The following is a 57,671-nucleotide window of genomic DNA, read 5'->3' as shown; positions in this document are numbered from 1 at the left end:
TGGTTCTGCCGAATCACAGATTGCCCTCTTTACGCATAGAATCAACCACCTCACGGCCCACTTAAAGGAAAACAAGAAAGACTTTTCCACCCAGCAAGGCCTCATGAAACTGGTAGGTAAGCGCAAGAAGCTCCTGAATTACCTCCAAAATACGAACATCGAGAGATACCGCGCAGTGCTGGCAGATCTTGATCTGAGAAAGTAATTACAAGACATTCCCCAAAGGGAACCCAACCAAAGGTTCCCTTTTTGCATTTAAAATAAGTTAAGTCCGTCTCCGGACCACATTGACGCATCCTGAAATAGCCGTGCGAACCTGACAACAAGGCCGGTCGCAAGGCTGTTTCAGGTGTTGTCGCTGTCAGACGTAAAAAAAACAACACATGAAACCTACTGCAATCACCAAAACATGCAAGCTGCCCGATGGACGCGAAATAACAATTGAAACCGGTAAACTTGCACGCCAGGCCGACGGTTCGGTCGTGCTCAAAATGGGCAACACCATGTTGCTCGCCACCGTGGTATCCGCCCAGGAAGCCAAAGAAGGCACCGATTTTCTTCCCCTTTCGGTTGATTACCAAGAGAAGTTCGCCTCTACCGGTAAAATCCCCGGCGGCTTCCTGAAACGCGAAAGCAAACTTTCCGACTACGAAGTACTCATCAGCCGCCTGGTTGACCGTTGCATCCGCCCGCTGTTCCCCAGCGACTACCATGCCGACACCCAGGTGATGCTGTATCTCCTTTCCGGCGATGAAAATGCTTTGCCTGATGCTCTTGCTGCCTTTGCCGCTTCGGCTGCTCTGTCGGTTTCCGATATCCCTTTCCAGGGCCCCATCTCCGAAGTACGGGTAGCCCGCGTGGAAGGCAAATTCGTTGTTAACCCCACCATGGAACAAAAGAAGATCGCCGACATCGACCTGATGGTGGGTGCATCGATCGAGAACATCCTGATGGTAGAAGGCGAAATGAAAGAAGTAAGCGAAGACGATATGCTCGAAGCGCTGAAGGTGGCACACGAAGCCATCAAGGATCAGTGCCGTCTGCAGATCGAACTGACCGAAGCCGTAGGCAAGACCGTGAAGCGTACCTATAGCCACGAAGACAGCGACGAGAACCTGCGCCAGGAATTGTGGAAACTCATGTACGACAAGGCTTACGCCGCAGCCCGCAAACTTATCGCCAACAAGAGTGAGCGCTCCGAAGCCTTCTCCAGCATCCTGGACGAATACCTGGACGCCCTTCCCGAAGACACGACCGTCAACAAATTGCTGGTAAAGCAATATTATAAAGAGATCCAAAAGAAAGCCGCCCGCGACCTCGTTCTTAACGAAGGAGTTCGTTTGGATGGCCGTAAGACCAAGGAAATCAGAGAGATATGGAGCGAAGTGGACTACTTGCCCTCACCGCACGGCTCGGCTGTTTTCACCCGTGGTGAGACCCAGTCGCTGACCACCGTAACGCTCGGTACCAAACTGGACGAGCAGATGATCGACGGCGCCATGATCGAAGGCTCCAGCAAGTTCATTCTGCACTACAACTTCCCCGGCTTCTCTACCGGCGAAGTGAAACCCAACCGCGGCCCCGGACGTCGCGAAGTGGGCCACGGCAACCTGGCGTTCCGTGCCCTGAAGCAAGTGCTTCCCCCCGAAGAAAAGAACCCCTATACCATCCGTATCGTTTCCGATATCCTCGAGTCCAACGGCTCGTCTTCGATGGCCACCGTATGCGCAGGCTCACTGGCCCTTATGGACGCCGGTGTTCCCGTGAGGAGCTCCGTATCCGGCATTGCCATGGGTATGATCTCCGACGCCGCTACGGGCAAATACGCCATCCTTTCCGACATCCTCGGTGACGAAGATCACCTGGGCGACATGGACTTTAAAGTGACCGGAACGGAGAAAGGCATCACCGCCTGCCAGATGGACTTGAAAGTGGACGGCCTGACCTACGAGACCATGCGTGAAGCATTGCTCCAGGCAAAAGAAGGCAGACTTCACATCCTCAACGAGATGAAGAAGACCATCAGCCAACCCAGACCGGATCTGAAGCCTCAAACACCACGTGCCGAAACCGTGATCATCGAGAAAGACATGATCGGCGCGGTAATCGGCCCAGGCGGAAAAGTGGTACAAGACATCCAGAACACCACCGGCGCAACCGTGGTGATCGAAGAAGTTGGCAACAAAGGCGTGGTGAACGTGTTTGCCAGCAATAAAGACGTGATGGAAGCGGCCCTGCGACGCATCAAAGGCATCGTGGCCATCCCCGAAGTAGGCGAAGTATACGATGGTAAAGTGAAGTCCATCATGCCTTTCGGCGCATTCGTTGAGTTTATGCCCGGCAAAGACGGCCTGCTCCACATCTCCGAAATCAAGTGGGAACGCCTCGAAAACATGGAAGGCGTCCTGGAAGTAGGGGAAGAAGTGAAAGTAAAGCTGATCGAAGTAGACAAAAAAACCGGCAAATACCGTCTCTCTAGAAAAGTCCTGTTGCCCAGACCTCCGCGTCCGGAAACCACTCCGGCCTAAATCCGTTAAGAACTGGATTGACAGGAACTATATTTTGACAGTATATTGTTAAACAAACGAATTGTATATTTAGAGAATGAGACAGCTAAAGATCAGTAAACAAATTACCAACCGCGAAAGCCAGTCACTGGATAAATACCTCCAGGAAATTGGCAAGGTTGACCTGCTTACGCCGGACGAGGAAGTAGAGTTAGCAAAGCGTATCAAAGAAGGTGATCAAATAGCATTAGAGAAACTTACGAAGGCCAACCTCCGCTTTGTGGTGTCGGTGGCAAAGCAATATCAAAACCAGGGACTTTCCTTGGGCGATTTGATCAACGAAGGAAACTTAGGTTTGATCAAAGCCGCACAACGTTTCGACGAGACCCGCGGTTTTAAATTCATCTCTTATGCCGTATGGTGGATCCGTCAATCCATCCTTCAAGCGTTGGCTGAACAATCGCGTATTGTTCGCCTGCCGCTGAACCGTGTAGGCTCGCTGAACAAGATCTCCAAAACGTTTTCGGAATTGGAACAAAAGTATGAACGCGAGCCTTCCCCGGAAGAGCTTGCCGAAGTGCTGGATGTGACAACGGCCGAGGTAGTGGATACGATGAAGATCTCCGGACGCCACGTGTCCATGGACGCACCGTTCGTGCAAGGAGAAGAAAACAGCCTGCTCGATGTGTTGGAAAACGACAGCGAAGAAACACCGGACTCCGGTCTGATGAACGACTCGCTGCGCCGCGAAGTGCAACGGGCCCTGTCGACCCTCACCCAACGCGAAGCCGATGTGATCACTTTATACTTTGGACTGAATGGCGAGCACTCCATGACCTTGGAAGAGATCGGGGAGAAGTTCAACTTGACCCGCGAACGCGTTCGTCAGATCAAAGAAAAGGCTATCAGACGGTTACGCCACACCAGCAGAAGTAAAGCTTTAAAGCCTTACCTCGGTTAAGAAAGTACGTTTTTAGAATATTGAAGGGTCTCGCATTCCGAGACCTTTTATTTTACCCGGAAATTATAAGACGCTAAACAAACATGGCAAAAGAAGAAGTAAAAGTCCTCATCATCGGTTCAGGTCCCGCCGGATACACCGCCGCCATCTACGCGGCCCGCGCCGGTCTGAAACCCGTATTGTACACCGGTGCCCAACCGGGAGGACAGTTGACGATCACCAACGACGTAGAGAATTTCCCCGGCTATCCGGATGGCATCAATGGCCCCCAGATGATGGTGGACCTTCAGAAACAAGCCGAACGCTTTGGCACCAAGGTGCACTATGGTGTGGTGACTTCGGTGGATTTCTCCGGCTATCCGCACAAGGTGGTCGTAGATGAAAAAGACGAGATCATTGCCCACAGCGTGATCATCTCCACTGGCGCAACCGCGAAGTATTTGGGAATTCCTTCGGAAGCAAAATTCAATAACAACGGAGTGTCTGCCTGCGCCGTGTGCGACGGTTATTTTTACAGGGGCAAGGAAGTGGCCGTAGTCGGTGCAGGTGATTCTGCTGCCGAGGAAGCGACCTATCTGGCCAACCTCGTCACCAAGGTGCACCTCATTGTGCGCCGCGACGAAATGCGCGCCTCCAAGATCATGCAACAACGCGTGAAGAACACCCCCAACATCGAGATCCACTGGAACTCCGAAACCGATGAGATCCTGGGCAATGAAACAGGGGTTACCGGCGTGCGCCTGGTAGACAATAAAACTGGCGCGAAGAAAGAGCTGGACATCCAGGGATTCTTCCTGGCCATCGGCCACAAACCCAATACAGACATCTTCAAGGGTTGGATCGACATGGACGAAACCGGCTACATCCACGTGCAGCCCGGCTCCACCCGGACCAACATCGAGGGCGTGTTTGCCGTGGGCGACGCCGCCGACAAAGTATACCGCCAAGCCATCACGGCCGCCGGCACCGGTTGTATGGGTGCCCTGGATGCCGAGAAGTTCCTGGTGGCCAAGGAAATGGAAGCCGTGCACTAAGCCGGCTCCCGCAAAACAGTATCCACCAAATACCGCATCCGAATTTTGAAACTCGATATTCTCGTTCTTTCCGCCCATCCCGACGACGCCGAAATCAGTTGCGGGGGCACCATTGCCAAGCACGTGTCGCTGGGATATAAAGTGGGCATTGTTGACTTCACAAAAGGGGAGCTCGGAACGAGGGGTACACCCCAGACCCGCAAGGAAGAAGCTGCCGAGGCGGCCCGCATTCAAGGCATTGCTGTGCGTGAGAATTTAGGGCTGAAAGACGGCTTTTTTCAGAACGACCCCGACCACCAGATGGCGGTGGTCCGGACCATCCGCAAGTTCCAGCCCCGCATCATCCTGGCGAACGCCGTCTACGACCGGCATATCGACCACGGCAAGGGCGCTTCCCTGGCCTATGACGCCTCTTTCCTGTCGGGACTGATCAAAATCACCACCCAGGACGATCATGGCCATGCGCAGGCTCCCTGGCGGCCGGAAGCGTTCTACCACTCCATCCAGAGCCTGTTCATTGAACCTGACTTTATCGTGGACATCTCGGGCTTCTGGGAAACAAAAATGGCCGCCCTCCGTGCCTTTAAGACGCAGTTCTACGATCCGAACAGCAACGAGCCGGAAACCTACATTTCAAATCCTACATTTTTGAAGATGATCGAGGCCCGGGCCATCGAATTTGGCCATGCCATTGGGACCACCCATGGGGAAGGGTATACCGTGCGTCGCTATCCCGGCGTAAATTCGCTGTTCGACCTCCGTTAAGGGGCCAGGCGATGCGCTTTCCAGGCGCCGTCGACCTTGGTGTATTCGATGCGGTCGTGGAGGCGGCTGGGGCGTCCTTGCCAGAATTCGATGAGCAGCGGCTCGATTTGAAAGCCACCCCATTGGTGGGGTTTGGGTAGCACTTGTTTTCCTTCGAACTTTTGTTCCATTTGCCGCACGCGTTCCTCCAGGATCTCGCGGTTCTCCAATACCGAACTTTGGGGCGACGACCATGCCCCGATCTGCGATCCGCGCGGCCGGGTCTGGAAGTAGGCTTCAGCCGTTTTATCGCTCACACGCGTTGCTGTTCCTTCAATGCGCACCTGGCGTTCCAGCTCGGGCCAGAAGAATGTTGCCGCACAAGCAGGGTTATTTTCAAGTTCTTTTCCCTTATCGCTCTGAAAATTGGTGTAGAAAAGAAAGGCTCCGTTCTCGATGCCTTTCAGCAGCACAATGCGTGCTGACGGACGATTGTCTGCATTGACGGTGGCCAGGCACATCGCATTCGGCTCGGCCACTTGCGAATGCATCGCTTCCTGAAACCAACGCTCGAATTGTTGGATTGGGTTGGTCGACATGGTGAGGATGTCCAGGGAGGCTTTGGAATATTCTTTTCGTATATCGGCGAGTGGTTGCATAGGACGAATTTGATGCTACAAGTTTAGGAAGAAATAAAATTTGCACAGGTGCGTACGAAGTATTTTATTCAGGTATTGAAAGACGGACAAATGGGGCCAGAATTCAACAACCTTAACGTGTGGTATGGAGTTTTTTAAATATCGAAACAAGCTGAAGCCGGAAAAAGGAAGGTTGCTGATTTCGGAACCTTTTCTGCCCGACCCGAATTTTGAGCGGACCGTGGTCTTGTTATGTGAACACAACGAAGAAGGTTCGTTTGGGTTTGTCATCAACAAGCCTTCCATCCTCAAGATCGCCGAAGTGATGGAAGAAGCCAGCCACCTCGATGACATCGTTTTCGTAGGAGGTCCCGTGCAACAGGATACACTTCATTTCCTGCACCGAAACACATCGATCACGAATGCTGTTAAGATACAGGATGACATCTATTGGGGTGGCGATTTCCAAAGTTTGATGACACAGTTGAATACTTCCGTCATAAAATCGGCCGACATTCGTTTCTATCTCGGCTACAGCGGATGGGGGCAGGGACAACTCGAATCGGAACTGCAAGAAGACTCCTGGATCGTTTGCGACTTCGTGGATGATGCATTGCTGTTCGACACCGATCCAACCGTTATCTGGAAAAAAGCGTTAGACAATATGGGCGGACGTTTCTCGGTATATTCCAACTATCCGGTAGATCCGCGATTGAATTGAGCAATTTTAGTAAATTTACGTAAAGCGTAGTAGCACACTGAACCGACTATGGAAATGGAAAGAGAAAAAACCGAAGAGCAAGAGCAGGGGCATCCCACGGAAGTGGTGACAAACCATGGTCACACCTTACAGTCTGAAATTGATCTTTCCGACCGCGACGAGCATCATGAAGAACACCACGAAGATGAAGTCCACGAACACGTAGACTATAGTCACCATACCAAGGCGCAATTTGCCGACCTCATTAAAGACCTGGCCAAGGACGCCAACTTTAAAAAGGTAGACAATATCCTGCGCGAGATCAAGCCACTCTATGACGACATCCGCGACAAGGAGAGAGCCGAAGCCCTGCTGAAATTTACCGCAGGTGGTGGGACAGAAGAAGACTTTGACTACAAAGGCGACGACAACGACAATGTGTTCGACGCCAACTTCAAACTGATCCGCGACCGCCGCGCCCAATACTTCAAACAACAGGAAGAGCAAAAGATCGACAACCTCCAAAAGAAACAGGAGATCCTCGAAAAACTCCGCGTGCTTTCCGACTCACAGGATACTTCCGACCAGTTCGACAGCTTCAAGACGTTGCAACGGGAATGGAAGGCCATCGGCGCCGTGCCCGGACCACAAGCCAAAACGCTTTGGGCCAACTATCACGCGTTGCTGGACCGTTTCTATGACAACCAAAGCATTTACTTTGAACTGAAGGAACTCGACCGCCGCAAAAATCTCGAAGCCAAAATCGAATTGTGCGTGCGCGCCGAAAAGCTGGCCGACGTCGAGATCATCAAGGACGCCATCCGCGAGCTCAACGAACTGCACCACGAGTTTAAACACCTGGGACCTGTGCCCAAGGAAGACAAGGAAGCCGTGTGGCAACGCTTCAAAGCCGCGTCGGATGCCGTATACGCCAAACGGGATGCCTACCTGCAGAACCTCCAGCAAGAGCTTCAGGTGAACCTGGGCGGCAAAGCTTCCCTCAGTGATGAAGTTCAACAATTCATCGACTTTAATTCCGATCGCATCAAGGAGTGGAATCAAAAGACGAAAGAGATCCTGGAGCTGCAAAAGCGCTGGGAGGTCATTGGTGGATTGCCTCGTGCCAAGGCCAAGGAAGTGAACAAGAAATTCTGGTCGGCCTTCAAGACCTTTTTCAATAACAAGAATGCGTTCTTCAAAAAACTGGACGAAGAGCGCGAGCAAAACCTGCAGTTGAAGAACGACCTGGTGAAGAAAGCCCTGGAGCTGAAAGAAAGCAACGACTGGGAACGCACCTCGAACGAGTTGAAGAACCTTCAGCAAAAATGGAAAGACGTGGGCCCCGTGCCCGAGAAATTCCGCGAGAAGGTGTTCAAGGAATTCAAAGATGCCTGCGACCACTTCTTCGAACAACGCCGAACCCAACACGGCAAAGTGGAAAGTGAACAGGCCGAAAATCTGCGTCTCAAAGAAGATGTGTGCTCCGACCTGGAGGCCCATGCTTCAGCTCACACCGGCACCGAAGACATCTTGCTGGAACTGCAGGCCAAATTCAATTCCATCGGTTTTGTGCCCAAGAAAGACATCAACGCCATTCGCACGCGCTATCATGAAGCGGTGGAGCGGTTCATCAATTCCATCCCCGGCATCACCGAAGATGAGAAAGGAAAGATCACCCTCGAAAATCAACTGAACGAGCTGCGCAGCGATCCCATGGCCGAACGCAAGATCTTCCAAAAGGAGCAGGTCATCCGCAAGAAGATCAGCAAAGTGGAAAACGATATCGCCCTCTGGAAAAACAACCTTGAATTCTTCGGACGTTCTAAAAACGCCGACAAATTCAAAGATGAATTCAACGATAAGATCCGCGAGGCCTCTGACCATCTGAAGCAGCTGAAAGAGCAATTGAAGCTGCTCAAAACGGTCTAATCGCATTTGCTCCCCGACTCCGATCGGGGTTCAAAAAAAGGCCTGTTTTTTACAGGCCTTTTTTTTGTTGGGGGTCAGCGTGTTGGCGGCTGGACGGCCAGCATTGTTGAGAGTTGATACTTGTCCAGGAATGTGGCGATCGAGTCGTTGTACCTAAAGTCATTCTTTGACAAGAAGGTATAGTAATCGGTGATGATTTTCCGGGACAGAGAATCTTTGCCGTCCTTCATGATATTTTCATAGAGGGATTTGATTTCCGGGTTCAGTTTCTCTTGTTTAAAATCAAAAATTCGCGAATTATCCATGCCCGTGATCAGCGTTGAAAGGTACATCTCATACAGACCCATGGCATCGTTTCTCAGTGAATGATCCGGGTGATCGGCCATGAATTTTCCCCAAGCCTCTACGCGATCATAAACTTCCGGAAAGGAGATGATCAGGCCTGCATCCTCAGAAAATCCTTCCGTTAGTTCTTTCTTCCGGATCACCAGGTAGTTGAGCAGCGGCGGCGATGCTTTGTCTTTGAAAATACCGTAAAACAGATCGGGGTCGGCGTCGGCATAATAGATCCCTTCCGTCATATACACCTTGAGAGAAAACAGCTCGAGGTAACTTAAAAAGTTTCTGATATCAGGGTCTTCACCGTGTTCGTATAGTTTATCCAGCAATCCTGTATAGGTGTTTGAATTCAAGGTATCTGTTAAATGACCCGCAGTTTGGGAATACAGGTTTGCGAATTGCCTGTAAAGTGTGTCATACACCAGCGATCCGGTAGCGGCAGGGTATTTCTTTAAACAAAGAATGGCGTAGGGGATTGAGGCCGGATCGTTTGGGCTTAGTTGGTTGAGGTACGTATTGAATCTTCCGGGATCGGACCCCAGCGCCTGGACCTGACGCTGTGCCTCGGCATCGATTACTTTCTTTAGAGAATCTACAGCAACAATACCATAGCCACCCGATGATGAAGATGCTTCCTGATCGCTTGCCGCCTTTGCCCGGGTGCACCACAGCCTGTCAAGGTGATCGTTAACAGAAGGAAAAATCGATTCATGAAAAAATATCCGGGTTAATGCTCTGACTCCGTAATGATCCTCAGATCTTCAAAGGATTCGCCTTCAACATCAATGGAGTCTAGCCGATTGTAGGTTGCGGGATCGTAGATCATGATCTTCGTTTCATAAGGCTCGAACATATCGGTCCTGAACTGGTACAGTTTGTCGCCGCTGATGATGGGAGCGGAGAGATCGGGAAAGAAGTAACCCTGAGGTTTGCTCCATAGTGAATCCCCATGGGTGCTGTTTATAGCGGTCATTAAAAACGAATTGCCACCCTTCACCAATTGAAAAATCACCTGCTCCTTGTACAGGTATAAATTTTTTAACTGGTTGGCCGGCCAGGCGATTTCACGCTGCCAACGTTTTGCGCCTGTATGAACATCTATCGCCGCGATGCCCCGGTCGCCCCACAAAGCATAGATGACGTCGCCATCGGTTATATACTCAAAATAGCCGTGGTCATTTAGCTCCCATTGCAAGGTTCCGGTGTTGATGTTGATCCCTTTGAGCTGAGCGCCTCCGTTGATCAGCGATAGTGTGGTGCCGGTGATCCTCAATCCTCTTGGAGGATTATAGCCAATGGCGACAGCCCATTTTTCGACTCCCGTTTTTATATCAATGGCTTTTACAGAATAATAGGCGAGTGGGGTTGAAGCCACTACATAGGCAATACCGTCTTTGATGAGGGGTGGATAGGGCACCAGGTCACCTACCAATACGGACGGATTTTTTAGTCGCGTCCCACTGGTGGGATCAATCTCAAGCAGTTCGTAGGTGTCGGTGCAGGAGTAAAGGACGGCATTTTCTACGGTGGGTCGAGACGCTGTCATGAAAGAATCAAAACCTTTCCAGAGAAGGGCGCCGGTCTTAATATCGTAGGCATAAATTCCCAATCCGTAGCTATGGAAGAGTATCCCACGGTGATAAGAAATCTGGCCAATCAGTCCATTGTTCGGACCCACCTTCTTTTCCCATCGGAGAGAACCATCGGGGTTGAACACGCTAAGCATCCTGGCCGTGTTGTCGCGGGTGGATACAGCGATCCCGGCTACAGGGTCAACTACAACGGGTGGATTGTCGATTGGCTGATCATCCGTTTCATGACAACGGGTTAAAAGCAAAACGCTGGCGCCAGCGACAAGGGCGAGGAGTATTTTTTTCATATAACGATATGCAGAGGACGTCACAAAATAGAAAAAAAGCTGCACACACGACAAGATCGGTGACGGCTCTGGTCAAACTCTGGCAATTGAAAGCACGGAAAGCTCCTCCGAAACCGTCTCATGGTTCAAAAAGGCCAGAAAGCCCTTAAAAAACTCGAAAAATGTTGAAGTAATTTGGAGCAAGTGTTTGCGAAAGCGCAGACTTAATCTATTTTTGCACCTCTATTTTGCCTCCTTAGCTCAGCAGGTAGAGCAACTGACTTGTAATCAGTAGGTCGTTGGTTCGATTCCGACAGGGGGCTCTTTAAAAGCCAGTTTTCTCACAGAAAACTGGCTTTCTCTTTTTGCAACTATCGGAATTTGGCATATTTAGGGGCGTACGTTGAACCTAAGTTCTTTGATAACTCAACTGGCCTTGTTGAGAGGTGCTAATAATCGAAGCCGATAGCGAAAAAATTCAATTGAGAGGATATGGTAAAGACCTAATGGGTGCACCATTTGCTGACTATGGTTTGACAATCTACGATAATGGCGGTTGACAAAAATACACTTTACATAGGTATGACCGGAAAGTTGATATTGAATATTATAGAATGAATTGGAACAGCAAGAAAATTGGAGTATGAAACATAGATTCTTGATTATTGCACTGCTGACAACTTTGGTTTCATGCGGGAGCATGCTGACTGAAAATGAAAATAAAGCAATTGACGAGGTCTTAGAATTCTTTGGTGGGTACTGTAAATATTCGGTTGGAGTTTCTGCGTCAACGGAAGAGGGCGAGAAGAAATATTTTGAATTGGAATTGAGTCAAAGTAATTCGTTGACAAAGTTTAAAGACAATAAGGAAATAGTTACATCCAAACTGTCCTATATATTCTTTTGCAAACTGAGCGAGAAAGAAAAAGAGAACTATACCCATATCCGTGGAACGTTGCTTTACGACAACGGAGAAAAATTCTCTAAAGACTATTCAATAGAGGAATTGGAAACAGTAAAGAACAAATTACTGATCGTTGACAAAGTAGTGTCACTTATTAAGAACAAGAACTTCATTGAATTAAAAGACCTCCTGAATGACCAAGAGTCGTTCAGATATGATAAAAATGAACTGGTTACAAATATCGAGAAGGTGGAGCCGGAATTCGGAAACATTAAAGAGTATAGACTTTTTGGTTTTAAATTCTCCTATGCGGGTGACAATGAAATATTGAAGATTTATGGTGTAGTGTTGCGAGACAAGAACAATCATGAGTTAAGTATATACCTTGACCCAAATTCCAAAAAAGAGGAGATTCTAAAATTAGACTACGAACTGTAACGGATGGTTGCAAACAGCAACAAAAACCCAAAGCCTACTCCAGTTCTTGAGCTGAATGCTCACAGGCTTCGCATTCTTCAACTTTTGTCTTTAGGACGACCCGATACATAAGCCTCGACCCACCGTGATGCCTGGGACGGATACAAAATGCAGGAGTGAAGATTCTGTCGACGTGGCTACCCCTTTTTGTCGTTTACTGACCCCTGATTTCGCGAGAAAGTGGCCATTTTCACACTAATTATCGGTTTTCTTCATTTATTTAGAATTTTTCTAATTAATCTTGATATCAAGCAAATCCAGATGTATTTTTGTGCATCAAAATTCGACCAGTTGGAGCTCCTTACACAAGTTCTTCCTCTTTCCCTTACCCATTCCGGGAATTCTTTCACCCTTGTGATTGGCGATCAGGTCATTCAGCAATCAACCTGCGAATTTCTGTTGACGTATTCGTCCATGGTCGGAACCGACATCGAAGCTTACCTCAAGGACCTTTCCAATGATTGTGACGAGGTGAATGTGCCGCTTTCCGGCAAGGGTGGTGCTGTTGTCCTTGGCCTTCGTGACTTTGCCCGGCTGAGAACTTTATACGGTCAGATGATGTATGAATTGAAGCTGCAGGACCTGCTTATCCGGAACTCCATCTTTCCGCAGTCCACGCTCGCGTTGTCTGAATTGAACTAGACTCCCTCTAAATTACGAACATTGATCCTGGTTTGATTGGAAGGTTGTGTGCCTGCCAACTATCTTTGATAAGGAAAGTCGTACTTTCTATCGTATCAAACCCTCGGAAAAATGAACACAACCTCTATACTTCGTCAGAAAACATCCCTTCAGGAAAGCGTCCTGGAGATGCTCAATCAACAGATGGCCGTCGAAGCACATTCCTCTGCCCTGTATCTTTCGATGTCGGCCTGGTGCTACTCGCAAACCCTCCGCGGTTGTGGCGAGTTCTTCAGAAAGCAGGCCGATGAAGAGCGCGAGCACATGATGAAGATCTTTCATTACATCACACACGCCGGCGCGCTGGCCATTTCGCCGGAAGTGGGCAAACTCGAACGGAACTTTGCCGACCTGCGGTCGATCCTGGTGATGGCGCTGGACCAGGAGATCCAGATCACCGAGAACTTCAACAAAATAACCGAGCATTGCCAGAAAGCGCGCGACTATCAGACGGCGCGGTTCGTGCAGTGGTATCTCGACGAACAATATGAAGAGGAGAGACAAGCACGCCGCTGCCTCGAGATCTTCGATCAGATGAATGCGAAGGATGCCATCTTCGACATCGACCGCGAGATCCATGATCTCAAGAAAAAGGAATGATCTCCATAATCAGAATATCAAGCAAAGGCTGTCATGTGACAGCCTTTTTTATTTGGGTTCGGTCGATGGTCCTTGAACTCCAACCCTCATCTTCCGGGTCGAAGTAAGCTTAAATCGTTACCTTGCGTTCTTTAAAACAAGAAACGATGAAACATTTCTCCCGCTCACCGGAATGCGTGTTTTATGTTTGCTGTGGAAGCAAATGTAAAAAGCTGGGCGGAAAGCATTTGTATAAGCAGATGAAGGGCGAAGTGAAGCACCGTCACCTTAAACGGCACGCCCAGGTGATCAAAACCGGGTGTACCGACCGTTGCAAAATGGGACCTATCGTGGCGGTGATGCCTAGAAATGAGTGGCTTCTGCAGGTCACGGAGGAAATGGCTGTTGGTTTGATCCATGAATATTCAAAAAAATAAGTCAGAACAAGGAGAGGGCCTGCTCGGGTGTGCGATCGCGCCTATTCTATTGGTCGTCCTCGCCTACATCGGTTACCAGCGCAGCCTGGATGCACGTTACAAAAGGCAGATTGCGGCTAGCTTTTCTGAAACACCGGGTGAAATCGTTGCTTACTGGGAAGAGTCTTCTTCTGAAAGTGGCAGCCGTTCGCCGTCTATCCAGTACAGTTATAGGGTAGAGGGCAATCGATATTCACGCACCGTGAGAACATCCATACATTTCCCTGATTGTGAGGACGTAACCTCGATAGCGTGCGCGCAAAAACGGTTTTGGGTGATCTATTCGACAGAGGACCCTCGCAAAAGCCTGATCAATCTCGAGATACAAATCCAAGACATCGAGCACCCGAAATTTCCGGAGACCCTTGATGATTTCATCTAGGGACATAGAGTGTCACTTGGCCGCTTACACTTAGGAGGGCAATGAGCTCCGTTTCGTTTTTGCAGGTCATCGCGCTCAGTTTCCGGGCTACGTCTGCCGTATTAGTTGGACAGATGTAATATTGGGGCTGAAATTGGAGCCTACGGATGGGGTCTTGAAAGTATATTTGAATCTTGTTTAGACCCCGTTTCTCAAAAAAGTGCGTTCGCCCTCTCGAAAAGTAGCCTGCATCTTTGTGCTAATGTCACTGGCCCTGTTGGCGCAGGCGCAAGACAACATCCTTTCTGGCTACGTTCACGATGCCACCACGGGGTCGCCGCTTCCCGGATGTACGCTCTTCATTCAAACCCTCAACAAAGGCGCTGCCGCCGATACGGCCGGATTTTTCCAGGTTGCCGTTCCGCCTGGGCGTTATCGGGTGGTGTTTTCTTTTGTCGGTTACAAACACGATACCATCACGGTGAGCATACCTGCATCACAAGTCCACCGCATAACACTAATCCCTGAAAGCACGACCCTCACGGAGGTGGTGGTGGCCGACAAAGCTGCCGACGCAGCCGTGACCCAGACCGAAACCGGGCTGATATCGCTGCAGCGCAAGGACATTGAAAAATTGCCCTATCTGCTGGGCGAGGTTGATCCTATCCGGATCCTGCAGTTGATGCCCGGTGTGCAGACCTCGGGTGAGGGGAGCACAGGTTTTTATGTGCGCGGCGGTGCGGTGGATCAGAACCTGATGCTGTTGGACCATTCTACGGTGTACAACCCCAGCCACTTGTTTGGATTCTTTTCGATCTTTAACGGCACCGCTGTTCAGGGACTGGATATGTACAAAGGGGGAATCCCTTCGTATTACGGCGGCCGCTTGTCGTCCATCACCCGGGTGACGACGCGAAGCGGCAACGACCAGGAGTTGAAGGGCGAGGGCAGTATCGGCCTGGTGGCGGCAACGGCCTTGGTGGAAGGGCCCCTGAAAAAGAACAAGGGGTCGTTTCTCGTCGCTGCCCGCCGAACGTATGTCGATCTTTTTGCCCGTGGTCTGCACGAACTCGGGGTGCTGAAGCGAAACATCGATTATTATTTTTACGACCTCAACGTAAACTTCGACTACCGTCTTTCGCGACGCGACCGCTTAAGCGTGCGGGCCTATTATGGCGCCGATGACTTTAACTACAACACAAGCTCTAGTTTCTCAAATGCGATTGCCTGGAAAAACAAAACAGCATCGGTCGCATGGCAGCACACCGGCGATCGCCTTTTCACGGAGTTGTCTGTGCAAGCCTCGGGCTATGATATGGGCTTTGGTGCCAACATCAGTTCATATGCCTTCGATATTGTTTCCGACATCAACGACGTCGGTTTCACCTATCAATTCGGGCTCCAAAAAAACAAACACGACCTGGCGTGGGGGCTCACCTACACACGGCATTCCCTGCGGCCCAACAACGTGAGCGCTTCGAGCGATGATGTTTCGCTTAATGTGGGTCCGCCGTTGAAACTCAAAGCTGACGAAGCGGCATTGTATTTCAATGATAAGGTCACGCTGAGCGAGCGTGCCGAACTTAGTGTGGGGGTCCGGTTGTCGGGCTACAGTCAGCTTGGCCCGTTCACGCGCTATATCGAAGACGACAACTTCCAGATCCTGGATACGATCACGTACGGCAAGCACAAACGCATCCAGAACTATGCGAACATCGAGCCGCGTGCAGCGCTGCGGTATAGCCTGACGGCTTCGTCGTCGATCAAGGTTTCCTATGACAAAACTGCGCAGTATATGCACATGGCGCCACTGTCGTCGGTGTCGTTGCCATTGGACATCTGGGTGCCCAGTTCGGCGGTGATCAAGCCCCAGACGGCGCATCAATTTTCGGCAGGCTATTTCCGCAACTTCAGCGACAACCGGATCGAAACGTCAGTGGTGCTTTATTACAAGGCCATGCAGCGGCAGATCGAATACCGCGAAGGCGTGGTGATCGGCTACAGCAAAGGCTACAACTTCGACGACAACTTTGTGTTTGGGCGCGGCACCTCGTATGGCAGTGAGTTTTCCATCAAAAAACCGAAAGGCCGCCTGAACGGCCAGGTGTCATACACCCTGTCGCATACCACACGTCAATTCGACGACCTGAACAATGGCAAACCCTTTGCGGCCAAGTATGACCGGCTCCACGATCTTTCCGTGCTGGGCAACTTTGAATACTCACCCCGGTGGACATTCTCCTGTGTGTTTGTTTATGGGACCGGCAATGCCCTGAACTTGCCCGTGGCGCGGTATGTGATCCAGGGCAATGTGATCAACGAGTATGGCGCACGGAATTCGTTTCGCATGCCTGCCTATCACCGGCTTGACCTGGCCGTGACCTATGCGGCACACAAGAGCGCGCGCTGGGAATCGTATTGGATCTTTTCCATCTACAATGTGTACAGCCGCAAGAATCCCTATTACATCTATTTCGAAACCGAAGGCAATTTGGAAAACCTCGAACTGCACACCAGCATCAAGCAGGTTTCGCTGTTCCCCATCATTCCGGCCTTCACTTATCGTGTAAAGTTCTGAGCCATGCATAGACTAGTTCTTTTGATACTGCCGGTCGTACTGCTCCTGGCCTGTGTGCCGGAACCCGAGCTGGACCAAACCACCTACGAACCCAAGTTGGTGATCGATGGCTCCATCGAAAGCGGTGGCTTTCCGCGCGTGGTGCTCAGCAACAGCGCTTCCTATTTCATGAACATCGACTCGGCCAACATCCGCGACCTGATCGTGTCCACGGCCAAGGTGACGGTGAGCGACGGCGTGAACGAGGAGATCCTGACGCTGAAACGCGACGACAATTTCTTTCCACCCTATATCTACCAGGGCACATCGCTAAAGGGAGAGACCGGAAAGACCTATTCTCTTACCGTGGAGGTGAAGGGCAAGCGCTACACGGCGTCGACCACCATTCCGCCGCCCGCTCAATTCGACAAACTCTGGTTCGAACTGGCGCCGGGCAAAGATTCGCTCGGCTATGTGTATGGCCAGATCACCGACGATGCGGCAGTGGCCAATTATTATCGTGTGTTCACGCAGCGTCTCAATGAAGACGATCGGTTTATCCCGGTTTACCTGTCGGCGGTGGGCGATCAATATTTCAATGGCCAGCAATTCACGTTTACGCTGTTGCGTGGCCCGGAGAATTTCACCAACGTCATCGACGACCTTTATTTCAAACGCGGCGACAGTGTGCGGGTGAAGCTTTGTTCCATGGACAGGGCTCATTTCGATTTCTGGCGTACGGTTGAACGGGAGCTCTATGTGGTGGGGAACCCGTTTTCGTCTTCGGGTAACAAGATCATTTCCAACATCGACGGTGATAATGCGCTGGGGGTGTGGGGTGGGTATGGGGTGTCATACTACGCGATCAATATCAAGTAAGAATGTCTGCAGCGGTGTGTTCGTTTTAATGCAGGCATCCGAGGGTGCTCTCGATCGGCTGCTGCTTTGGTGTTGTGCGTTTTTACCAAAGTTCGTTTTAGCTTGTGCGCAAGTTATCCACGTTCAGTGCTTTCGAAATTCGGGATGTCTTGAACTACTGGCGCAGGTATTTAAAAAGCTTGTGCCTGCGACATGACGAGCACTGCCCGGCCTTCCGACAGGCACGTCATTCCGCAGGCACGCACTTCCTCGAGCTTCGCAGGTGGCCCAGGGAATCCAGTGGACAGCAAATTGAATCCGTGTGGTGATGCCTTTCAGATCGGGCGCGCGCTTTTCGGTGTTTGCCAATGTTCGTTTTAGCTTGTGCGCAAGTTTATCCACTTTCAACGCTTCGAAATCCGGGATGTCTTGAACTACGGGCGCAAGTATTTAAAAAGCTTGTGCCTGCGACATGACGTGGTCTTGCGCGACCATCGTTCGAGGTGACGTTAGCCAACGTGGTCGATGTATTCTGCGCGGTAGACGCAAAAAAAAGAGGCTGCCACAAGGCAACCTCTTTCTGCTTTTTGATATTTACAGTTATCAATTAGTCATTGCTAACATCTTCGATAAACGCATCGAGCGAATCTTTGATCTCGTCGAAGCCGACATCGGTGTAGGTGGCCAGGTCAGACTTGGTTCCGTCGGCGAAAATCAGGCGTACTTCGAGTGCTTTTTTGGTCTTTGTGGTTTCTACGTAGTCATAGTTCTGCGTTCCTTCGTTCCAGATCCATTCGCCCTCCGTATATTCTTCGTCGGTGATGTAGAACTCGCTCTCGGCGATTTTCTGTTTCGAATCGTCGTAGAAGACAATCAGCTTGTAGTTGGCGTTCAACAGGGCCAGTTCTTCTTCGATGGTGGGGGCAGCATCCATGCCGTCGGCCAGGGCTTTCGCGTTCACTTCGCCCGAGAATTTGATGTTCATGATCTGGAAGTAAGCCGTAGCGGTAGTCAACACATCGCCTACATTTTGGCTTCCTTCTACAGCCGTAGAAGAGAAATTACCCGTTCCGCGGATGCCGTAGCCGAAGAGCATCTTGTCGCCGTCTTTCAGGGAGTAGTCAAATTTGGCTTCGGTAGCGCTGTTGGATACTTCGTAGGCAAGGGTATAGCTATCGATGCTCAACGAGATGGATACCGCCGAAGGGTCGCCCTTGCTGTTGTAGCTGGCCGAGAAGGCATAGCCCATGTGTTTTGCGCCGTCGATGGTCAGATCGGCCTTCAGTGCTGTCGGATAATCGCCGGTGTAATTGTCACCGCCCAGGTCGCTTGTGATGGTCACGGTCTCGAGGCCGTATACGGAATATTCGGCGTTGTTCACGGTTCCGGCTTCTGTTGAAGGGAACTTGAAAACGATTTTATCGCCTGTTTTTTCATAGGTCCAGGTGTCGTTGGCTTTGCTGTAGGTATACACACCCACAACGTCAGCATATTCAGCCTGGAACGATTCGAAGCCGTCGGTGGCTACGCGCAAACCAGACAATGTTTTGGCTGGGGTGGTTTTGCCCTGGCCAAACGAAGCCAGCATTTGAAGCAGGCGAACACCGCCGTTGTCGCCAACGCGACCGCCGATGTTGGAGGGAAGCGTGCTGCCGTCGAGGTATTTGCTGAAGGCAATCGACGTTTGGATGCCGCTGGCATTTTTCAAAGTGGTCATCGAGTTTACGAGTGACACGCCGTTGTCTTCCAGGTTTGATTTGTTCTGTTCTACTGTGAGTTCGCTGTATTGTGTGGGGAACTCAGGTTCGTTCGTTTTTTCATTATCATCATTCTTGCTACAGCCCACGAACACCGAAGCTGCCACGATCAAAGTACCAAACTTTAGAAATGTTTTGTTCATAACGATTTTTTGAATGTGTTTTTTTGTACAAGTATAAGTTTGATTTGGTTCACAGCCGAGTGGGTTAGGGTAAGCCAACCGTTGAGGGATGTAAACAATCTGCCCGGCCGTACGAAAGCGCCGGAAACCTTACGCGAATCACCCTGGAGAAGGACGCTACGTGTGCAACGGAATGTGCGAAATTGCGCTAATAATGATGGTTGGGGTCTCAATTTTTTGAAAATCGTGAAAAATCCAACGTGCGTACAACGATCGTAAAGAAATCAGAACACCCGCGAGGCTCCACGGCATTGCGGATATACCTTTTTGGCTATCTCAATTTTTGTTATAGTCGCAATGTTGATTATAGGTTTTCACAATTTGGATCAAATTTTCCTTTGTCCATGCCCGGGACTCAATCGGCTTTATCACTATTGGGCAATCGACCAGGTACTCCATCATGTCTTTGCGAAAAGAGATGCCGCGAACGAGGAACATTTCGCCATCCCTTTGAAGGTAGTATCGATCGCGTTCATACGATGTGCCCAACGCCACGGTTAGTCCAGGTCCACCCATACCGCCTGGGCTCCTCCGTACTTCGAATACGTGGTACAGCCTCAGCGGGCCGTCTATCTCCAGGTACACAAAAATGTTATTGGGCATCGTAGCCGAGAGGCCCTGGTCTCTCTGGTTCCATTCATTTGGCATGGATATCATTCTATACTGTTTTGTGCCGATGGTGAACCGGATCTCCTGCGCCTCGTCGGCATTCGTTTCATGTTTTTGATCGGCGATATCGTAGTACACAACCCGGGTTTGCAACGCGGAGAAATGTGGGGTGGAAGACATTTTGAAAAATACATCGATAACATGTCCGTCGTTATCGATAATCTGCCCTGGTACTTTCTTGGGTTTGGCCCATGTTGCGGAGGGAAATAATACACCTGTGATCAGAAAGATTCCTGTCAGCAGTAGACGCGTACTTGTGCTCATAAAATCAATTGAATGTAGCTATTGGGTTTTGTAGACGTAGCCGGGAACTTCTTACGTCTGAACCAATCAAGAGAGGGTGGGAGAGGATGGCAAGACAACGGAACGGCTTAGCGCCCGCAAATAAGGCATATTTTTTGAAAACTTCCCGGGGGCGACCGCTGTAGCCTAAAAATCTTTTCCGACCACGCACTTATTTGTCCAAAATTTTAGAGATTTAGCATAGCGCTGTGGGATAGCCTTGTGATGATCGGATCAATACGGGTTCTGAAATACCCTCGTCCGAGGATAACGCAGCTTTGACGCCGGGAAAAAACCGGTCTTTCTTACCTGAAACAAAGACTAAAAACATAAAAAATGAAAACTTCCGGACGTCAACAAAGCCTTGCCAAATACCTTTTCCTGGTGCTTCCAATAGCGCTGGCTGCGTGTGGTGAAAAAATAATCGACCTTGACAAAAAGAATCCACAGGAAATTACATACGAGGCGCTGCCCAATGAAGTTCGAACATTTATCGATGAACACATTGACAGCACGAGCTCCCCGGGCAGGGAAATGTATTTCTCGACCAATCCGTCGGTTGTGTTTACCTATGCCCGGAGTGGCGTTCTCAACACCGGCTGGATGGACGATGCCAATACCACCTACCATCATTTCTTTATCGATGGTGTTCATTTCAGAATGAAAGGGAACAAGGGTCAGCCGTTTATACTTCATGATGGCGCCATCTACTTTTGTGATCTGGACCTGCATAAGGACAGTTACAAGACGCGTCCATACTTCAAAGTAGAGGCGATCGCTCCCAAGTAGCTTCGGGAGCAGGGTTTAAGCCGTTCCCTAACAGGATGTCGCAGGTGACATTTTTTTGACTTCATCAGCTGACTTGTTCCACCTATATCCTTATGCCATTTAGGGTTGTGCAAGAGATTTGGAAAACTTTTTTGGTGGTGGAATCATCCTATCTTTGGTCGCCCCTAAATCACAGTTCCGTCGAAAAACCGTTTTCCTATGGTCCAATCGTATTTTGTCGTAGCCTGGAGAAATCTCCAGAGAAATAAAGTTTTTACTTTCATCAACGTCGTTGGTCTCGCCGTGGGGATCGCCGTGGTGTTTATGATCTACCAGTATATCCAGGCGGAGCGAAGCTATGACCTGTTCCATAAGAACGTAGCGCGGCTTTATCGCGTGCCCATCGAATATACGGGAGCGTTGGCTGCCCGGCCCTCCGCCACCAATCACCCCGCTATTGGACCGGCGTTGAAGGCTGAATTTCCGGAAGTGCAGGACTTTGCCAGGATGATGAGGGCATCCATGTTTTTTCCCGCGAACACGTTTACTTTCGAAGGTGACCCGAACCGACCCGTGACTTTTAATGAAGAGGCGGTGTTTATCGCGGACAAACCTTTTTTGTCTATGTTTTCCTTTCCCTTCGTGGAAGGAGACACGAGCGCACTTCGCGAGCCGAATTCACTGGTGCTCACCCGGAAGGTAGCAAAAAAGTACTTTGGCGATAAGCCGGCAGCAGGCAACACGTTATTGTTTAACAGGATGCCCTGCAAGGTTACGGCAGTCGTCGATGTCCCTGAAAACTCTCACCTGCAGTTCGATGTACTGGTGTCCTTCAGTTCACTGGGACCGGAATGGGGATATACCGAGTGGGCGTGGCCGGAATTTTACAACTATGTGCTGCTGGCAGAAGGCGCGAGCCCACAGCGTTTAGAAGCAAAGTTTCCGGCGTTTATGGAGAAACATTCGGCAAAGATCTGGGAACAATATAAATTCAAATCTCATATTTGGCTTCAACCTGTTGCGGACATTCACCTCCAATCTGATTATTCGCTGGAGCAAAGCGCGAATGGAAGCGAACGCACGGTCTACTTCCTGACGTTGCTGGGGATCTTTATCCTGGTCATCGCCTGGATCAACTATATCAACCTGTCAACGGCAAAGGCCCTTGAGCGATCCAAGGAAGTCGGCCTGCGAAAAGTTTCGGGTGCGTCGCGGGTACAATTGATATCACAATTCTTTTTCGATGCCTTTCTCGTGAACGTGTTGTCCATCGCGCTCGCCATTATTATTGTCCTCTTGGTCACGCCGTATTTTGAATCCCTGACGGGCAAACATTTTTCACAGATATTAATGTCGATGGGCGCCTACTCAACGCCTTACTTCTGGCTATCCGTAGTGGTGGCGTTGTTGATCGGTATCCTGCTCGTGGGAATATATCCCGCATTAGTATTGTCCTCCTTTAATCCCGCTACCGTTTTGAAGGGCAAATTTATTAAGTCCGGAAGGGGCGCTTTATTGCGAAAAGGCATGGTGGTCTTTCAATATGTCCTGTCGATGATACTGGTTGCCGGGACATTAACGATGAGCACGCAAATGCAATTCATGCAGCGGCAGGACCTTGGATACGACAAAGACCAAATGCTGGTCGTGCGGGCCACCGCCATCGGTGACTCCACGTATCACATGCACGTGACCCAATTTGAAAACAGCGTAAAACAATTGTCTCAGGTTCAACACCTGGCGAAGTCCAGCGAAGTGCCCGGTCACGTTATTGCTGAGCGGAATAACGTACGTCGGATTACACAGGATGAAAATGGCAATGTGGGAACGTTTTTTATCATGACGGATGAGAATTTTTTTCAGACGTATGGCATGCAGGTTCTTGCGGGCAGAAACTTGACTGAACAGGAGAGGTTTATCTATGTACCAAGAGACGTTGACCCCAAAAGCGAGAAGATCATTACCGACGATGGTTACCTGGTCTCTGGTGCTCCAAACCGTATCATGATCAACGAAGCACTGGCCCAGCTTCTGGGATACACGAGCGCTGAGGCTGCGATCAACGAAAAGGTTGTGTTTGAGCAGGGACGAAAATTTGTGGGGGTTATAACCGGTGTGATCAAGAATCACAATCAATTATCACTTCGTGAAAAGTATCAACCCGTTATATATTATTATCCCAGCTACGACTATTGGTCCTATTTTTCTATCAAGATAAATTTGAATGCTTCGGGGGCATCCGAAACGATTGCCCAAGTGAGCAAGTTGTACACGGATGCATTTCCCACAAGCGCATTCGAGTACTTTTTTCTGGACGATCATTTTAATAATCAGTACAAGAATGATTTACAATTCACCCAGCTCTTCGGCGTTTTCACGATCCTGGCAATCATCATTTCTTCATTAGGGTTATTGGGGCTAGGTATTTTCAACGTAACACAACGCATTCGGGAGATCGCCATCAGGAGAGTTCTGGGTTCGTCGGTCGGGGGAATATTGCTTCTATTCTCAAAGGAAACGATCTGGCTGCTGGTCATGGCGTATGGCATATCGCTTCCCATCATCATCCTGGGTATCAAAAGCTGGCTTGACAATTTTGCTTTCCGGGTAGGCCTGGAGTGGCAGATGGTTATTCTGCCACCGATGTTGCTGTTGTTTATTTCGCTGGTGACCATTGTGTTTGTTACGCTGCGGTCGGCGGCCACCAGCCCGGCCGTTTCGTTAAAGACAGAGTGAACTGGTGTGATGGCGCCAACCGGCGTGATGCTCCTGGACGTGAGGGCACTTTTTGTCTAGGGCACGCGTATAAATTTCGAATAACCCGCTTTGCCGGATTTGTTTACCACTCTGAGCGTGTAGAACCCGGGAGGGATCTGGGTTACGTCAAGGGTTGTGGCGTCGTTGCCCGACGGGGCGGCATAGTTTTTCTCCAGCATTTTCAAGCCGGATGAATTGTAGACTTCCGCACTGAAACCTGTTCTAGCGTCGTCGAACCTGACATTCAAAATACCGGTGGTGGGCTGCGGATAAATTTCCAATTCGAGCGATTCATGTTTGGGTTCCACTCCGGTGACGGTATTCGGCTCTTCGGGCTCTTGCGTAATTTTGATTTTCAATATGGAAAGATGCTTGTCGCTTTCCGCCGGTTGAAACGATCCCAGGGCGATAATATAACTGTCGTCCGATTTGGCCCTGCCGTTGCTGGTGCCTTCTTCCGAAGAACTCGCGACGATACCCGAAATGCCTTCCACCGTCACCGGAATCGTCCATGCATCGACGGTTCCATCCAGGTTGATCACGTAAATGGAATAGTCGCCCCGGATGTATACTTTCGATCCTATTTGTTCGACCTGTGGGTCAAAAAATCCATAGGGTCCGGAAGCGTTTGATTGATTGGCATTAAAGGCCTGATCGATTTTGCCGTCGCGCGATAGTTTCACCAATCCATGGGCTACGGGTAAGCCATCAAATGTATCAAAGTAGCCACCGATTAAAATCTCCTTGTTCTCCAATACTTTCACCATCGTAACGGACGTCCAGTTGGTTACGTCTGCCACCCCAGGCCCCGTCTTCACGTGGAAGGTGGTGTCCACGACAGCGTTTGGCGTGATGCGTTGTACCTTCGTTGTAAATTCATCGCCACCCGTCCAGACCGTAAATCCATAAATGATGCTGTCGCCCTGCATGTCGAAGCTGAAGGCTGTCGAGGAACTTGAATGTCCCATATAGAAAGATCCATCTAACGACCCGTCCGGGTTGAGCCGGGCGATGGTGTTCGGATCTCCGACGATGATCTTATCGTCGTTGAGCACCCTGAACCGGTTGACCTGGTAGAGAAATCCGCCGGTCGTCCAATTGAAATCCGGTTTTACTTTTCCCTGGCTGTCCAACTTAAAGAAATATTTGTTGGTGGAAACCAGGGCCGTCTCGTCATCGAACAATTGCATTTGCGCGACCACGCCGTAGTTTTCGTCCGCTACAAAAGAATCATCGACGGTTCCGTCGCCATTGAGTCGCGCCATGCCGAACGTGTTTACGCTGTCGATGCGTACGAAGTCACCACCCACAATGATCTTTCCGTTCTGCTCGTCGCCAAAACGGACCACTCCCGTGCGGCTTATCCGTGGAGCAAACGCCGGGTCAACAACGCCCGTTTTATCCACCCATGAAACTTGATAGGGATTCCCGGCAACGACCGCACCCGTCACTATAAAATGGTCGCCGACCGGGAGGAGGGTGGGGTAGGCCAAACTTTGTTCCATCGATAGAAACACCGGCTCAAAGTCCGGATCCATGGCGCCGGCGTCCGTTATGCGCATCAGGTACATGCCATAAACATCCTTCCATTCGAGATAGCTAAAGAAATAAATGCCTTCCGGGGTCACGAGGGGCTCGCTCATCATGCCGTTCAACGAGACTACGCCGAACGTGTCGTCTACCGATCCGTCGGCATTTAACCGAACCGTTCCCCTGCGTTGTTGGCCATTAAAACTGTTGATGTAGGTCATGCCGGGCAAGATTTTGCCATCCGGCGCAACGGTCACCGCACCGACAAAATCGGATGTGCCGCTACCGGTGTCGAAGGAGTTGTCCAGCGTGCCATCGAGGTTGAGTTTCACGATGTTGTTTTTGGTGACGCCGTTCACCTTGTGGATGATCCCGGCCAGGAATAGTTTATCGCCGGCTACTTTGATGTCGGTCACCCATCCGTCGACGGAGAGGGTGGTGTTGAAGGCATTGTCCGGTGAGAGATCTTGATTATAGCGGATGGCATAGCCTCCGGTTGCCGTTGAACCTCCCACGAGAATCTTTCCGTCGTTTTGCACGGCGATCGTCGTCGCGTCTGGTTTCGTGTCGAGTGCCACTTTTAACAGACCATCCTTATCCAAGACCAGTACCTTGGAGGAAGAAAAAATATCGCTGTTATAGCTGTTAAATGCTTTCAGGAGCACGACGATCTCGCCGTTGTCGCGAAGCGCCAGATCATGTACATAGTAGCCACTCTGCCCGGCAAACGAAAATGTTGCGTCGCGTGAACCATCGGGGTGGATGCGGATCAGATCGTGCACCGGTGTGTTATTGTAATAGTCGATGCTACCGCCCAGGAGAATATTCCCATCCGCGAGCTTCACCTGGCAACTGGTGTAGGCAGCCCGAAAGGGTATGGCCGAATGGAAGGTGTTGTCCAGTTGCTGCCCTAGTAAGACGGATGAACTGATGACGCTAGATAGAAGGACAAGTAAAAGTGATCGCATAACTGTAGGGGGTAATGACCTTGAAGCCTTAAGAATCTTTTTATAGGAGATGTTTTGCGCTTGAAAACCTGTTTTATGCCTTATGGCTAACGTGCATCCGGTCGTCCTAAATTGATATCCACATCCGCGCATACCAGATGCTCATGCCTGAACCCAAAGGTACTTGAATTGCTGCTAACCACCAATAGGGGAGACGCGAAAGGCTTGACGGGTTGTTCCGGAATATTTCATTCACCGCCCGTGGTGTCTGTCCAACAAACTGCGCCTTTTGTCTAAAGAGTTTGAAATAGTCATGGGATTGGATTTCCTTGAACATACAAACAACATAGCCAACCTTCACGGGCAAGAGCGCACGCGATCGTGATGAGAAATACTGATCGTGACAAACCACGCTTTGCTGTTCGAACTTGGCTTTTTAGCATATGAACCGAAAGACCTTCCTTCAAAAATCCACCGCTGCCGCAGGAATACTTCTGCTCCCTAAGCTGCTCGCCGACGACGTGGTCATGACCGTGACGGGCCCGATCCGCCCCGCCGACATGAAGTTTACGCTGGAACATGAACACGTGCTGGCCGACTTCATTGGCGCAAAGGGCTATAGCCGCGACCGCTACAACGCCGACGAAGTGTTTGCCCGTGCGCTGCCGTTCCTGAAGGATGTGAAGCAACGCGGCTGTGTCACGTTCATCGATTGTTCGCCGGCCTATTTGGGGCGCGATGTGCTTTTGTTCAAGCGGCTGGCAGAGGCAACGGGCCTGAACTTCATCACGAACACAGGCTACTATGGCGCCGTGGGAGAGAAGTTCCTGCCACCCCAGGTCTACACCGAAACGAGCGAGCAAATTGCTGCGCGATGGATTGCCGAATTCAGGAATGGCATTGAGGGCACCGGCATCAAACCCGGTTTCATCAAAACCAGCGTTGACAACGCACCCTTAACCGAAGCGCAACGCAAAGTGGTGGACAGCGCCGCGCTTACGCACCTGGCCACGGGGCTCACCATCGCCATCCACACGGGCAACGGGGAGGCGGCCAAGGAGGAGTTGGCGATCCTGAAAGCACGGGGTGTTTCGCCACAGGCCCGGATTTGGGTGCATGCACAAAACGAAACCGACAAAGCCTATCACGTTGAAGCCGCACAGAATAAAAGTTGGGTGGCGTTTGACGGTGTCAATCCCGAGACCGTGAACGTTAACATCGCGTATTTGCAGAACATGAAAGCCCATAAACTGTTGGATAATGTTCTTGTCTCGCAAGATTCGGGATGGTATAACGTTGGCGAACCGAATGGAGGCAACTACAAAGATTACAATTGCATTTTCACGCAATTTATACCAGCGCTTAAAGCCAACGGATTTACAGCGTCCGAAATCGATAAAATCTTTATCGCAAATCCCGCAAAGGCCTTCGCCATTCGCGTTCGCAAGTTCTGAAAACGAGATGCGCCTATGCGCAACGTTAGCATCGATAGGATTAGGTTGGGCGTTTGCTTTGTTGCTAACGATTGCATTTCTTTGCAACTCAGTTAACTGAAATTTGAATGAAACACGTTTGTTTGGCCGCTGTGACGTCGCTTACGTCAACGTTGAAACCCTTTTTCTTCATCGCGCTTACCTTGTTTATTTTTGGTTGTCAGAATGACCCGGCAGAACCGGAAAAGACACCGGTTCAAATATTCTCGCTTACAGTGGACGCCAGCTTTGATTTGAGTAAAGACTATTGGGTAATGCTCCACGATACCAACGGAAAGGCCCTTGATGCCAAACAAATTAAAAGTGCAGGGGATTTTGATTTTCAGACCACGGAGACGGTTTCGGGCGACCAGATCGGCGTTACGTTATTTCATCACGACAGCACGGCGACCGATCATTTCTACATCTTCAACAGCTACCTCGCGATCCCGGTAGGGCAGCACTGGGTGTTAAAGAAAAAGAATTCTACCACAACATACTCGAATAACTTTGGCGCGAAAACAGGCACGTTCACCGTCCGCTATGAATTGCCCCCATCGGGCGTTGTCATGGAGACGTTTGGTGGTTCCGGCAGCCTTGGCAGCTACTCTGTTTTTGGCAATATCAAGCGCAGCTCGCTGGACATTTATGAAAAATCAAATGACTTTCTATTAACGATCGCTGACGAGGATGGCAATGTGAAGTATAAATATTTTGAGGATGTGGTGGACAAGCAGAGTGTGACGTTAAACTATAGCGATCTTGATCTCTTCGATCATGTTGTCGACATCTCCTTTCCCCCGGCAACCGACCCGTATGTCTCCGTTTCGGCCGATGCCGGTAACCAACAGAACTATTTCTACACGTACTATAATGGATTCAATTTGCCTCCGTATGCACCCTCGGCTTCCCGCACGAGTTTAAAAATCGGATACCTCGACCGGTTCAAGAAATACAATACCTATATTCAATTGAACTTTAAAGATTTCGGCTTTACCTATTCCAACACGGCGTCCATACCAGCCTCCTTTGAGGTGCCCGATCAATGTCCTTACCGGGTCACCAACAAAACATGGGATGGTTTTTCATACCAGGCCGATAAGCCTTTTAACATGCGTTCTACCCGGTTTGGCATTCCTTCCAACTCGGCGTATGTTGCCATGTCGTGGAATTTTCTAGCGCCAGATGGTGTCTATAAGGTTTTGGAGTTGCCGGAGGCCTTTGAGAAAAAATATCCTCAGCTGGCCATTCATAATTTTGAATATGCGACATCCTCTTTCATAGTCTCAAACGAGTCCTACACAGACGTCATCAAATCCGCGTTTATGGGGGCAGCTTTACCCGAGGAACGCGAGGACTTTTCATTCAACATTTGGTAGCCGCCTCGACGGCTTGAGCAACGGCAAGGGCGCGTGGTTTATGCACCGGGATGATGACGTCGAGATCTTTGGGGGATGCCGTTCACGCCACGGAACATCTGGCGGAAAATCACGCATGTTTTCAGGTGACCTTTTTACCAAATACAACGGTAAAAATTTAAGGTCTTTTTAAGGATAGACGCACCGTGAGTGATTGCGCCGCCGTTGTATTTCAACCGATTGTTTTAATCGAAAAACAGGTAATTTGCGCCAATGTAAGATAGGGGTCAGGTTACGGTCGAAATAAAAATCATGTAACCCACATTTCCCATCGTTTTATTCCATTATTTCGCACCGCATTAGTTGAATAAATTTTTATCTATGCGGCTTGTTTACTTTCTTTCCTTCCTGGGCGTTTTGGCAACACTATCGCTACAGGCTCAAAATGATGAATCCGGTGAAAAAAAGAAGAAGCTGAAAGGCGAATTTTTCTTTGAATGGGGCTACCACCGCGATACCTACTCCAACAGCACAATCCACTTCGAAGATCACAAAACCGGCGACTACGACTTCACCTTGCACAACGCCAAGGCAAGCGACAAACCCGACTGGGACCACTTCTTCCACACCCCACTAACGGTACCTCAGTATGTGCTGAGCGGAGGTTATTTCTTCAACGACAAACACGACCTGGGTATTGAAGTATGTTGGAATCACCTCAAGTATGTGGTGGACGACAACCAGTTGCTGCATGTCACCGGTCAAGTGAACGAACATCATCTGGATACGATGATGGTGGTAACTCCCGATTTCGTTCACTTCGAGCATACAAACGGCAACAACTACCTCATGATAAGCCTGCTGAAACGCGTGCAAATCGTGCACTCGCGAAACGAGCAGCACGTGCTGAGCGCGAACTTCCGCCTGGGTGGCGGCGGTCTTGTTCCCAAGACCGACTCCTACATTATGGGCAAACACAACGATGGGCCCTTCCGCTTGTCGGGCTATGTGATCGGCGTGGGGGGTGCCCTTCGATACGATGTGTTCCGCTATCTCTTCCTTCAGTTTGGCATAAAAGGTTCTTGGGCGAACTATACCGATGCCAAACTCTACGAACAGGGGAGGGCCCAGCACAGTTTCTTTTCTGCACAGTACATCCTGTCGGCCGGGTTCAACATCCCGACCAAAGGCTATAAGCTCAGACCTACTATCTAGGAAGCTGATTTCATAAAAGATCAACAGAGCCGTCTCCACCAGGAGGCGGCTTTTTTTATGCCGTGGACAAATCAACGCCGCGGTGCGCCAACCTTTTTTCCGTGCGCGCGTTAAATATAGTACTTTCAGTAATTATTGAAAGTTACATAACAATGAAAACCCTGGTCCTTTTCCTTCATCTGCTGATTGCCGGGTATATCACAGTATATGTCGGCAAGGTCTTGTTCCGGAACGGACGGCCCTTTCTGCTGGCAATGCTGGGGGAGGCGGCCATCACGGACTCGGTCAATAGGCTACTATTAACAGGCTATTACCTCATCAACCTCGGCTATGTCTTTGTGGTGCTCACGCTGCGATCGCCCGTCGAAACGGCAAGTGACCTGATCGGGTCCCTTTCAATTTCCGTGGGACGAATCATGATCGTGCTCAGTGTCATGCATTACTTCAACATCACGGCCGTCGTACTCTGGAACAAATTACATCATCCACATAAATCCTAGTCTTATGAACACGTCATATGTCCTCACCGCCTACCTGATCTATCTGCCCGTAACGTTGTTGTTAACGTGGTATGTTGCCCACACGCTTTTCAAAAACAGCCGTGTTTTCATGCTGGATATTTTTCGCGGAAAAACGGAAATCGCGATGGCCACCAACAAACTTTTTGAAGTGGGCTTCTATCTTTTGAATGTCGGATTTGCTTTGTGGATCCTGGAGATCTACGCGGCCGTGGCATCCAGTCAGCAGATTGTTGAGATCCTGAGCAAGAAAATCGGAGGGTTCTCTATTTATTTGGGATTGATGTTATTTTTCAATCTCTATCTTTTCTTCCGCGGACGGAAAGCTTCCAAGGCAAATGTCGCTGTTGAAATTCGTCCTGCTGTTTAGTTGATATAACACGCGTGAAGGAAGCTGTCCCGAAAAGGACAGCTTCTTTTATTTGTAACGTATCGCCGTATTCTGTAACATTGTTGATGAACCGTTATGAATCCAAAAAACCTGTCATCAAGACCAGGCACCTCACCACGCTGTGCTTCTTGCTTCTCGTCGTCACCGGCTATGCACAACCCACGGTCAGCTTTACATTCGACGATGGTGTGACCAACAACATGCCCGGCTATACTTTTGAGCAGTGGAACGGCATGTTGCTGAAACATTTGAATGATGCCGGACTAAAGACCGTGTTCTTTGTGACGGGATTTAACAAATTGGATGCAAAGGGAAAGTACTTGCTCACGCAATGGAACGACGCCGGTCATCGCATCGGAAATCACACCTATTCACATCTGAACTACGGCAGTAAATCCGTGCCCTTCGAAAAATTCAAGCTCGAATTTCTGCGCACCGATTCTATCATCCAACACTACGGTCAGTACATTCGCATGTTTCGGTTTCCCTATCTGAAAGAAGGCGATACCGCACCCAAAGTCGAAGCCTTTCGCGATCTGTTGCGGGAGCATCAGTACCGGAATGGCCACGTCACCATCGATGCGTCGGATTGGTATATCGATAGCCGGTTGTTGAAACGGCTACGAGCAGACCCCAAAGCCAACCTCGAGGGCTTTCGTCAATTTTATCTGAAGCATCTCTATGCGCGGGCGCAGTACTATGAGCAACTCTCTTTTCAACTCACGGGGCGGCACATTCATCATACTCTGTTGCTCCACCACAACCTGGTGAATGCCTTGTTCCTGGGTGACCTGATCAAGATGTTCAAAGAAAAAGGCTGGAACATTATCGATGCCGAGAAAGCTTTTGAAGACCCCATCTTCCAGTCAAAGCTCACCAGCATTCCCGCAGGTGAAAGCCTGATCTGGGCCCTCGCCAAACAAAGCGGCAAATTCGAAAGCCAACTCCGCTATCCCGCCGAAGACGGCGACTACGAAAAAGCCGAGATGGACAACCTCGGCCTTTGAATTTTGTTTTGCATTTGCTTCGACCGCCCGCCTTCGCAAAAGCTTCGGCGGGCAAGCCCGTTAGGGCATTTATACCATCACACGCTTCTTCTGTGCCACTGACCGATATACCGCTTCGACTACCCGAATATCTCGCAACCCTTCCTCACCCGGTGCCAACAGTTTAGTGTTATTCATAATCGCCAACGCGTCATCATCCATCTGCCGGGCCTGCTCGTTCGGAATGACAGCATTTAATGTCTTCCCATCACTGGTCACGCCATTCACCCCGCTATACGCCTGGAAAGGCGACAGCTTATACCAACCCTTCGAACACGTTACCATCAGGTCGTTCATGCTTTTGCCAAAGCTGGCCTCACATTGGGCCGTGGCCCCGCCGGGGAATTCCAGCATGAAGTTCATCGTCTCTTCCACTTCCTTGTAGATCTCCGGCCGCGTGGTGGAGGCCTGCGCTGTGACGGCGATCGGCTCCAAGCCCGTGCTGTAGCGCGCGGCGTTCAGCGGATACACGCCCATGTCGCCCATGACGCCACCGCCCATGTTTTTCTTTTGTTTCCAATGATCGGTCCGCGGATCGAAGTAGCCTGCTTTTGCTTCCACCTTCGTCACCTTGCCATAGGCCTGCTCCTTGGCGAATTTCATGATCTGCTGGGTGTTGGGCTCGTGGTGCAGTCGGTAGCCGATGGCGAGCTTCACTTTGTTTTTGTTACAGGCATCGATCATGCTCTGACATTCGGCCACCGAAACGGCCATCGGTTTTTCACACCACACGTGTTTGCCTGCCTTGGCGGCACGGATGCTGTATTCGGCATGCATGGAAGGCGGCAGCACCACATAGATCACGTCGATGTCGGGGTTGTTGGCCACGGTGTCGAAGTTGTCGTAGGAGTAGATGTTCTTGTCGGGCAGGTTGTGTTGCTTTTTCCATTGCTCGGCCTTGGCCGGCGTGCCCGTGACGATGCCAGCCAGGTAGCAGTGCTGGGTCAGTTGCAGGGCCGGAGCCAGGAGATCGGTACTATAGTATCCCAGACCCACCAGGGCCACGCCAAGGCGTTCTTTTTTCTGAGGCACCAGAATGTTGGAGAAGGCGCTTTCGGCAAACGACAGGCCTGCCATGCCGGCGGCTGCGCGTTGCATAAACGATCGTCGGGAGATCATGGTATTCGGTTTTTTGGTTAGGGCTTTTTCGCATTCGCGAACGGCCGAACCGAATATACGATTCCCCTTTGCAGCGTGCAACGACAAAGAAAACAACGGCGATCTACTTCTTCAGATAGACGGTTTTGCCCTGCTGCGCCGATTCCTTTGCCGCCTGCAGGATCTCTACCACGATCAGGTTGTTCTGCAACGACGACAGGTCGGAAGGTCCCACCGTGATCTCACCCCGCACCACCGCGGCGAGATAGACGAAGGGGTCGTTATAAGGCTTTTTCAACTCGGGGCTTTTCACGTATTCTTCGGGCTTGTCCTGGGCGGAACGGATGCGGGAGCCTTGTTTGTCGGCCAGCACATAGCCGGTTTCGCCATAGATCTCCATGTCCTTGCGGCCGAAGGGCCAGTTCCACGATGCCTGGATGATGGCCTGGCCGTCGGGGTAGGTGAGCACGATGGTGGCCTCGTCGTCTACTTTAGGATAGAGGTTGGGTTTGAGTTGTTGCGTCACCGCCACCACGGCCAGCGGGCGCACACCTTGGTGTAGCCAGGTGAGCAGGTTGGCGCCATAGCAACCAAAGTCCATCAGGGCGCCACCACCATTTTTGACCGGGTCGGTCAGCCACGCCAAAAATTCGGGACCACAATGGATCTCTTTCGGTCCCTGGTGGCCGTCGTGTACCACGGCTTTGCGAATCTTGCCAAAAGGGTGGTCGGTGATGAACCGGCTGCTGACGTCGGTGTTGCTGCCATACCACGTAGTCTCGTAGTTGACGAGCACATGGATCTTATGTTGCTCGGCCAGCGCCGCGATTTGGCGGGCATGGTCGTTGTTCACGGCCAGCGGCTTTTCTACCATCACGTGAATCTTTCGCGGGGCGCAGGCCTTCACCACTTCCAGGTGATCGAACGTGCTGTTGAAGCCCGTGACGGCTTCTGGCTTGGCTTTGTCGAGCATCTCGGCGAGCGTAGGGTACCAGAGGGTGAGGGGGAGGTTGAATTTTTTCAGGTATTGTTCGGCCAGGATGCGGTCGGGTTCGGCGATGCCGACAATTTCTATGTCGCCGTCGTGGGCGCGGCTCAGGATCACACCGGCGTGACCGTGGTTGAGACCAGCCACCCCGATGCGAAAGGGTTTGCTGTTGGTTTGGGCGGCGGCGCTCGCGGCGAATACGATCAGGAGGAGAAAAGAAACGAGACGAAACATAATGGCTTGGGTTGTGTGGTGTGTGACAAGTTTAGCAGTTCTCACACAGAAGTGCAACAACATTCCTGTCGCGGTGATGGAGTCGTGCACATCTTTCTCTCAACAGGCGAAACCACCTCGCGGGTGCCCGCCGCTAGCATGTCGCAATTGACGTACGCACATCAAGAATAAACCATGCAAAAGAAACTGCTGCAAAAGTTTATACTTTATTGTAAATAGCAATAGACGTCCAACTTCCGACCTATGAAAAAATTCTATCTCCTTTGTGTGTGCAGTGTGTTTATGGCAATGAGCCTGTCGCCGGCGATGGCGCAAAAGAAAAAATCACCCAAATTTAAAGTTGTCGTGCTGGCCGAAATGGGCGACCGTCACCGGCCCTATGTGGACGCCGCCCGGTTGTGGCTGGAGGAAGAAGCCAAGACCAAGGGATTCGCAATCGACTATATCGAGAATGCCGAAAAAGTGAACGACGCATTTTTAGCGCAGTACCAGCTTTTTATCCAATTGAACTATCCGCCCTACATGTGGAGCGACTCCGCGAAAGCATCTTTCGAACGCTACATCAACGAGGGCAAAGGCGGCTGGATCGGGTTCCATCACGCCACGTTGTTGGGCGAGTTCGATGGCTATGCCATGTGGCCCTGGTTTCATGAATTTATGGGAAGCATCCGCTTCAAAAATTATATTGCCACGTTCGTCTCGGCCACGGTAAACGTAGAAGACAAGGCACATCCCGTGATGAAAAAAATTCCGGGCAAGTTCTTTATCGAAAAAGAGGAGTTCTATACTTACGATGCCAGCCCACGAGCCAATGTACATGTGCTGGCGAGTGTGGATGAAGGGACCTACTCGCCGAATAGCGATATCAAGATGGGGGATCACCCGGTGGTGTGGACGAATCCGAAATACAAAGCGCGGAACGTTTATATTTTTATGGGACATGATCCGAGTTTGTTTAAGAGCGCGGACTACAAGAAAATGTTCAGTAATGCTATTGAGTGGGCTTCGAAGAAGTGAGGAATCCGTGGTGAGACCGCGATTTGTTGTTGGTGACATGATGGTGGAGCTTTTATTTAGAGACTAATTTTATTTTTCATGGATACCTTTTTGAGACGTGTTTTGTTGACGTGCTTTGCCGTGTTGGTGGCATGGGGCGTGGCGCAGGGCAAGCCGGGGTTTCGGGTGTTGGCGTTGTTGTCGGGGCATCCGGATCATAACCAGATGATGACTGCGGCCAAACCCTTTCTCGAGTCGCTGGCCGCTAAAAACAATTTTGTCATCGACATCACGGCCGACACCAGCAAACTCAACGACGCCAATCTCGCGCAATACCAGGTGATCGTGCAGGTGCAGCTGGCGCCCTTCGATATGACGCGCGGGCAACAAGACGCCATGGAGAAATTCATCCGCCAGGGCAAGGGCTGGGTTGGGTTGCATGCTGCGGGATTGACGGGCAAGGATTTTCTAAAACCGGGTGCGCGCTACTGGCAATGGTTCGAGAGTCTTATGGGCGACGTGATCTACTCGCCACATCCCGCGTTTCAAAAAGGTAGCGTGGTGGTGGAGGACCGTCAGCATCCCGTGATGCGAAACCTGCCGGAGCGTTTTGAGGTGGCGGATGAATGGTATGAATTTAACAAAAGTCCCCGCTCAAATGTGCATGTGCTCGCGACGGCGGATGAGTCTACCTACAAGCAGAACAAGCCTATGGGCGATCATCCCATCATTTGGACCAATGAGCATTATCATCGCGTGGTGTATATTGGGATTGGGCACGATGCTTCGTTGTGTACGGATCCGAATTATGTGATGCTGGTGAGAAATGCGATTTTGTGGGCGGCGGAGTGATGGACCGTGATGATGTGGGACTGTCGAAGGCAATGGTGTTGTTGGTGGGTGGATGGTTTGGTTTTCTTTTCTTTGAATTCGATCGCAGCAACCAATGTATAAAAAAGCCGGCGTGAACCGGCTTTTCTGATTTATTCAAATGTCTCTCAAATCAAGGGCTCATCAATACAGATACTCCGGCGGAGTAACACCCTGTGCGCGCAGATAGGTGACAGCCTGTCCACGATGATGGGTGATGTGGTCCAGCGTAGCATAAAAACCCTTTACCTGGTCGGGTGTAAGCGCATGACCGAGCGTTTTTTTCAGGTCGTCGTAGGCCTTGTTTAAATAGGCCGCAACCTCTTTCTTCCCGGTGTTCGCCGCCGGAGGATTCCAATCCACCTTGTTGCCTTTTATATAGTTATCCTCCCACCATTGAATGCCATAGGCAATGTGGTGCAGCAGTTCGCCAAAGTTCCAGACGCCTTCTGCGGGCTTGGAGGTATAGCCTTTGTCGGGCATGGCCTGCGCCACGCTGAGGGTGTAGGTCTTTGAATTTTCCAATGTCTTTAACAGATCTTTCATGGTATAAAAATTTATGATTTAACATTCGCTACAGGGCATGCGCAAACGAAACGTCCGGCCGAACGATTTTTTGATACCCCTTTAGCAATAGCAAAATTAGTCGTGGGTAGGGAAGGGGACTTTAGGAATCTTGCTCTTTTTGGGGAGCGTACTAGGCGGGGACGCCTTTCCGGTAGGTGGCCGGTGGGCAGTGATAGCGCTGGCGAAACGCCGCAGTGAAATATTCGATGCTGTTAAATCCCGACGAGAACGCTGCGTCGGCTACGGGCAGACTGGTATTCTTTAAGAGTAACTCCGCATTTTTCAGACGCACCGACAGCAGGAACCGGTGGGGTGGCTCGCCGGTAAATGTTTTGAAGATGCGGCTGAAATGGAAGGGGCTCACGCAACAATGCCGGGCGATCTCCAGGAGTGAGATGTCGTTGACGAAATTTTCGGCGATGTAGGCCTTGGCGGTTTCGATGGTGATGAGGTGGTTCTTTTTCAGTCTCGGGTTGATGCGATGGTCGGGCGTGTAGTCGCCGATGCGTGCCAGCGTTTTTTCGATCACCTCGAGCACAAGGTTGTCGATCTCCAGTTTGCTGCCGGCCTGGGTTAGGATGAGGCGCAGGATGTGATGGTGCAGAAACTCCATTTCAGGCGTGGTGCGGATCAGGGTGGAGTGGAGGTCAGGGTTCCGGAAGAAAGGGAGGTTGCCGTACTGCTCGATCAGGGCTGCATGAAAGTCGTTTCTGAAATCGAAGATGGTGCACTCGTCGGGCACTTCGTGGGTGTGCGTCACCGTGCGTTCGTAGCCGGGCTTGGTCACCAGCACGCAGCCGCTGTAAGAGTCCAGCGCGTAGCGAAAGACGTTGAAGAGAAAATTGCCTTTGCGCACATAACTGATGCTGAACGATTCGCTATATTCTGGTTTGGACGTGCGGCAGTCGGTGCACCGGCATTTGAAGTCGATGACGCGGTAGAATCCGGAGGTGTAGAGGGTGTGGATGTCGGCTTCCATGGTATATGTTAATAAACTTCGTTCGAGGCAATGTTGTTTCACTTGCTCGTGAGAATGTTGCGTCCCCGGGAGGGTTGCGATTTGTATGCCTCTTTGTTAGCTTGCACGCTGCTATTACGTTCCCTGAAATCTGCATATCCCCGGCGTTACACTCCCTATGAAATTCTGCCTTTTTTTGACGATCGCCTTGCTGGCCGCAACGCGTGTGACAGCCCAATCTGCCGAACAAATCGCCGGATATTTTAACCAAGACTGGGAAGCGGTCACCGATCCGAAAACAGCTGCATTTTACAAAACGGTTGAGCAAAAGGACAGCATTTACCTGGTTCGTAACTATTACATTTCTGGAAAAAAACAGCGATACGCAGAGTACTTAGATGAGGCTCTCGAAACAGCTCACGGAAAAATGCTGCGATACTACGAAAGCGGCGCTCTGAAAGAGGAAGAAAGATGGGACCATGGAAAGCGTGTCGGGACGCAAAAGACCTACTACGAGAACGGGTCGCTGCAAAAGGAAAGCAGGACCGCCGCACTGGGTGCTGAGGAGGTTTTCATTCATTACTTTTCAAAAGATGGCCACGAGCTGTTGCCGAATGGAAAAGGCGTGATCAACGTCGAAATCAATGAACCGGGTTTTGATGTGTATGAAGAAGTGAAGGATTCAGTGACGGTATTCGCCTACAAGGTATCTCAAATCACCGGCGACACGACCTCCGTTGCGTTGGAGAAACCAGCAGAATACAAAGGCGGGATCAAGGCGATGAGCCGTCACATTCAAGGTCGTTTGACGTATCCCAAGGAGGCTCGACGAAAGCGGGTGTCTGGTTCGGTATTCGTTTCATTTGTCATCGACAAAAAAGGTAACGTGACCGACGTCAAAGTTGTGAAGGGAGTTCACCCTGCATTGGATGCGGTGGCGGTTGCTGCGATTGCTTCCATGAAACCGTGGATTCCCGGCGAGAGGTTGGGCCAGGTGACGAAGTCGAGGTTTGTTTTGCCGATATATTTCAGGCTTCCATAGTAACCCAATAGATACGTCAAAACGTTATGAATCGATTCTTTATCCCCCTGGTTGCCTTGATCCTTTACACATCCGCGAAAGCGCAAGACAGCGAACTCCCGAAACAATATTTTGACAAAGACTGGACGCCGCTGACCGGGTCAGAAGGAGCAACCTATTACAGAACGCTGGAGAAAAAAGAATCGCTCACGGTCGTGCGCGATTATTACATCTCCGGCAAGATTGAAACCGTTTCGGAACAGAAGTTCAATGGAAAAAAAATGGTCCGGGATGGCAAGACCGTCTAGTACTACGAAAACGGAGCAGTGGAACACGAGGGAGACTATCGCGACGGTGATGAGCAGGGTACGCATCGCTACTATTATCCCGACGCGAAACCGCGCATGGAGACCACGACCGATGCTAAATATAACACGGTTTATAAACACTTCTGGTCACCGGAAGGTGTAGAAATGCTTCCTGGTGGCAAGGGAACCATTCTGGTGAGAACCAACAGCGAGCGGCACTTCTTTCACGTGATTGTCAACTCGGTAACCGAGGCCACCTTCGCCGTGCAGTTGAGCAACCAAGACACCGTTTTTGCCATGACAACCAACCCCGGCGAGTATAAGGGCGGCATGAATGCCCTGGCCAAAGATATAGGACGTACGTTGCATTATCCGGCATCAGCGCGCAGAGGCGGTAAAGAGGGAACTGTTTTCGTTTCGATGGTCATTCGAAAGGATGGCAAATTAGCCGACACCAGTGTTCTAAAAGGCTTCGACCCTGAATGCGACGCCGAAGCGCTTCGCACCATCAATGCATTGGACAACTGGAAGCCAGGCCTCTTTGAGGGAAAGCCCGTCAACAGCCAGTTCGTTATGCCCATAAAATTCAAACTGTCGGGAAGCAGGCGATAGTTTTTTCTAACACTTTTCAGAGCACACCCCTCCAGGTATTTTTGATCTATACATTTTTTTGTATGTTTCGAATTCATCCTTTGACAACTAAGGGTGGTTTACCTAAACCCCGTTGCACCATGAAACACGGATTTGTTTTCTTCCTTGTTCTGATCTCCATTTCCGCGAAAGCCCAATCGCAAGAAACCATCACCAAATATCTTGACAGCGCCTGGAACAAGTTGCCGGATGCGAAAAATGCTGCGTATTACCGCACGCTCGAAGTCACCAACCAGTTGAGCCTGGTGCGCACCTATTACATTTCAGGAAAATTAAAAGATGTAACAGAATGCGATCGCGACAACCCCGTGATCAGGAACGGGAAGAGCCTGAGCTACTACGAAGACGGCACACTGGAGTCGGAGGAGCATTCCGTGGATGGCAAAGAAACAGGCGTGTATAAAACCTACTACAAAAGCGGAAAACCGGAAAAGGAAATGATCCGGCACCCCCTCCCGGGTGTTGCCGATGATGTGTTCGTGCACTACTACACAGAGGACGGGAAAGACCAGATATCGTCCGGCAACGGCATCGTAAAAGTTCCCATAGAAGGCGATTTCGATCAATACGAAGAGATTCGCGATTCCCTCACGGTCTCTTTATACAACGTACACAAAACCACCCAAGACACGGTCTACCTGACCATCGAAAAAATAGCCGAATACCGCGGCGGACTAAGTGCATTGGCACGCGACGTATCGGCCAGCCTGCGATATCCGAAGTCTGCCCGCCGGAGCGGCTTGCAGGGAACCGTCTTTGTCAGCTTTGTGATCGACAAGCAGGGCATGATCACCGACGTCGAAGTGCTCAAGGGCTTTGACGCCGCCTGCGACGACGAAGCGATGGCCGTGGTCAAATCGCTGAAGCCGTGGATCCCGGGAGAATCGCGTGGAAAAATCGTCAAGTGCCGATTTGTGTTGCCGATCAAATTCAAATTGAGGCCATGAGCATGGCTGTTGAAAATTCTGCCGCTTTCTAATTCTTAATGTCCATAAACATATTCTCATAATTCTTATACGATGGACGAGTACATCCCATTATAAATTAATCGAACTTTTCCGTCTGGGTTACATGCGACCCTTTCAAAAAATAATTGAAGATTTAAACAACTTCGAGCCTGAGGACGGAAATTGGCTTAAGGCTGATGATTTGCTGAGCGAGTTGTGGGCTTCGGGAAATCCAAATCAGGGAATCGGCGCGATGTTCAATCTCTTTGAAAGATTTCCGGAGGATAATGGGGCAGGTGTTTTTTGGTCGGCCATGCACGGAATTGAAACCCTCCCTGATTATGAAACGGAATTACTCCGCTCTTTGAATAGACAGCCGTCGGAAATGGGTCTTAACATGCTCATCAGGATAGTCAACCTTGGAATACGAGAAATTAATGGCGTGTCGTTGAGTAATATTGTTGTTGACCTGAGGCAACATCCAAGATTGTCCCGATCAAACCAATCCAGCGTGGAAATCCTGATTGAAAAGCTTCAGGGAATTGCATAAGAAAATGCTACATTTTCGACTTCAGCACAAGGCTGGTTAAATTCGTTTGCCCTAACTAAAGGATCTTGTTGGCAACAAAAAAAGCAGGACCGTCTGCACGATCCTGCTCTTCATTTCAAAGTCTTGTATCCGCTAATATTTAATCGCCACCTTTCCACCCGTTTTCACGGCCTGAAAGATCGCGTCGACAATCTTCATATCCTTCAAACCTTCCTCACCATCCACCGGGATTTCCGGCTGCTTGCCCTTCAAAATAATATCCGACATCTCATCCATCTGCACCGTCTGGTGCGTGACGTGCGGGTAAGTGACTTCCCCTTTGTTGGTGCGGCCCTTGATCGGACCATAGCCGGTGCTGGGACCCATTTCGGCATAGCCCTTGTCGCCATCGAGGAAGAAGCGATCTAGGTTGTTCAGGCTATAGGTCGACAAACAGGAGGCTACTGCGCCGCCGGGAAAACCGAGCTGGAACGTGATGGTTTCGTCGACACCTTCCTTGAATTTTTCGGGATTCGTTTTCACCTCCTGGGCCGTTACCCAAATGGGATCTTCGCCGATCATGTAGCGCGATCCGTTGATGGAGTAGATGCCGATGTCCATCATGGCACCGCCGCCCGCGAGCTTTTTGTTGAGACGCCACTGCGTTGGATCGCCGATGATGAAACCGGAAAGACCCTGGAAGAACAACACCTTGCCAAAGTCACCGGCCTTGCGTTTGTGCACGATGTCGAGCGTGATGGGTTCGAAGTGCATGCGATAGCCGATGAGTAATTTTACCTTGGCGGCTTTGCAGGCGTCTACCATTTGTTGTGCTTCTTTGGCGTCGTTGGCCATGGGCTTTTCGCAGATCACATGTTTGCCGGCTTTGGCCACGCGCACACTGAAATCTTTGTGAAGGCCGTTGGGTGTGATGACGTAGACCGCGTCGATGTCGGGGTTGTTTTTGATCTGGTCGAGGGTCTCGTAGTTATAACAATTCTTTTCGGCAATGCCGTATTTAGCTTGCCACGTTTTCAATTTGGCGGGTGTGCCGCTAACCAGGCCCACCAGCTTGGCGCGCTGACAATCCTTCATGGCCTCGGCCACGCGTTCGCCATAGCTGCCCAGGCCCAGGATCGCCACGCGTAGCACGGGACCCTGATAGGGCGGCTGTGGCTTAGCGGCATGCGCTTTGGTGGTGATGGACGATAGCACGGGAAGGGCCAGTGCAGAGCCGGCCATTTTTTGGAGGAAGTTCCTGCGAGAGTTCATGGGTTTAGTCTTTTGGTGTCTTAACAATGATACAGAAATTAGGCGGGTTCTGTAAACAGGATCACACAATAGGAGACACCGATTTGTTTGGTGGGAGATTAGGTTTGATAGGTGGTGAGTTTTTTTACCGCGGAGACGCAAAAGCGCAATGTTAACGCAAAGATGGATCAGGCCGCTTTCACTGCGAACTGCGCTTCATGACGGCCAGGAAAACGCCGATCATCAGCAGGATGGCCGCCGCGGCCAGGAGGGAGGCCATGTGGAAAGAATCGACAAAAGCCTGGCGCGCATGGTTTGCCAGTGCCAGGCCGGCGTCGATGGGAAGTTGTTTAGACGCTTCCAGCGCGCCACCCAACGTGCCGTGCGCTTCTTCCGACAACGTTGTGTCCGCGAACGCAGACATCTTGGAACGATACACGGCCGTGCCCACGCTGCCCAGCAAAGCCACACCAAACGCTTGTCCGAACGTGGTGCTGCTCTCCGAAATGCCCGACGCGGCCCCGGCTTGCTCATGGGGCGCAACCGACACCACCATGTCGATGCCCATCGTCACCACAATGCCACAGCCCAGGTTGAAACCGGCGAAACCGGCGATGAGCAAGAATAGGTCGGTCGCTGTGGAAAGTTGTGCCAGCAACACGATAGACCCCAGCATGAGCACGTTGCCCAACAGGATCGTGACCGACCGGCTCACCCAACGCAACGTCTGGGGCGCCAGGATGCACCCGGCCACCGTGATGGCCACCGGCAACAGCGTGAGCAAACCGGCCTTGAGCGGATCGTAGCCCAGCACCAGTTGCATGTATTGCGTGAGAAACAAGTAAAGTCCCGCCCAACAGAACAGCCCCAGGAAAAGTGTTGACAACGTTACGCTAAACGCCGGGATCCGGAATAAGCTCAGGTTCAACAGGGGATTTCGGACGATGGTCTGCGAATACACAAAGATCCCCGAGATCACCAGCCCACCTAAAACCGTCGTCAACGAGATCCAATCCATTCCTCCCGACTCGGCGATTCGCTTCACACCAAAGATGACCGACAGCGTGCCGGTGAGCAGGAGCAGGGCATTCATCAGGCTGAATTGTTTGGCCTCCGGATCGCGATACTCAGGCAGCAGCGGCGAAGCAAAAAGGAAGAGGAGCATGAGGGGCACGCTGATGAGGAACACCGATCCCCACCAGAAATGCGTGAGCAACACACCGCCGATCAATGGACCCAGCATGGTGCCGCCCGAATAGCTCGCGGTATAGAGGCCAAAAGCCGCGGTGCGCTGGCGATCGTCGTGGAAGAGGCTGCGGATCAGCGAAAGCGTGCACGGCAAGATGATGGCGCCCGTCATTCCCAACAACGCGCGGGCGGCGATGAGCCACGCCGGGCTACCGGCAAAGGCGGCCATGACACTGGCGGCTGCAAACAAGATGAAGCCAATCATCAGCAGGCGCTTGCGGCCCACGCGGTCGCCCAGGGCGCCCATGATGATGAGAAAACCTCCTTCCAGGAAAGTATAGATGTCGGTGATCCACAGGAGTTGTGAACCCGTTGGTTTCAGCTCGGCGCTGATGGCTGGAAGGGCCAGATAGGTAACGGTGGAATCCATCGATACCAGTAGCGTAGGGAAGATCAAAACGGCCAGCCCAATCCATTCGCGGCGGCCGGCGCGGGTTGAGGATGCCATCGTAAGGTGTGGTTCCATAAGCAGAAATGATCATTTCAAAACTACAAACCTTGACGGGGGATGTGGGGAGGTGATTGCGACAAAATGGAGGCGTAAACCGGCACGAAGCTCCCATGGCGAGTGAAACTTTTTTTGTCATGATCCGTAACCTCATCGTTTTTCCGAGGTTCTCCTCCGGAACAGAACCCTAACGACCATGCTAAAAAACTTCTTTACACTCGCTGTGCGGAACCTCTTCAAGCGGAAGTTGTTCTCGTTCATCAACATTTTTGGTCTGGCCCTGGGGGTTTCGGCTTGCATGGTCATTCTGAAATACATCGATTTTGAGACGAGCTATGACAACTTCCACGTCAACGAAAAAAATCTGTATCGCATCACGCGGACCGTGTATCAAAACCACGAGAAACGCATCGCCACCATCACGTCCACGTACGGACTCGGCCCGGCATTAGCGACGGAGCTCCCGGAGGTGAAGCGTTACATTCGGACACACCCGATGTATGGTGGCGCCGTCATGATCTATCAGCCACCCAGCGGTGAGGCCCTTGCGTTTCACGAATACACCATCAACATCGTGGACTCCACATTTCTCCGGGCGTTCACCTTCAAGGCCGTCGAAGGCAACCCTGCCACGGCATTGGACGACCCCCACGCGATGGTGATCACAAAGTCCATGGCCGAAAAATATTTTGGCAAAGAATCAGCCATCGGCAAAACGATCCGGCTCACCGGAACAGGATGGAGCAATGGCGACTACACCGTGACAGCGGTGCTGGAAGATGTGCCACCCAACTCGCACTTCTGGTTTACCGTGCTCGTGCCTTCTCACGACCTCTTGCAAAATCAACAATACAAAGAAGACGACGGGTGGAAGTGGAACAACTTCGTCACCTATATTGAACTGAACGACCACGCCACCGCCGCGACCGCGAACACGAAACTCACCGGATTCGCCCGGCATCAATTCGACGAGCGGCAGTCAGAGTCCAATACAAACACCCTACTCGGACTTCAACCGATCCGCGACATCCACCTCAGCCCCGGTCTCCTGCACGACAGCGACGCCACAAGCCATGGTATGATCTATTTTTTTGGTTTGATCGCCGCCTTCATTCTTTTCATCGCCTGGATCAACTACATCAACCTTTCCACCGCCCGGGCCATGGAGCGTGCACGGGAGGTGGGCATCAAGAAGGTTGTCGGTGCACAGCGCCGTCAACTGGTGTCGCAGTTCTTTTTTGAATCGTTGCTCATCAACTTGCTAGGCATTGGGTTGGCCGTTGGCCTGGCTGTTTTATTACTTCCTTTGCTGGGCGAGATCATTGGCAAATCGCTGGAATTTGATTTCGCCGACCCGCGGCTTTGGTTCGCGTTGTTGGGTTTATTTGTAACCGGTTCGTTGGCTTCGGGTGCTTATCCATCGCTGGCGTTGTCCGCGTTCCGCATCACCGATGTGTTGAAAGGCCGCTCCGAAAGCAAAGGATTTTCCCTGCGAAAAGCCCTGGTGGTTTTTCAATTCTCCGCGTCCCTGATCCTGATCATGGGCACCTTTGTAGTCTATCGCCAGATCACGTTCATGCGCCATCAGGATAAAGGGTTGCAAACCGAACAAATGCTGATCGTGAATGGTCCCAGCACGTTGTCGTTCAAAGCCTCGCAACAAAAGCTGGCGATCTTCAAAGAAGAACTTAAAAAACTCCCCGGCATCACGCGCGTAGCCACCTCGGCAGCCATCCCCGGCGGGGGCCACAACTGGGGCGCCGACGTACGCAAAAGCGGCTCACCACGCAGCGACTCCCGCGATGGAAGTGTGGTGTGGATCGATCCCGATTTCATCGACACCTACGACATCAAATTTGCTGCCGGCAGGAACTTCAACCCCGCCATCCGCTCCGACATGGAATCCGTCATCATCAACGAGACCGCGCTCCAGGCGTATGGCCTTGGCACCGCCGAACAGGCCTTAAAAGAACAATTGATCCTGGGCGATGACACCGTCGCCATCCTCGGCGTGTTGAAGAACTACAATTGGAATTCGTTGAAAACCGACTACGTTCCCTTTCTTTTCAAAGCAGACACCATTTCCACGACAGCCGTATCCATTCTTCTCGCCAAAGGGCCCGTCAATTCTACCGTAGAGGCTATTGGCAAACTCTACAAAGAATTAATTCCCGGAGATCCCTACAATTATTATTTCCTCGACGAGTCATTCAACGGGCAATACAGAAGCGATCAGCAATTCGGCAAGATCTTCGGGCTCTTTGCCCTGCTGGCGGTGGCCATCTCGTGCCTGGGTTTGTGGGGTTTGGCCGCGTTCACCACCGCTCAAAAATTGAAAGAGATCGGTGTGCGAAAAGTGCTGGGGGCAACCACCACCAGCATTGTCTACCTGCTGTCGAAACAATTTCTCCGGCTCGTCCTGGTTGCCTCGGCCATCGCCTTGCCGATGGCCTGGTTTGGGATCGACTCTTGGTTGCAAGGCTTCGCGTTCCGCATTGGTTTAGGATGGGATCTGTTTGTTGTCCCGGTGTTGATCCTGGCGATCGTAGCGTTGTCCACCGTGAGCTTGCAGGTGATCCGGGGAGCGGCGATCAATCCGGCAAAAGTGTTGCGATCGGAGTGATGCCTTTGCTCTAACCGGGTGCGACTGTAGGGGTTTGCCGGTGTTCGTTTTAGGTCGTGTGTGGGTTATCCTGTTTCAGTGCTTTCCGAATTCGGGGTGCCTTGGATCTCGGGCGTAGGTTTTCAAAAAAAAATTGTACCTGCAACACGACGAAGTACTGCAGGGCTTTCCGACAGGCACGTCATTCCGCAGGCACGCCTTTCCTCGAGCTTCGCGTGTAACCCAAGGAATCCAGTGGATAGCGCATTGAATCTGTGTGGTGATGCATTTCAAATCGGGCGCGCGACTTTCGGTGTTTGCCAGTGTTCGTTTTAGCTCGTGCGCAGGATATCCACTTTCAGTGCTTTCGAAATTCGGGATGTCTTGAACTACTGGCGTAGGTATTTAAAGAACTTGTGCCTGCGACATGACGAAGTACTGCCGGGCTTCCCGGTAGGCTCGTCATGTCGCAGGCACGCCTTTCCTCAAGCTTCGCATGTGGCCCAGGGAATCCCGTGGAAAGCGCACTGAATCTGCGGTGATGTATTTCAATCGGGGAACCGGACGCCAGTAATTTCTTCCGCTTTCTCCCAAAGTTTTCTGGCGGTGGCTTCGTCCGTTGCCACAGGCGCCATCACGGCCTCGGCAGGATAACCTCTGTACCCATTATCGCCATCCGGTCCATATAAGCGGCCACCATGCGCATCGGGAGAAACGGAAGGATAGAGAATAGATAACGCGCCTTGTGCCATGGGCATGAGCGCACCGATCCGCTGTTTAGCACTTTGATAAGCTTCCTCGCTCATGGATCGCGCCAGATTAGTTTCATTAGCACCGGGCTGAGCAGCAATCGACGTCACACTGTCGCCATGGGCGGTGATTCTCCGTTGAAGCTCCAGGGCAAACAGCAGGTTACCCAATTTGCTTTGCGCATATTCGCGGAAGTCGTCATAGTCTTTTTCGGAACGAAGGTTTTCAAAGTCGATCGCGCCGCGAAGATAGGCCATGCTGCTCACGGTCACGATTCTGGATTGGGGTGTCTTTTTGAGCAGAGGATACAAATAACCGGTCAACGCAAAGTGTTCTAAAAAATTCACACCGAATTGAAGTTCATATCCCTGGCGGGTTTTGGATGCCGGCGGTACCATCACGCCCGCGTTGTTCACCAACACGTCGAGCTTTGAATGGGTCTTCAGAAAGATGTCTGCAAAATCCCTTACCGAATCCAAGTCCGAAAGATCGAGCACACCCGGCTCAAGCTTGCCTTTGCCTCCCTGCTTCTTCATTCCCGAAATCGCCTCGTCTGCTTTTTCTTTACTCCGGCACGCCACGATCACCGTCGCGCCGGCTTCATACAACCCCAAGGCCGTCTCATACCCAATGCCTGAATTAGCGCCCGTCACCAGGAAGGTCTTTCCCGACTGGTCGCTCATGTTTGCTTTTGTCCACATACTTTGTTGTTTTAAAATGATGGACAAAGGTCCTGCGAAATCACAGGCAGGAGATAATAGTTTACCAAGGGAAAATTATACTTTTCAAAGAATCCTCATTTCCGGAAGGAGAGGGGCGTCAGGCCGGTTTGTTTTTTGAAAAACCGGTTGAAGTAGGATGGATACTCAAAGCCCAGGCTATAAGCAATGTCGGCCACCGGCCAATCGGTTTGCATCAACAGCATTTTTGCTTCGCCGGTCAATTTCTGCTGAATGTGCCACGTGGTGTTTTTGCCGGAGATGGTGTGAATGGATTGATTGAGGTGGTTGATGTGCACGTTCAACGCATCGGCATAGTGCGACGGATTTTTGAGCTGAATAACCTCCTCCGGCGATCGCACCGGAAACTGTTTCCACAGCAAATCGAAAAACTGGCGCGTAATTCTCTCGGCGGCATTGTTTTGCAACATGGGCTTGGGAACCTTTTGCAACCGAAGGCCTTCGTGTACGATCAATTGAATGTAGTGCGCCAACAACTCATTCTTTTGCGCATAGTCGGATTCATCGATGGCGATCATCTTCTCAAAGATGAAAACCAGGTCTTTGACTGCAGCCTTGTCGAGCGTATACACCGGAATGAGGTCTGGTGAAAAAAGTGGCGGTCTGCGGAGCGGGCCGGGTAAAAAGTCAGCGGTGAACAACACGGTGTAGCCTGAATGCGTTTTCGAGGTGGGCTCCCACGAATAGGCCAGCAGCGGGTTGAAGAATGTGAGCGTGGCTTTTTCCACCCACACGGGCGTCCCCGAAAAATACATCATGCCCGTGCCCGCCGTGAGCAGGGAGATCTTAAAATAGTCGCGCCGTTTATACGACACGGACTCATGCTTTTTAGAATTTATTTTATAGATCCTGAACGTATCCTGACCGAGGGTGAAGGTGCTCATCGCGCTAAAAGATTGCTAAGGTTTGCAAAGGTATCGCCGGCAAACAGCAATCACAAAATCACAAATCGCACAAATTTGTTCCATTTCGATTAGAAATTGATGCTTTGCTGCTCTTGGATGAGGATAGTTTAGTTATTTCAGGATATGAATACGCTTTTGATTAACATGAAAAGAATACGTCCATATGCGATCGCGGTGTTGCTGCTCGCCTCTTGTCAGGCGCCAAAACCGTCTACCTCGGAAAATGCCGGTGATGAACCCCATGTAATCATCCACGAATTGAATGAAAACGATATTCCAAAAGGAAACCAGGTCATTGCTTTCGTGGGCGCCACGCTGATCGATGGTCGGGGAGGGGAACCCATTCAAAATTCATGCGTCATCGTGAGAGACAACCAGATCGAAGCCGTAGGGAAGCAAGGCGACGTGAAAGTCCCCGATGGCGCGCAGATCGAAAACGTAGAAGGCCTCACCATCCTTCCCGGCATGTTCGACGCACACTATCATAATGAAAACAGCGCCACATTGCCCGCTGTCTATCTTCGTCATGGCATCACCTCGGTGAGGGATCCCGGCGAGTGGAATGAAAGTTATGCCGGCGTACGCTCATCCGGCATGCCACTGCCCAGACTATTCCTCACCGGCCCGCACCTCAACACCTATCCACCGGCCTATCCGGAAGACGCCATGATCGTTCAGGATGCCGAGGAAGGCCGGCTCGCGGTAGAGAAATTGTATCACGACGGTGCCACCGCCATCAAAGTATACTATGGTCTTCCCGTCGGCACCATTAAGGCCATCTGCACGGCCGCCCATGCGCACGGTCTTCCTGTGATGGCCCACCTGGAGATCAGCAACGCCGTCGATGCCATCAACGCAGGGTTGGACGGCATTGAACATGTTACCTCTTTTGGAACGGTTCTTCTTCCGCCTTACGACGCCGAACAATACAAACAACGCGTGCTGGCCGACAACGACGCACGGAAGCGGGGGAGGTATGACGTTTGGAATTCGTTCAAATTCGAGAATAATCCCGTAGCCGATTCGCTCATCCAATTCCTGGCCCGCAAAAAAATATTCCTGAGCCCCACGCTGGCCGCATTCGAAAAACAACCCGACCACGGCGACAGCATCGAAGTGCACGCATTTAAAAACATGCTGACGTTTGTCGGCCTCGCCAAAAAAGGCGGCGTGCCCATCGTGTTGGGTTCTCATACGTTTGTGACCTACGCAGAATTTGGTTATGCTTTTTATCGCGAGATGGAATTGCTGCACGATGCCGGCCTGAGCAACATGGAAATCATCGTCGCCGCCACCCTGGAGAATGCCCGCTACTTTCGTGTTGACGAAAGGCTGGGAAGCATCGAGAAAGGAAAGCTGGCCGACCTCGTATTTGTGGAAGGCGATCCGTTGAAAGATCTTCACGTGCTGCGCGATGCGAAGAAAGTTATGCTAAACGGTGCGTGGGTTCCCGCCGCAGGGAAACCTTAAAGATCCACCCAAACGTAATGTCATAAAAAAAGCGCCCCGAATGTCAGGACGCTTTTTTTCTTTATCAGCAGTTGAGGATCGCGCTTCGTCTTCTATTTATTTCCCGAAACCTTATCCAGCTCTTCCCACGTCCACGGCTTTGTCCTTCCTTTGGATTCTTCCCGCAGCTTCTTCACCTCTTCCGGTTTCACCAGGATCCGGTTTGCAAAATCTTCGCTCACACTGCCTGGGAAGCGTCGTTCGGAGAGTCCGATATCATAGCGCAAATAGCTGAGCACCGAGGCAATCCACTCGTCGTTATTAGCACCCATGGAAACCATGTTCTCGGAATAGGTCTTGCCATCCACCGGTCCCGTCAAACCATTCAGGAGAATTCTCACCATCGCGTCTTTGTTCCGGAAGTAGCGTTGGGAATTGCCGGCCAGCGGCGGCGCTATTTTTGTGGGCACACCTTTACCTTCCTGACCATGACAGGTGGCGCATAACGAATTGAATATGGCCGCGCCGTCCACAACCAGTTTCCGGTTTCCGGGATTCAGCGACCCCATCTTTGTTCCAAATTTTTTAATATCCTCTGTTTTATTCAGTGCCTTCTGCGCACCGGCGATCATTTGATTGCCCTGATTGCTGGACAGGATACCCTCTGCGATCGTTTTAGCCTTGGACGATTTGCTTCGGGAGAGCGAAAGGAAAAGTTGGATGCGCACATCATAATCCGCATCGTCTTTCAACGCTTCCAGTTTCCCGATCACATCCTCGTCACCATTCTTCAAAAACGGTTCGCTGACCCACACGGCGGTCTTTCTCACCTGGGCGTCATCATCCTCCAACGCCTCCGACAACACATCCTTGTCTATCGCATCCAAGCCCGACAAGGTCCACAAGGCATGGATGCGCGCTACGGCCGAAGGCGTTTCGGCCAGCGGTCCTTTTTTACCAACGGCGATCTTCTTCAGGTCTTCCACCACCGATTTATCGCCGCGCAGCACAAGTTCCTTTTGTGCGTTGTCGCGCCACCAGCCATTGGGATGATCCAGGTAGGCCACCAGTTGGGCGGGTGTTTCGTCGAGCATGTGGGGCTTGGGGCCGCGGGTCATGCCGTCGTGCACCAGCCTCCAGATCCTTCCGTGCTGAATATTTTTCTGTAGACCAAGCCGGAGAATTTGTTTGCGCAGGTAACTGCCTTCGCCGGTCCACGTTCCTTCCTGGATGATCCCGCGGTTCATATCGACGATATACAAACAGCCATCGGGACCGGTATAGGTGTTGACAGGTCTGAAATTCATATCCAACGAAGAAATGAACTCCTCTTTGTCGTAGGCATTCTGAAGGGTTCGCTTTCCATCGGTGTTGATGATCTTCGCTCTTCGTATGATGCGGGCCACGGGCTCGCCGATCAAATAGTCACCCACTAAAGTTTTGGGAAGACGGTCGCCGCGAAAGATCGATTGGCCGTTGGCAGCGGTGAAGTGATTGAGCGTGGTGTCTTCACGGATCCGTTTCAGGCCGCCTTGAATGTCGGGTGTCTTGATGATGGGCCACACCGCGCCAAACGTTGTGTCGTTGTAGGCATCTGCAAAATCCAACGCGCCATACGAGGGGTTGATATGAAATCCGGAGCCCGCATTTTCCGCGCCGGCGCGACTAAAGTAAAGCCTGCCGTAGTTGTCGTGGGTCAATCCCCACTGTCCGTTCGAGCCGCTGATGAGTGAATCGGCGTGGATCATGCCGCCCTTATATTGGAAGCGCACAGGGTCTACGGTGATGTAGATCCAGTTGTCGAGGTTCCAATCCAAACCGCTGCGCTGGTGCTCCAGGTTTCCATAGGCTTTTTTATCGGTGTGATAGACTTGTCTTTTCTCATCGGCCACGCCATCGTTGTTGGTGTCTTTGTAGGCATACATGTCGTATGTATCCGTCTCGTTCACCAACAACTCATTGCCCACCGCCAGGATCATCCGCGGCAACATCAGCTTGTCGATAAAGACGGAGCGCTTGTCCATCTTGCCATCGTCGTCGGTGTCTTCCAGGAGCAGCACGCGGCTGCCCTTTTGATGTTCCCCCGTGGTGTCAACGGTTTGCATATAGGTCTCCATTTGCGTCACAAACATCCGGCCATTGGCGTCCCACGAGATGGCCACGGGTTCGCTCAACATGGACTCGTCGGCAACAAGCTCCATATGGTATCCTTTTGGCAACCGGAAGGCTTTCTGACTTTCTTCGGGCGTCATGTAGCCTGGTTTGGGATCGCTGTTTACGATGCGGGGTGAATCGAAGCCCGGTTCTTCGGCAACGGCTTCGGCTTCTTTTTTGGATTGACTACACGTGGCGAGAAGCACTCCGGTAGCCACAAGGGCAACGGCCAGCAATATTTCTTTTTTCATAGTTGAGGAGAATATCAAAACATGATGAATAGCACGACGGCTTCTTTACTATCACACAAGCCGATCAAAACAAATATAACCGAATGTTGCACTGAAAAAATTACAGGAAGTGCCGAACGGTCGAGTATTCGGACCTTTTTATCTAAAATGTGACGAGCGGTCTTTCGGAATGGAATATTATGGACAACTTTATATACGGTGTGCTTGTACAAAACAAGCTGGCGCGTTGCGATGCTGCAACACGTTGATTGATCCCATCCTTTAATCAAAATTCAATTCGTATGAAAACCAACAGCCCCGACCAAAAGTCATCGATCACCCGCAAGGACTTTATCGTAAAATCTGCACTGGCCGTCACCGGTGTCGTCGTCGGAAGCCAGCGTGTTTTCGGCGCGCCGGCTATATTGAAAAACCTGGGCAAACCCAACTCCAAATTCAACGGCGTCCAACTGGGCGTCATCACCTACTCGTTCCGAAGCTTACCCACCAGCGCCGAGCAAGTTCTGAAATACTGTGTCGACGCCAATGTGAGCGCCATCGAATTGATGGGCACCACCGCCGAAGCGTTTGCCGGTGCTCCCAACGCCTCGACGGAACCGATGCAACCATTCCCTCCCGGACCACGCCCCGAACCCACAGCCGAACAAAAAGCCGAACGCGCCGCCAAAGCAGCAGAGCTTGCCAAATGGAGGGGAGGGGCTTCCCTCGACAAATTCAAACAACTCCGGAAAATGTACAACGACGCCGGCGTCTCTATCTACGCCTGGAAACCCAGCGCCCTGGACGTAAAGAACTCCGACGCCGAGATCGACTACGCCTTTCGCGTCGCCAAAGAATTGGGCGCCAGTCACATGACCGTTGAACTCCCTACCGATCCGGAACAAAGCAAACGCCTTGGAACTTTTGCACAGAAATATAAGATCGGCATCGGCTACCACGGCCACCTCCAGCAAACCTTCACCGCCTGGGATGTAGCCCTTTCACAATCGCCCTACAACGGTCTCAACTGCGACATTGGTCACTATGTCGCCGCCGGTCTCGATCCCATCCCGCTGCTCGAAGCCAAACACGATCGCATCTACAGCACCCACCTGAAAGATCGCAAATCAAAAGCCAACGGCGGCGCCAACATGCCCTGGGGCCAAGGCGATACCCCGCTGGTAGCCGCGCTTCAATTGATGCGAAATAACCACTACACATTTCCCGGCACGATTGAAATGGAATATGATGTTCCTGCAGGTTCTGATGCTGTGAAAGAGGTGGCGAAGTGTGTAGAATATGCAAAGAATGCGTTGGAGAAGAAGAGCTAGCCCACGCCAAACATCCATTCCGACATCGCAAAGACTTCATGCGAAGCCTGGCTGACCACGTCATGTCGCAGGCACAAGCTTTTTAAAAACCTACACCAGTAATCCAAGACATCCCGAATTTCGAAAGCACTGAATCTGGATAACCTGCATACGAACTAAAACGAAAACCGCCAAACACCGATAAGTCACCCGCCACTTCATCTCCATGTGCTGCCAGATGGGAGAGGGAGGGCCTTTTTCAGTGGCGTCCCATTTTTTATAAGATTTTTTCAAAGAAACGAGTCCAATAACCGAAACTTTATTTACCTTTGCCGAGTGATTACTCAATCAGAACTTCCGGACAAACCCCTCGCCATCCTGAATGCAGCCCTGAAACTATTTGCCGAATATGGCTTTCACGGCACGCCCACCAGCAAAATCGCCAGCGAAGCCGGTATTGCTCATGGTACCCTATTCCACTACTACAAAACCAAGGATGAACTGGTGGCGGCACTGTACGAACACATTAAAAGTGATCTGCGAAGGTATTTAGCCGACCATATAAAGGAGTCCGACAGCATCAAGGAACGGTTTCGCGACCTCTTTTACTACTCCGTACAATGGTCGCTCGAACACCGGGAGGAATTCTATTTTACTCAGCAATTCAAGTACTCGCCACACCTGAAAAATTCGGGCACGGAAGACCTGGCCCAGCAACAGAGCCTGCACCGGAAACTCTACAAGGAAGCACTGCAAACCAAAACCTTCAAACCCCTCTCCATCGATTTGATCTCTTCCATGGCCATGAGCCAGATGGTGGGTACGTACAACTACCTGGCCGACGCCAATCTGCCCGCCAAGAAACAAAGCACCATTATTACGGACACCTTCGAAATGCTATGGAGCATGTTTGAAAATCCGGACCAGGGATAGACGTCCCTGATCGTTCACTCAATATGCTTTTGTCCACATATTGAGTGAGTACTCAATCAAAAACTAAATTTAATGAATTGATATGGATTTAAACCTGAAAAACAAAAGAGCCCTCATCACCGGATCCACTTCCGGTTTGGGCGAAGCGATTGCTCATCTGTTGGCTGCCGAAGGCGCAACGGTTATCATTCACGGCCGGAATAAAAACCGGGCTCAGCGGGTAATGGAAGCCATCAGAGAAAAAGGAGGACGCGCAGCCATGGCGATTGGCGACCTCTCCGCCGACGATGGCGCCGACGCAGTAGCTTCCTCCGCATTGGCCGATGGCCCGGTAGATATCCTCGTCAACAACGCGGGCGCATATCATCATCACAACTGGATGCAGGCCACACCGGCAAAATGGATCGAAACGTATGAATCGAATGTATTGTCTGGTGTTCGGATGATCCAGCGATTGGTTCCTCAGATGCGCGAGCGAAAGTGGGGACGGATCATTACTATCGGTGGCGGCCTCGGCATCCAACCCATTCCACAGCATCCGGACTACAATGCCTCACTGGCGGCGCGGCATAACCTGGCCTTGTCGTTGGCACGGGAACTGAAAGATTCGGGTGTGACATCGAACATCGTGTCGCCGGGGGCTATTCGCGTGGCATCGGTTGAGGAGTACTTATATGCCGTTGCTCCTAAACTGGGATGGAGCAATGATTGGGCAGAAATTGAGAGAAACACCATCCGCGATTTTGTCCCGAATGATGTGGGGCGGCTGGGCAGGCCAGAAGAGATAGCCGGCGCGGTGGCATATCTGGCGAGCCCTTTTGCAGATTATATCAGTGGAACTGCCCTTCGGGTGGATGGTGGCACGGTGCGTTCCCTTTAAACGAAAAACACGGATGCTGGAAGACGGGGAAAACTCCGTCTTCCCATTTTGAATACTCTATCCGGCATCTGGATATTTTTTTGCGCACGAACATCATCAGCTCTGCATTCCTGGCACTACTTCTTGCTGATCTTACAAGCCATGCCACCACCTGCTGCAAGGTTCAACACCAACTCATCCGAAGCTGTGATCCCAAATTGCTTTTTCGTAAGATGATCCGCATCCACCATCACATTCGCCGCATCCGAATAGAGCGTCGCCTCATAACTCCCTGAAGAAAGAAACCTCGCCGAAACCGTTATCGTCCTCGCTTCATGATTCGTAATCCCCCCAACAAACCAATCATTTCCTTTCCTACGCGCCACAACAATATATTCCCCAACCTTAGCATCCAACACTTTCGTCTCATCCCACGTTGTCGGGACTTCCCTTATAAAATCAAAACCCGGCTGTCCCTCATAGGCCGAAGGATAATCACACACCATACCGAGGTAGTTTTCAAATACCACATACAATCCCAACATATGACAGCGTGTTCCCAGCATCATGGGGCGGGTATATTGACGGATGTATTTTCCGGGAGCGGCAGCGCGAAAGCCGCCCATGTGATAATCTGTGCTTCCTGCCAGCATCCGGGTGAAGGGGATCATGATGTCGTGGTCCGGCGGCAGGCCTTCTTCATTCCATTTGTTGGTTTCATAATTCAGGGTTCCCTCGCGGGTGAATTCATTCGGGTACGTTCTGCTCATGCCTGTGGGTTTGTAGGCACCATGAAACTGTACATGCAGATGATGTGCCGCGGCCTTCTGAAGCATTTCCTGTTGCATGTTCACCATCAGTTGGTCGTCGCGATCCATAAAGTCGATCATCATGCCTTCCAATCCCCACTTTTCAAAAATGGCAAAGGCCGAATCCATCTTGGGATAGAGCGCCGCCCAATGCACCCAAACCCGGACACCAACACCTTTCGACTTTGCATAATCGCAGACCTCCTTCATGTCGAGCCCGGGAACAGGCTTGGTCACATCCGAATGCGGCCCCGGCGCGAAGCCGACACCGTCGTCGGTGTACCATTGATGAAGACCATACTCCACCACCGAATGGTATTC

The 57,671-nt window shown here is 51.0% G+C and carries 50 protein-coding genes and 1 tRNA gene (2 of these 51 cut by a window edge); 35 read left to right on the top strand and 16 right to left on the bottom strand.

Going from position 1 to position 57,671, the window contains the following annotated elements; translation table 11 throughout:
- The 5 genes from rpsO to bshB1 form a co-directional block, all read left to right on the top strand.
- Nucleotides 1–205, top strand: partial view of a 30S ribosomal protein S15 gene (rpsO, locus tag BUB30_RS02505; protein ID WP_073130765.1) — the 3' portion only. It extends 71 nt beyond the left edge of the window; 205 of the gene's 276 nt are visible here — the last part of the coding sequence; its start codon lies off the left edge, out of view; the stop codon is at nt 203–205.
- A 178-nt stretch (nt 206–383) separates the two neighbouring features.
- Nucleotides 384–2,528 (top strand): polyribonucleotide nucleotidyltransferase, encoded by a 2,145-nt coding sequence (pnp, locus tag BUB30_RS02500; protein ID WP_073130763.1) that lies wholly within the window; start codon nt 384–386, stop codon nt 2,526–2,528.
- A 76-nt stretch (nt 2,529–2,604) separates the two neighbouring features.
- Nucleotides 2,605–3,468, top strand: coding sequence for a sigma-70 family RNA polymerase sigma factor (locus BUB30_RS02495; protein WP_073130761.1), 864 nt, complete (start codon nt 2,605–2,607; stop codon nt 3,466–3,468).
- An 83-nt stretch (nt 3,469–3,551) separates the two neighbouring features.
- Nucleotides 3,552–4,502, top strand: a complete 951-nt coding sequence (gene trxB / locus BUB30_RS02490; protein ID WP_073130759.1) for a thioredoxin-disulfide reductase — start codon at nt 3,552–3,554, stop codon at nt 4,500–4,502.
- 45 nt (nt 4,503–4,547) lie between these two features.
- The gene (bshB1, locus tag BUB30_RS02485; RefSeq protein WP_073130757.1) at nt 4,548–5,267 is read left to right on the top strand and encodes a bacillithiol biosynthesis deacetylase BshB1; all 720 of its coding nucleotides are present in this window, start codon (nt 4,548–4,550) and stop codon (nt 5,265–5,267) included.
- Here bshB1 and pdxH read toward each other — a convergent pair.
- Nucleotides 5,264–5,905, bottom strand: a complete 642-nt coding sequence (pdxH, locus tag BUB30_RS02480; RefSeq protein ID WP_073130755.1) for a pyridoxamine 5'-phosphate oxidase — start codon at nt 5,903–5,905, stop codon at nt 5,264–5,266. The genes bshB1 and pdxH overlap by 4 nt on opposite strands.
- 124 nt (nt 5,906–6,029) lie before the next feature.
- Here pdxH and BUB30_RS02475 point away from each other — a divergent pair, with 124 nt between their 5' ends.
- Both BUB30_RS02475 and BUB30_RS02470 read left to right on the top strand, forming a co-directional pair.
- Entirely contained in the window at nt 6,030–6,605 is a 576-nt protein-coding gene (locus BUB30_RS02475; RefSeq protein WP_073130753.1) for a YqgE/AlgH family protein, read from the top strand.
- Between the two features lie 54 nt (nt 6,606–6,659).
- Entirely contained in the window at nt 6,660–8,513 is a 1,854-nt protein-coding gene (locus BUB30_RS02470; RefSeq protein WP_178377000.1) for a DUF349 domain-containing protein, read from the top strand.
- Between the two features lie 74 nt (nt 8,514–8,587).
- Here BUB30_RS02470 and BUB30_RS02465 read toward each other — a convergent pair whose 3' ends face one another.
- Nucleotides 8,588–9,205 carry a hypothetical protein gene (locus BUB30_RS02465; protein WP_073130750.1) on the bottom strand — a complete coding sequence of 206 codons (618 nt, stop codon included), beginning with the start codon at nt 9,203–9,205 and terminating at the stop codon, nt 8,588–8,590.
- A gap of 374 nt (nt 9,206–9,579) precedes the next feature.
- Nucleotides 9,580–10,731: a PQQ-binding-like beta-propeller repeat protein gene (locus BUB30_RS02460; protein ID WP_073130748.1), complete on the bottom strand. Its 1,152-nt coding sequence runs from the start codon at nt 10,729–10,731 to the stop codon at nt 9,580–9,582.
- Between the two features lie 229 nt (nt 10,732–10,960).
- Here BUB30_RS02460 and BUB30_RS02455 point away from each other — a divergent pair.
- The 8 genes from BUB30_RS02455 (at nt 10,961) to BUB30_RS02420 (ending at nt 17,624) form a co-directional block, all read left to right on the top strand.
- A tRNA-Thr gene (locus tag BUB30_RS02455) sits at nt 10,961–11,033 on the top strand.
- A gap of 320 nt (nt 11,034–11,353) precedes the next feature.
- Nucleotides 11,354–12,052, top strand: a complete 699-nt coding sequence (locus BUB30_RS02450; protein WP_143164736.1) for a hypothetical protein — start codon at nt 11,354–11,356, stop codon at nt 12,050–12,052.
- Between the two features lie 300 nt (nt 12,053–12,352).
- On the top strand, nt 12,353–12,733 hold the full coding sequence (locus tag BUB30_RS02445) for a hypothetical protein (RefSeq protein ID WP_073130744.1): 381 nt from the start codon (nt 12,353–12,355) through the stop codon (nt 12,731–12,733).
- 111 nt (nt 12,734–12,844) lie between these two features.
- The gene (locus BUB30_RS02440; RefSeq protein WP_073130742.1) at nt 12,845–13,372 is read left to right on the top strand and encodes a ferritin; all 528 of its coding nucleotides are present in this window, start codon (nt 12,845–12,847) and stop codon (nt 13,370–13,372) included.
- A 122-nt stretch (nt 13,373–13,494) separates the two neighbouring features.
- Nucleotides 13,495–13,788: a (2Fe-2S) ferredoxin domain-containing protein gene (locus BUB30_RS02435; RefSeq protein WP_245804020.1), complete on the top strand. Its 294-nt coding sequence runs from the start codon at nt 13,495–13,497 to the stop codon at nt 13,786–13,788.
- Nucleotides 13,769–14,209, top strand: a complete 441-nt coding sequence (locus tag BUB30_RS02430) for a DUF3592 domain-containing protein (protein WP_073130739.1) — start codon at nt 13,769–13,771, stop codon at nt 14,207–14,209. Before BUB30_RS02435 ends, BUB30_RS02430 begins: the two co-directional genes overlap by 20 nt.
- Nucleotides 14,210–14,450: 241 nt before the next feature.
- Nucleotides 14,451–16,766, top strand: a complete 2,316-nt coding sequence (locus BUB30_RS02425) for a TonB-dependent receptor (RefSeq protein WP_073130737.1) — start codon at nt 14,451–14,453, stop codon at nt 16,764–16,766.
- 3 nt (nt 16,767–16,769) lie between these two features.
- On the top strand, nt 16,770–17,624 hold the full coding sequence (locus tag BUB30_RS02420) for a DUF4249 domain-containing protein (RefSeq protein WP_084137858.1): 855 nt from the start codon (nt 16,770–16,772) through the stop codon (nt 17,622–17,624).
- Between the two features lie 586 nt (nt 17,625–18,210).
- Here BUB30_RS02420 and BUB30_RS02415 read toward each other — a convergent pair.
- Nucleotides 18,211–19,503, bottom strand: coding sequence for a hypothetical protein (locus BUB30_RS02415; RefSeq protein ID WP_073130733.1), 1,293 nt, complete (start codon nt 19,501–19,503; stop codon nt 18,211–18,213).
- 315 nt (nt 19,504–19,818) lie between these two features.
- The gene (locus BUB30_RS02410; protein WP_073130732.1) at nt 19,819–20,475 is read right to left on the bottom strand and encodes a hypothetical protein; all 657 of its coding nucleotides are present in this window, start codon (nt 20,473–20,475) and stop codon (nt 19,819–19,821) included.
- A 354-nt stretch (nt 20,476–20,829) separates the two neighbouring features.
- Between BUB30_RS02410 and BUB30_RS02405 the strand changes: the two genes are divergently transcribed.
- Nucleotides 20,830–21,282 carry a hypothetical protein gene (locus BUB30_RS02405; RefSeq protein WP_073130730.1) on the top strand — a complete coding sequence of 151 codons (453 nt, stop codon included), beginning with the start codon at nt 20,830–20,832 and terminating at the stop codon, nt 21,280–21,282.
- Between the two features lie 198 nt (nt 21,283–21,480).
- Nucleotides 21,481–23,997 (top strand): ABC transporter permease, encoded by a 2,517-nt coding sequence (locus tag BUB30_RS02400; RefSeq protein ID WP_073130728.1) that lies wholly within the window; start codon nt 21,481–21,483, stop codon nt 23,995–23,997.
- Nucleotides 23,998–24,053: 56 nt separating this feature from the next.
- Here the strand turns inward: BUB30_RS02400 and BUB30_RS02395 are convergent, their stop codons facing one another.
- Nucleotides 24,054–26,516 (bottom strand): T9SS type A sorting domain-containing protein, encoded by a 2,463-nt coding sequence (locus BUB30_RS02395; protein ID WP_178376999.1) that lies wholly within the window; start codon nt 26,514–26,516, stop codon nt 24,054–24,056.
- 422 nt (nt 26,517–26,938) lie between these two features.
- On the opposite strand from BUB30_RS02395, the gene BUB30_RS02390 reads away from it, so the two are divergent.
- From BUB30_RS02390 to BUB30_RS02365, 6 genes are all read left to right on the top strand, one after another.
- Complete coding sequence (locus BUB30_RS02390; protein WP_073130725.1) at nt 26,939–27,949, top strand: phosphotriesterase family protein; 1,011 nt, start codon at nt 26,939–26,941, stop codon at nt 27,947–27,949.
- 107 nt (nt 27,950–28,056) lie between these two features.
- The gene (locus BUB30_RS02385) at nt 28,057–29,346 is read left to right on the top strand and encodes a hypothetical protein (protein ID WP_073130723.1); all 1,290 of its coding nucleotides are present in this window, start codon (nt 28,057–28,059) and stop codon (nt 29,344–29,346) included.
- A 360-nt stretch (nt 29,347–29,706) separates the two neighbouring features.
- A complete protein-coding gene (locus BUB30_RS02380; RefSeq protein WP_245804019.1) occupies nt 29,707–30,540 on the top strand; it encodes a hypothetical protein in 834 nt (277 codons plus the stop codon).
- 152 nt (nt 30,541–30,692) lie between these two features.
- Complete coding sequence (locus tag BUB30_RS02375; RefSeq protein WP_073130721.1) at nt 30,693–31,040, top strand: hypothetical protein; 348 nt, start codon at nt 30,693–30,695, stop codon at nt 31,038–31,040.
- A gap of 4 nt (nt 31,041–31,044) precedes the next feature.
- Nucleotides 31,045–31,428 (top strand): hypothetical protein, encoded by a 384-nt coding sequence (locus tag BUB30_RS02370; RefSeq protein ID WP_073130719.1) that lies wholly within the window; start codon nt 31,045–31,047, stop codon nt 31,426–31,428.
- An 86-nt stretch (nt 31,429–31,514) separates the two neighbouring features.
- A complete protein-coding gene (locus BUB30_RS02365; RefSeq protein ID WP_073130718.1) occupies nt 31,515–32,456 on the top strand; it encodes a polysaccharide deacetylase family protein in 942 nt (313 codons plus the stop codon).
- 69 nt (nt 32,457–32,525) lie between these two features.
- Here BUB30_RS02365 and BUB30_RS02360 read toward each other — a convergent pair whose 3' ends face one another.
- Complete coding sequence (locus BUB30_RS02360; protein ID WP_073134668.1) at nt 32,526–33,614, bottom strand: Gfo/Idh/MocA family protein; 1,089 nt, start codon at nt 33,612–33,614, stop codon at nt 32,526–32,528.
- A gap of 103 nt (nt 33,615–33,717) precedes the next feature.
- A complete protein-coding gene (locus tag BUB30_RS02355) occupies nt 33,718–34,815 on the bottom strand; it encodes a Gfo/Idh/MocA family protein (protein WP_073130716.1) in 1,098 nt (365 codons plus the stop codon).
- A 243-nt stretch (nt 34,816–35,058) separates the two neighbouring features.
- On the opposite strand from BUB30_RS02355, the gene BUB30_RS02350 reads away from it, so the two are divergent.
- Together BUB30_RS02350 and BUB30_RS02345 are read left to right on the top strand one after the other, a co-directional pair.
- Nucleotides 35,059–35,832, top strand: coding sequence for a ThuA domain-containing protein (locus tag BUB30_RS02350; protein WP_073130715.1), 774 nt, complete (start codon nt 35,059–35,061; stop codon nt 35,830–35,832).
- 78 nt (nt 35,833–35,910) lie between these two features.
- Nucleotides 35,911–36,663, top strand: a complete 753-nt coding sequence (locus BUB30_RS02345) for a ThuA domain-containing protein (RefSeq protein WP_073130712.1) — start codon at nt 35,911–35,913, stop codon at nt 36,661–36,663.
- A 162-nt stretch (nt 36,664–36,825) separates the two neighbouring features.
- On the opposite strand, the gene BUB30_RS02340 is transcribed toward BUB30_RS02345, so the two are convergent.
- A complete protein-coding gene (locus tag BUB30_RS02340) occupies nt 36,826–37,227 on the bottom strand; it encodes a DinB family protein (protein ID WP_073130711.1) in 402 nt (133 codons plus the stop codon).
- 151 nt (nt 37,228–37,378) lie between these two features.
- Nucleotides 37,379–38,227: a helix-turn-helix domain-containing protein gene (locus BUB30_RS02335; protein ID WP_073130708.1), complete on the bottom strand. Its 849-nt coding sequence runs from the start codon at nt 38,225–38,227 to the stop codon at nt 37,379–37,381.
- A gap of 157 nt (nt 38,228–38,384) precedes the next feature.
- On the opposite strand from BUB30_RS02335, the gene BUB30_RS02330 reads away from it, so the two are divergent.
- From BUB30_RS02330 to BUB30_RS02310, 5 genes are all read left to right on the top strand, one after another.
- On the top strand, nt 38,385–39,248 hold the full coding sequence (locus BUB30_RS02330; RefSeq protein ID WP_073130705.1) for an energy transducer TonB: 864 nt from the start codon (nt 38,385–38,387) through the stop codon (nt 39,246–39,248).
- A gap of 26 nt (nt 39,249–39,274) precedes the next feature.
- Complete coding sequence (locus BUB30_RS02325) at nt 39,275–39,535, top strand: hypothetical protein (RefSeq protein ID WP_073130701.1); 261 nt, start codon at nt 39,275–39,277, stop codon at nt 39,533–39,535.
- Between the two features lie 18 nt (nt 39,536–39,553).
- Nucleotides 39,554–40,147: an energy transducer TonB gene (locus BUB30_RS02320; protein ID WP_143164734.1), complete on the top strand. Its 594-nt coding sequence runs from the start codon at nt 39,554–39,556 to the stop codon at nt 40,145–40,147.
- A 119-nt stretch (nt 40,148–40,266) separates the two neighbouring features.
- Nucleotides 40,267–41,133, top strand: coding sequence for an energy transducer TonB (locus BUB30_RS02315; protein WP_073130695.1), 867 nt, complete (start codon nt 40,267–40,269; stop codon nt 41,131–41,133).
- A gap of 124 nt (nt 41,134–41,257) precedes the next feature.
- Complete coding sequence (locus BUB30_RS02310; protein WP_073130693.1) at nt 41,258–41,683, top strand: hypothetical protein; 426 nt, start codon at nt 41,258–41,260, stop codon at nt 41,681–41,683.
- A gap of 132 nt (nt 41,684–41,815) precedes the next feature.
- Here BUB30_RS02310 and BUB30_RS02305 read toward each other — a convergent pair whose 3' ends face one another.
- Together BUB30_RS02305 and BUB30_RS02300 are read right to left on the bottom strand one after the other, a co-directional pair.
- Nucleotides 41,816–42,934, bottom strand: a complete 1,119-nt coding sequence (locus BUB30_RS02305) for a Gfo/Idh/MocA family protein (protein ID WP_073130690.1) — start codon at nt 42,932–42,934, stop codon at nt 41,816–41,818.
- Nucleotides 42,935–43,112: 178 nt separating this feature from the next.
- Nucleotides 43,113–44,609, bottom strand: coding sequence for an MFS transporter (locus tag BUB30_RS02300; RefSeq protein ID WP_178376998.1), 1,497 nt, complete (start codon nt 44,607–44,609; stop codon nt 43,113–43,115).
- Between the two features lie 196 nt (nt 44,610–44,805).
- Between BUB30_RS02300 and BUB30_RS02295 the strand changes: the two genes are divergently transcribed.
- Entirely contained in the window at nt 44,806–47,232 is a 2,427-nt protein-coding gene (locus BUB30_RS02295) for an ABC transporter permease (protein WP_073130685.1), read from the top strand.
- Between the two features lie 527 nt (nt 47,233–47,759).
- Here BUB30_RS02295 and BUB30_RS02290 read toward each other — a convergent pair.
- Entirely contained in the window at nt 47,760–48,662 is a 903-nt protein-coding gene (locus tag BUB30_RS02290; protein WP_073130683.1) for an oxidoreductase, read from the bottom strand.
- 95 nt (nt 48,663–48,757) lie between these two features.
- The gene (locus BUB30_RS02285) at nt 48,758–49,585 is read right to left on the bottom strand and encodes a helix-turn-helix domain-containing protein (RefSeq protein ID WP_073130681.1); all 828 of its coding nucleotides are present in this window, start codon (nt 49,583–49,585) and stop codon (nt 48,758–48,760) included.
- 165 nt (nt 49,586–49,750) lie between these two features.
- On the opposite strand from BUB30_RS02285, the gene BUB30_RS02280 reads away from it, so the two are divergent.
- Nucleotides 49,751–51,076, top strand: coding sequence for an amidohydrolase family protein (locus tag BUB30_RS02280; protein ID WP_178376997.1), 1,326 nt, complete (start codon nt 49,751–49,753; stop codon nt 51,074–51,076).
- A 92-nt stretch (nt 51,077–51,168) separates the two neighbouring features.
- Here the strand turns inward: BUB30_RS02280 and BUB30_RS02275 are convergent, their stop codons facing one another.
- Complete coding sequence (locus BUB30_RS02275; RefSeq protein WP_073130675.1) at nt 51,169–53,460, bottom strand: DUF7133 domain-containing protein; 2,292 nt, start codon at nt 53,458–53,460, stop codon at nt 51,169–51,171.
- 281 nt (nt 53,461–53,741) lie between these two features.
- Here BUB30_RS02275 and BUB30_RS02270 point away from each other — a divergent pair, with 281 nt between their 5' ends.
- The 3 genes from BUB30_RS02270 (at nt 53,742) to BUB30_RS02260 (ending at nt 56,562) form a co-directional block, all read left to right on the top strand.
- Entirely contained in the window at nt 53,742–54,770 is a 1,029-nt protein-coding gene (locus BUB30_RS02270; RefSeq protein WP_073130672.1) for a sugar phosphate isomerase/epimerase family protein, read from the top strand.
- A gap of 315 nt (nt 54,771–55,085) precedes the next feature.
- Nucleotides 55,086–55,682, top strand: coding sequence for a TetR/AcrR family transcriptional regulator (locus tag BUB30_RS02265; RefSeq protein WP_073130669.1), 597 nt, complete (start codon nt 55,086–55,088; stop codon nt 55,680–55,682).
- A gap of 82 nt (nt 55,683–55,764) precedes the next feature.
- The gene (locus BUB30_RS02260) at nt 55,765–56,562 is read left to right on the top strand and encodes an SDR family NAD(P)-dependent oxidoreductase (RefSeq protein ID WP_073130666.1); all 798 of its coding nucleotides are present in this window, start codon (nt 55,765–55,767) and stop codon (nt 56,560–56,562) included.
- A 116-nt stretch (nt 56,563–56,678) separates the two neighbouring features.
- On the opposite strand, the gene BUB30_RS02255 is transcribed toward BUB30_RS02260, so the two are convergent.
- Nucleotides 56,679–57,671, bottom strand: the 3' portion of a protein-coding gene (locus BUB30_RS02255) for a glycoside hydrolase family 97 protein (RefSeq protein ID WP_073130663.1). The gene runs 975 nt beyond the window's last position; 993 of the gene's 1,968 nt are visible here — the last part of the coding sequence; its start codon lies beyond the right edge, outside the window — the gene reads right to left on this strand; the stop codon is at nt 56,679–56,681.

The organism is Chryseolinea serpens (genome assembly GCF_900129725.1).
GTDB lineage: Bacteria > Bacteroidota > Bacteroidia > Cytophagales > Cyclobacteriaceae > Chryseolinea > Chryseolinea serpens.
This window is presented reverse-complemented; position numbering and strand designations above follow the sequence as displayed.

Bases quoted from the DNA above. Each gene is read 5' to 3' on its own strand.
- BUB30_RS02405 (WP_073130730.1), top strand. From the start codon at position 20,830: ATGAAAACTTCCGGACGTCAACAAAGCCTTGCCAAATACCTTTTCCTG.
- BUB30_RS02425 (WP_073130737.1), top strand. From the start codon at position 14,451: ATGTCACTGGCCCTGTTGGCGCAGGCGCAAGACAACATCCTTTCTGGC.
- BUB30_RS02290 (WP_073130683.1), bottom strand. From the start codon at position 48,662: ATGTGGACAAAAGCAAACATGAGCGACCAGTCGGGAAAGACCTTCCTG.
- BUB30_RS02300 (WP_178376998.1), bottom strand. From the start codon at position 44,609: ATGGCATCCTCAACCCGCGCCGGCCGCCGCGAATGGATTGGGCTGGCC.
- BUB30_RS02395 (WP_178376999.1), bottom strand. From the start codon at position 26,516: ATGCGATCACTTTTACTTGTCCTTCTATCTAGCGTCATCAGTTCATCC.
- trxB (WP_073130759.1), top strand. From the start codon at position 3,552: ATGGCAAAAGAAGAAGTAAAAGTCCTCATCATCGGTTCAGGTCCCGCC.
- BUB30_RS02445 (WP_073130744.1), top strand. From the start codon at position 12,353: ATGTATTTTTGTGCATCAAAATTCGACCAGTTGGAGCTCCTTACACAA.
- BUB30_RS02470 (WP_178377000.1), top strand. From the start codon at position 6,660: ATGGAAAGAGAAAAAACCGAAGAGCAAGAGCAGGGGCATCCCACGGAA.
- BUB30_RS02415 (WP_073130733.1), bottom strand. From the start codon at position 19,503: ATGAACAAAACATTTCTAAAGTTTGGTACTTTGATCGTGGCAGCTTCG.
- BUB30_RS02345 (WP_073130712.1), top strand. From the start codon at position 35,911: ATGGATACCTTTTTGAGACGTGTTTTGTTGACGTGCTTTGCCGTGTTG.
- BUB30_RS02475 (WP_073130753.1), top strand. From the start codon at position 6,030: ATGGAGTTTTTTAAATATCGAAACAAGCTGAAGCCGGAAAAAGGAAGG.
- BUB30_RS02430 (WP_073130739.1), top strand. From the start codon at position 13,769: ATGAATATTCAAAAAAATAAGTCAGAACAAGGAGAGGGCCTGCTCGGG.
- BUB30_RS02310 (WP_073130693.1), top strand. From the start codon at position 41,258: ATGCGACCCTTTCAAAAAATAATTGAAGATTTAAACAACTTCGAGCCT.
- BUB30_RS02280 (WP_178376997.1), top strand. From the start codon at position 49,751: ATGAAAAGAATACGTCCATATGCGATCGCGGTGTTGCTGCTCGCCTCT.
- pnp (WP_073130763.1), top strand. From the start codon at position 384: ATGAAACCTACTGCAATCACCAAAACATGCAAGCTGCCCGATGGACGC.
- BUB30_RS02365 (WP_073130718.1), top strand. From the start codon at position 31,515: ATGAACCGTTATGAATCCAAAAAACCTGTCATCAAGACCAGGCACCTC.
- BUB30_RS02420 (WP_084137858.1), top strand. From the start codon at position 16,770: ATGCATAGACTAGTTCTTTTGATACTGCCGGTCGTACTGCTCCTGGCC.
- BUB30_RS02340 (WP_073130711.1), bottom strand. From the start codon at position 37,227: ATGAAAGATCTGTTAAAGACATTGGAAAATTCAAAGACCTACACCCTC.
- BUB30_RS02380 (WP_245804019.1), top strand. From the start codon at position 29,707: ATGCGGCTTGTTTACTTTCTTTCCTTCCTGGGCGTTTTGGCAACACTA.
- BUB30_RS02440 (WP_073130742.1), top strand. From the start codon at position 12,845: ATGAACACAACCTCTATACTTCGTCAGAAAACATCCCTTCAGGAAAGC.
- BUB30_RS02270 (WP_073130672.1), top strand. From the start codon at position 53,742: ATGAAAACCAACAGCCCCGACCAAAAGTCATCGATCACCCGCAAGGAC.
- BUB30_RS02315 (WP_073130695.1), top strand. From the start codon at position 40,267: ATGAAACACGGATTTGTTTTCTTCCTTGTTCTGATCTCCATTTCCGCG.
- BUB30_RS02385 (WP_073130723.1), top strand. From the start codon at position 28,057: ATGAAACACGTTTGTTTGGCCGCTGTGACGTCGCTTACGTCAACGTTG.
- BUB30_RS02325 (WP_073130701.1), top strand. From the start codon at position 39,275: ATGAATCGATTCTTTATCCCCCTGGTTGCCTTGATCCTTTACACATCC.
- BUB30_RS02350 (WP_073130715.1), top strand. From the start codon at position 35,059: ATGAAAAAATTCTATCTCCTTTGTGTGTGCAGTGTGTTTATGGCAATG.
- BUB30_RS02450 (WP_143164736.1), top strand. From the start codon at position 11,354: ATGAAACATAGATTCTTGATTATTGCACTGCTGACAACTTTGGTTTCA.
- BUB30_RS02460 (WP_073130748.1), bottom strand. From the start codon at position 10,731: ATGAAAAAAATACTCCTCGCCCTTGTCGCTGGCGCCAGCGTTTTGCTT.
- BUB30_RS02360 (WP_073134668.1), bottom strand. From the start codon at position 33,614: ATGATCTCCCGACGATCGTTTATGCAACGCGCAGCCGCCGGCATGGCA.
- BUB30_RS02295 (WP_073130685.1), top strand. From the start codon at position 44,806: ATGCTAAAAAACTTCTTTACACTCGCTGTGCGGAACCTCTTCAAGCGG.
- BUB30_RS02275 (WP_073130675.1), bottom strand. From the start codon at position 53,460: ATGAAAAAAGAAATATTGCTGGCCGTTGCCCTTGTGGCTACCGGAGTG.
- BUB30_RS02410 (WP_073130732.1), bottom strand. From the start codon at position 20,475: ATGAGCACAAGTACGCGTCTACTGCTGACAGGAATCTTTCTGATCACA.
- BUB30_RS02335 (WP_073130708.1), bottom strand. From the start codon at position 38,227: ATGGAAGCCGACATCCACACCCTCTACACCTCCGGATTCTACCGCGTC.
- BUB30_RS02285 (WP_073130681.1), bottom strand. From the start codon at position 49,585: ATGAGCACCTTCACCCTCGGTCAGGATACGTTCAGGATCTATAAAATA.
- BUB30_RS02260 (WP_073130666.1), top strand. From the start codon at position 55,765: ATGGATTTAAACCTGAAAAACAAAAGAGCCCTCATCACCGGATCCACT.
- pdxH (WP_073130755.1), bottom strand. From the start codon at position 5,905: ATGCAACCACTCGCCGATATACGAAAAGAATATTCCAAAGCCTCCCTG.
- BUB30_RS02355 (WP_073130716.1), bottom strand. From the start codon at position 34,815: ATGTTTCGTCTCGTTTCTTTTCTCCTCCTGATCGTATTCGCCGCGAGC.
- BUB30_RS02330 (WP_073130705.1), top strand. From the start codon at position 38,385: ATGAAATTCTGCCTTTTTTTGACGATCGCCTTGCTGGCCGCAACGCGT.
- BUB30_RS02495 (WP_073130761.1), top strand. From the start codon at position 2,605: ATGAGACAGCTAAAGATCAGTAAACAAATTACCAACCGCGAAAGCCAG.
- BUB30_RS02305 (WP_073130690.1), bottom strand. From the start codon at position 42,934: ATGAACTCTCGCAGGAACTTCCTCCAAAAAATGGCCGGCTCTGCACTG.
- BUB30_RS02390 (WP_073130725.1), top strand. From the start codon at position 26,939: ATGAACCGAAAGACCTTCCTTCAAAAATCCACCGCTGCCGCAGGAATA.
- BUB30_RS02400 (WP_073130728.1), top strand. From the start codon at position 21,481: ATGGTCCAATCGTATTTTGTCGTAGCCTGGAGAAATCTCCAGAGAAAT.
- BUB30_RS02375 (WP_073130721.1), top strand. From the start codon at position 30,693: ATGAAAACCCTGGTCCTTTTCCTTCATCTGCTGATTGCCGGGTATATC.
- BUB30_RS02370 (WP_073130719.1), top strand. From the start codon at position 31,045: ATGAACACGTCATATGTCCTCACCGCCTACCTGATCTATCTGCCCGTA.